51 protein-coding genes, 1 other RNA gene and 2 pseudogenes (2 of these 54 only partly in view) are annotated in these 56276 nt (G+C 56.8%); 27 read left to right on the forward strand and 27 right to left on the reverse strand.

Features of this window, described 5'->3' with window-relative positions:
- From ACLH1U_RS21955 to ACLH1U_RS21970, 4 genes are all read left to right on the forward strand, one after another.
- On the forward strand, positions 1 to 645 hold the 3' portion of the coding sequence (locus ACLH1U_RS21955; RefSeq protein WP_102002186.1) for a fumarylacetoacetate hydrolase family protein. It extends 339 nt beyond the left edge of the window; only the last 645 of its 984 coding nucleotides appear in the window; the start codon falls outside the window, past its left edge; it ends in the stop codon at positions 643 to 645.
- A 3-nt stretch (positions 646 to 648) separates the two neighbouring features.
- The gene (locus tag ACLH1U_RS21960; protein ID WP_049013842.1) at positions 649 to 1440 is read left to right on the forward strand and encodes a cyclase family protein; all 792 of its coding nucleotides are present in this window, start codon (positions 649 to 651) and stop codon (positions 1438 to 1440) included.
- A gap of 229 nt (positions 1441 to 1669) precedes the next feature.
- Positions 1670 to 2872, forward strand: a complete 1203-nt coding sequence (locus tag ACLH1U_RS21965; RefSeq protein WP_411299462.1) for an MFS transporter — start codon at positions 1670 to 1672, stop codon at positions 2870 to 2872.
- 197 nt (positions 2873 to 3069) lie between these two features.
- Complete coding sequence (locus tag ACLH1U_RS21970) at positions 3070 to 4380, forward strand: carbohydrate porin (protein ID WP_043521376.1); 1311 nt, start codon at positions 3070 to 3072, stop codon at positions 4378 to 4380.
- Positions 4381 to 4516: 136 nt separating this feature from the next.
- Here the strand turns inward: ACLH1U_RS21970 and ACLH1U_RS21975 are convergent, their stop codons facing one another.
- The 3 genes from ACLH1U_RS21975 to ACLH1U_RS21985 are packed head-to-tail and all read right to left on the reverse strand — an operon-like array spanning position 4517 to position 8674.
- The gene (locus tag ACLH1U_RS21975; RefSeq protein WP_121936635.1) at positions 4517 to 6961 is read right to left on the reverse strand and encodes a beta-glucosidase family protein; all 2445 of its coding nucleotides are present in this window, start codon (positions 6959 to 6961) and stop codon (positions 4517 to 4519) included.
- Positions 6936 to 7559, reverse strand: a complete 624-nt coding sequence (locus ACLH1U_RS21980; RefSeq protein ID WP_048298064.1) for an NADPH-dependent FMN reductase — start codon at positions 7557 to 7559, stop codon at positions 6936 to 6938. Before ACLH1U_RS21980 ends, ACLH1U_RS21975 begins: the two co-directional genes overlap by 26 nt.
- A 20-nt stretch (positions 7560 to 7579) precedes the next feature.
- Positions 7580 to 8674 carry an LLM class flavin-dependent oxidoreductase gene (locus tag ACLH1U_RS21985; RefSeq protein WP_411299463.1) on the reverse strand — a complete coding sequence of 365 codons (1095 nt, stop codon included), beginning with the start codon at positions 8672 to 8674 and terminating at the stop codon, positions 7580 to 7582.
- Between the two features lie 202 nt (positions 8675 to 8876).
- Here ACLH1U_RS21985 and ACLH1U_RS21990 point away from each other — a divergent pair, with 202 nt between their 5' ends.
- Positions 8877 to 9521: a TetR/AcrR family transcriptional regulator gene (locus ACLH1U_RS21990; RefSeq protein ID WP_012967405.1), complete on the forward strand. Its 645-nt coding sequence runs from the start codon at positions 8877 to 8879 to the stop codon at positions 9519 to 9521.
- Between the two features lie 11 nt (positions 9522 to 9532).
- Here ACLH1U_RS21990 and ACLH1U_RS21995 read toward each other — a convergent pair whose 3' ends face one another.
- The 3 genes from ACLH1U_RS21995 to ACLH1U_RS22005 all read right to left on the reverse strand — a co-directional run bounded on the left by ACLH1U_RS21995 (position 9533) and on the right by ACLH1U_RS22005 (position 14134).
- Positions 9533 to 10780, reverse strand: coding sequence for an MFS transporter (locus ACLH1U_RS21995; RefSeq protein WP_023290709.1), 1248 nt, complete (start codon positions 10778 to 10780; stop codon positions 9533 to 9535).
- A gap of 269 nt (positions 10781 to 11049) precedes the next feature.
- Positions 11050 to 12549 carry a GMC oxidoreductase gene (locus ACLH1U_RS22000; RefSeq protein WP_044524424.1) on the reverse strand — a complete coding sequence of 500 codons (1500 nt, stop codon included), beginning with the start codon at positions 12547 to 12549 and terminating at the stop codon, positions 11050 to 11052.
- Positions 12550 to 12676: 127 nt separating this feature from the next.
- On the reverse strand, positions 12677 to 14134 hold the full coding sequence (locus tag ACLH1U_RS22005) for an MFS transporter (protein ID WP_044524423.1): 1458 nt from the start codon (positions 14132 to 14134) through the stop codon (positions 12677 to 12679).
- Positions 14135 to 14354: 220 nt separating this feature from the next.
- Here ACLH1U_RS22005 and ACLH1U_RS22010 point away from each other — a divergent pair, with 220 nt between their 5' ends.
- From ACLH1U_RS22010 to ACLH1U_RS22025, 4 genes are all read left to right on the forward strand, one after another.
- Entirely contained in the window at positions 14355 to 15128 is a 774-nt protein-coding gene (locus ACLH1U_RS22010; RefSeq protein ID WP_050533618.1) for a TIM barrel protein, read from the forward strand.
- 20 nt (positions 15129 to 15148) lie between these two features.
- Entirely contained in the window at positions 15149 to 16162 is a 1014-nt protein-coding gene (locus tag ACLH1U_RS22015) for a sugar phosphate isomerase/epimerase family protein (protein WP_049013851.1), read from the forward strand.
- Positions 16163 to 16173: 11 nt separating this feature from the next.
- A complete protein-coding gene (locus tag ACLH1U_RS22020) occupies positions 16174 to 16566 on the forward strand; it encodes a DUF6379 domain-containing protein (RefSeq protein ID WP_023290704.1) in 393 nt (130 codons plus the stop codon).
- Positions 16567 to 16838: 272 nt separating this feature from the next.
- Positions 16839 to 17318: an RrF2 family transcriptional regulator gene (locus ACLH1U_RS22025; RefSeq protein ID WP_023290703.1), complete on the forward strand. Its 480-nt coding sequence runs from the start codon at positions 16839 to 16841 to the stop codon at positions 17316 to 17318.
- 64 nt (positions 17319 to 17382) lie between these two features.
- Here the strand turns inward: ACLH1U_RS22025 and oqxB are convergent, their stop codons facing one another.
- Positions 17383 to 20535 (reverse strand): multidrug efflux RND transporter permease subunit OqxB, encoded by a 3153-nt coding sequence (gene oqxB, locus ACLH1U_RS22030; RefSeq protein ID WP_102007154.1) that lies wholly within the window; start codon positions 20533 to 20535, stop codon positions 17383 to 17385.
- Positions 20536 to 20558: 23 nt separating this feature from the next.
- Positions 20559 to 21734, reverse strand: a complete 1176-nt coding sequence (gene oqxA / locus ACLH1U_RS22035; RefSeq protein ID WP_023290702.1) for a multidrug efflux RND transporter periplasmic adaptor subunit OqxA — start codon at positions 21732 to 21734, stop codon at positions 20559 to 20561.
- 333 nt (positions 21735 to 22067) lie between these two features.
- Between oqxA and ACLH1U_RS22040 the strand changes: the two genes are divergently transcribed.
- A complete protein-coding gene (locus ACLH1U_RS22040) occupies positions 22068 to 22421 on the forward strand; it encodes a helix-turn-helix domain-containing protein (protein WP_032429203.1) in 354 nt (117 codons plus the stop codon).
- A gap of 19 nt (positions 22422 to 22440) precedes the next feature.
- On the opposite strand, the gene ACLH1U_RS22045 is transcribed toward ACLH1U_RS22040, so the two are convergent.
- Positions 22441 to 23013 (reverse strand): flavin reductase family protein, encoded by a 573-nt coding sequence (locus tag ACLH1U_RS22045; RefSeq protein ID WP_044524415.1) that lies wholly within the window; start codon positions 23011 to 23013, stop codon positions 22441 to 22443.
- Between the two features lie 211 nt (positions 23014 to 23224).
- Here ACLH1U_RS22045 and ACLH1U_RS22050 point away from each other — a divergent pair, with 211 nt between their 5' ends.
- Entirely contained in the window at positions 23225 to 24109 is an 885-nt protein-coding gene (locus tag ACLH1U_RS22050; protein WP_110212164.1) for a LysR family transcriptional regulator, read from the forward strand.
- Between the two features lie 120 nt (positions 24110 to 24229).
- Positions 24230 to 25030, forward strand: coding sequence for a hypothetical protein (locus ACLH1U_RS22055; protein ID WP_072413481.1), 801 nt, complete (start codon positions 24230 to 24232; stop codon positions 25028 to 25030).
- Between the two features lie 143 nt (positions 25031 to 25173).
- Here ACLH1U_RS22055 and ACLH1U_RS22060 read toward each other — a convergent pair whose 3' ends face one another.
- The 4 genes and pseudogenes from ACLH1U_RS22060 to ACLH1U_RS22075 all read right to left on the reverse strand — a co-directional run.
- Positions 25174 to 25536 (reverse strand): cupin domain-containing protein, encoded by a 363-nt coding sequence (locus ACLH1U_RS22060; protein WP_060591865.1) that lies wholly within the window; start codon positions 25534 to 25536, stop codon positions 25174 to 25176.
- Positions 25537 to 25985: 449 nt separating this feature from the next.
- Positions 25986 to 26552: a helix-turn-helix domain-containing protein gene (locus tag ACLH1U_RS22065; protein WP_048298702.1), complete on the reverse strand. Its 567-nt coding sequence runs from the start codon at positions 26550 to 26552 to the stop codon at positions 25986 to 25988.
- Positions 26553 to 26953: 401 nt separating this feature from the next.
- A complete protein-coding gene (locus tag ACLH1U_RS22070) occupies positions 26954 to 27694 on the reverse strand; it encodes an SDR family oxidoreductase (RefSeq protein ID WP_048335038.1) in 741 nt (246 codons plus the stop codon).
- A gap of 86 nt (positions 27695 to 27780) precedes the next feature.
- A pseudogene (locus ACLH1U_RS22075) lies at positions 27781 to 27921 on the reverse strand (integrase arm-type DNA-binding domain-containing protein); the annotation flags it as partial.
- A 1127-nt stretch (positions 27922 to 29048) separates the two neighbouring features.
- Here ACLH1U_RS22075 and ACLH1U_RS22080 point away from each other — a divergent pair.
- Positions 29049 to 30347: a GTP pyrophosphokinase gene (locus tag ACLH1U_RS22080; protein WP_411299464.1), complete on the forward strand. Its 1299-nt coding sequence runs from the start codon at positions 29049 to 29051 to the stop codon at positions 30345 to 30347.
- A 350-nt stretch (positions 30348 to 30697) separates the two neighbouring features.
- Here the strand turns inward: ACLH1U_RS22080 and ACLH1U_RS22085 are convergent.
- Positions 30698 to 31762: pseudogene (locus ACLH1U_RS22085) on the reverse strand (primase-like DNA-binding domain-containing protein); the annotation flags it as partial.
- A gap of 478 nt (positions 31763 to 32240) precedes the next feature.
- Between ACLH1U_RS22085 and ACLH1U_RS22090 the strand changes: the two are divergent.
- Positions 32241 to 33137 (forward strand): hypothetical protein, encoded by an 897-nt coding sequence (locus tag ACLH1U_RS22090; protein WP_064180913.1) that lies wholly within the window; start codon positions 32241 to 32243, stop codon positions 33135 to 33137.
- 97 nt (positions 33138 to 33234) lie between these two features.
- Here the strand turns inward: ACLH1U_RS22090 and ACLH1U_RS22095 are convergent, their stop codons facing one another.
- From ACLH1U_RS22095 to smpB, 4 genes are all read right to left on the reverse strand, one after another.
- Positions 33235 to 34593 carry an SIR2 family protein gene (locus tag ACLH1U_RS22095; RefSeq protein ID WP_110238296.1) on the reverse strand — a complete coding sequence of 453 codons (1359 nt, stop codon included), beginning with the start codon at positions 34591 to 34593 and terminating at the stop codon, positions 33235 to 33237.
- Positions 34594 to 34620: 27 nt separating this feature from the next.
- Entirely contained in the window at positions 34621 to 35832 is a 1212-nt protein-coding gene (locus ACLH1U_RS22100) for an integrase domain-containing protein (protein WP_102007161.1), read from the reverse strand.
- A 183-nt stretch (positions 35833 to 36015) separates the two neighbouring features.
- Positions 36016 to 36378, reverse strand: a transfer-messenger RNA (tmRNA) gene (gene ssrA / locus ACLH1U_RS22105).
- Positions 36379 to 36522: 144 nt separating this feature from the next.
- On the reverse strand, positions 36523 to 37005 hold the full coding sequence (gene smpB, locus ACLH1U_RS22110) for an SsrA-binding protein SmpB (RefSeq protein WP_002914164.1): 483 nt from the start codon (positions 37003 to 37005) through the stop codon (positions 36523 to 36525).
- A 149-nt stretch (positions 37006 to 37154) separates the two neighbouring features.
- Between smpB and ACLH1U_RS22115 the strand changes: the two genes are divergently transcribed.
- Positions 37155 to 37592: a type II toxin-antitoxin system RatA family toxin gene (locus ACLH1U_RS22115; RefSeq protein ID WP_008806099.1), complete on the forward strand. Its 438-nt coding sequence runs from the start codon at positions 37155 to 37157 to the stop codon at positions 37590 to 37592.
- A complete protein-coding gene (locus tag ACLH1U_RS22120) occupies positions 37582 to 37872 on the forward strand; it encodes an RnfH family protein (RefSeq protein WP_049013859.1) in 291 nt (96 codons plus the stop codon). The genes ACLH1U_RS22115 and ACLH1U_RS22120 overlap by 11 nt, the downstream gene beginning before the upstream one ends.
- Before the next feature lie 70 nt (positions 37873 to 37942).
- Here the strand turns inward: ACLH1U_RS22120 and bamE are convergent, their stop codons facing one another.
- From bamE to nadK, 3 genes are all read right to left on the reverse strand, one after another.
- Positions 37943 to 38284, reverse strand: a complete 342-nt coding sequence (bamE, locus tag ACLH1U_RS22125) for an outer membrane protein assembly factor BamE (RefSeq protein ID WP_004206850.1) — start codon at positions 38282 to 38284, stop codon at positions 37943 to 37945.
- Between the two features lie 146 nt (positions 38285 to 38430).
- On the reverse strand, positions 38431 to 40092 hold the full coding sequence (gene recN / locus ACLH1U_RS22130) for a DNA repair protein RecN (RefSeq protein ID WP_004206849.1): 1662 nt from the start codon (positions 40090 to 40092) through the stop codon (positions 38431 to 38433).
- A gap of 86 nt (positions 40093 to 40178) precedes the next feature.
- Positions 40179 to 41057 (reverse strand): NAD(+) kinase, encoded by an 879-nt coding sequence (nadK, locus tag ACLH1U_RS22135; protein WP_002914158.1) that lies wholly within the window; start codon positions 41055 to 41057, stop codon positions 40179 to 40181.
- A gap of 124 nt (positions 41058 to 41181) precedes the next feature.
- Between nadK and grpE the strand changes: the two genes are divergently transcribed.
- A complete protein-coding gene (grpE, locus tag ACLH1U_RS22140; protein ID WP_004174800.1) occupies positions 41182 to 41772 on the forward strand; it encodes a nucleotide exchange factor GrpE in 591 nt (196 codons plus the stop codon).
- A 118-nt stretch (positions 41773 to 41890) separates the two neighbouring features.
- Here the strand turns inward: grpE and ACLH1U_RS22145 are convergent, their stop codons facing one another.
- Positions 41891 to 43177, reverse strand: coding sequence for an HlyC/CorC family transporter (locus ACLH1U_RS22145; protein ID WP_023290690.1), 1287 nt, complete (start codon positions 43175 to 43177; stop codon positions 41891 to 41893).
- Positions 43178 to 43196: 19 nt separating this feature from the next.
- Positions 43197 to 43988 (reverse strand): inner membrane protein YpjD, encoded by a 792-nt coding sequence (locus ACLH1U_RS22150; protein ID WP_002914153.1) that lies wholly within the window; start codon positions 43986 to 43988, stop codon positions 43197 to 43199.
- Positions 43989 to 44151: 163 nt separating this feature from the next.
- Here ACLH1U_RS22150 and ffh point away from each other — a divergent pair, with 163 nt between their 5' ends.
- The 7 genes from ffh (at position 44152) to ACLH1U_RS22185 (ending at position 49760) form a co-directional block, all read left to right on the forward strand.
- Entirely contained in the window at positions 44152 to 45516 is a 1365-nt protein-coding gene (ffh, locus tag ACLH1U_RS22155; RefSeq protein ID WP_002914152.1) for a signal recognition particle protein, read from the forward strand.
- A 248-nt stretch (positions 45517 to 45764) separates the two neighbouring features.
- The gene (gene rpsP, locus ACLH1U_RS22160) at positions 45765 to 46013 is read left to right on the forward strand and encodes a 30S ribosomal protein S16 (RefSeq protein WP_002914149.1); all 249 of its coding nucleotides are present in this window, start codon (positions 45765 to 45767) and stop codon (positions 46011 to 46013) included.
- 18 nt (positions 46014 to 46031) lie between these two features.
- On the forward strand, positions 46032 to 46580 hold the full coding sequence (gene rimM / locus ACLH1U_RS22165) for a ribosome maturation factor RimM (RefSeq protein WP_004150977.1): 549 nt from the start codon (positions 46032 to 46034) through the stop codon (positions 46578 to 46580).
- Between the two features lie 31 nt (positions 46581 to 46611).
- Entirely contained in the window at positions 46612 to 47379 is a 768-nt protein-coding gene (gene trmD, locus ACLH1U_RS22170; protein WP_002914147.1) for a tRNA (guanosine(37)-N1)-methyltransferase TrmD, read from the forward strand.
- 39 nt (positions 47380 to 47418) lie between these two features.
- Positions 47419 to 47766 carry a 50S ribosomal protein L19 gene (gene rplS / locus ACLH1U_RS22175; protein ID WP_002914145.1) on the forward strand — a complete coding sequence of 116 codons (348 nt, stop codon included), beginning with the start codon at positions 47419 to 47421 and terminating at the stop codon, positions 47764 to 47766.
- Positions 47767 to 47885: 119 nt separating this feature from the next.
- Positions 47886 to 48344: a DUF2946 domain-containing protein gene (locus tag ACLH1U_RS22180; RefSeq protein ID WP_032453748.1), complete on the forward strand. Its 459-nt coding sequence runs from the start codon at positions 47886 to 47888 to the stop codon at positions 48342 to 48344.
- Positions 48345 to 48401: 57 nt separating this feature from the next.
- Positions 48402 to 49760 carry a PepSY-associated TM helix domain-containing protein gene (locus ACLH1U_RS22185; protein ID WP_411299465.1) on the forward strand — a complete coding sequence of 453 codons (1359 nt, stop codon included), beginning with the start codon at positions 48402 to 48404 and terminating at the stop codon, positions 49758 to 49760.
- An 8-nt stretch (positions 49761 to 49768) separates the two neighbouring features.
- Here ACLH1U_RS22185 and ACLH1U_RS22190 read toward each other — a convergent pair whose 3' ends face one another.
- The 3 genes from ACLH1U_RS22190 to ACLH1U_RS22200 are packed head-to-tail and all read right to left on the reverse strand — an operon-like array spanning position 49769 to position 51990.
- Positions 49769 to 50251: an OmpA family protein gene (locus tag ACLH1U_RS22190; RefSeq protein WP_023290687.1), complete on the reverse strand. Its 483-nt coding sequence runs from the start codon at positions 50249 to 50251 to the stop codon at positions 49769 to 49771.
- A 13-nt stretch (positions 50252 to 50264) separates the two neighbouring features.
- A complete protein-coding gene (gene dgcN, locus ACLH1U_RS22195) occupies positions 50265 to 51488 on the reverse strand; it encodes a diguanylate cyclase DgcN (protein WP_023290686.1) in 1224 nt (407 codons plus the stop codon).
- On the reverse strand, positions 51481 to 51990 hold the full coding sequence (locus tag ACLH1U_RS22200) for a YfiR family protein (protein ID WP_023290685.1): 510 nt from the start codon (positions 51988 to 51990) through the stop codon (positions 51481 to 51483). Before ACLH1U_RS22200 ends, dgcN begins: the two co-directional genes overlap by 8 nt.
- 342 nt (positions 51991 to 52332) lie before the next feature.
- Here ACLH1U_RS22200 and aroF point away from each other — a divergent pair, with 342 nt between their 5' ends.
- The 3 genes from aroF to ACLH1U_RS22215 all read left to right on the forward strand — a co-directional run bounded on the left by aroF (position 52333) and on the right by ACLH1U_RS22215 (position 55469).
- Positions 52333 to 53403: a 3-deoxy-7-phosphoheptulonate synthase AroF gene (gene aroF, locus ACLH1U_RS22205; RefSeq protein WP_064157707.1), complete on the forward strand. Its 1071-nt coding sequence runs from the start codon at positions 52333 to 52335 to the stop codon at positions 53401 to 53403.
- 9 nt (positions 53404 to 53412) lie between these two features.
- The gene (tyrA, locus tag ACLH1U_RS22210) at positions 53413 to 54534 is read left to right on the forward strand and encodes a bifunctional chorismate mutase/prephenate dehydrogenase (protein ID WP_004206843.1); all 1122 of its coding nucleotides are present in this window, start codon (positions 53413 to 53415) and stop codon (positions 54532 to 54534) included.
- A 62-nt stretch (positions 54535 to 54596) separates the two neighbouring features.
- A complete protein-coding gene (locus tag ACLH1U_RS22215) occupies positions 54597 to 55469 on the forward strand; it encodes an SMP-30/gluconolactonase/LRE family protein (RefSeq protein WP_411299466.1) in 873 nt (290 codons plus the stop codon).
- Here the strand turns inward: ACLH1U_RS22215 and pheA are convergent.
- A protein-coding gene (gene pheA / locus ACLH1U_RS22220; protein WP_023290682.1) for a bifunctional chorismate mutase/prephenate dehydratase crosses the window boundary here: on the reverse strand, positions 55466 to 56276 show its 3' portion. Its footprint extends 350 nt past the window's final position; 811 of the gene's 1161 nt are visible here — the last part of the coding sequence; its start codon lies off the right edge, out of view; its stop codon occupies positions 55466 to 55468. The genes ACLH1U_RS22215 and pheA overlap by 4 nt on opposite strands.

Genomic DNA, 56276 nt, shown 5'->3' on the forward strand with positions numbered 1-56276 from the left:
TATCAGGGCTGCGGGGACGACTTTCTTGCCCCCCACGCCGGGATAGTCTGCCGCCGGGTCGAGGACGGTCTCGACTTTGAGGGCGAGTTCGCGGTGGTGGTGGACGAGGTGCCTCAGGGGTGCTCGCCGCAGCAGGCGCTGAGCTGTATCCGCCTGATCGTCTTGCTCAACGATATCAGTCTGCGGGCGCTGGCGCCGCGCGAGATGCAGACCGGGTTTGGTTTTATTCACGCCAAACCCGCCTCGGCCTTTGCGCCGGTGGCCCTTACCCCGGATGAACTGGGAGAGGCCTGGCAGCACGGGCGGGCGGCGCTGACGCTGCAGGTGACCCGCAATGGCGAACCGTTTGGCTGCCAGTCGGGCAGCGAGATGCATTTCCATTTTGGCGAACTGATTGCCCATGCGGCGCAGACCCGCCGCCTGCGCGCCGGGACGGTGGTGGGTTCCGGTACGGTGTCCGGGCCGGACGCCAGCCGCGGCGCCAGCTGTATCGCCGAGGTGCGGGCCATAGAGATGCTGGCCTTCGGCGAGCCGCGCACGCCGTTTTTGTCCCCGGGGGAGCGGGTGACGATGGAAGCCCACGCCCCCGATGGCCGGCCGCTGTTTGGCGTGCTGGATCAACATGTTGTGATGTTAACGGAGTAAACCATGATCAATCTTTTACAGGGGCGTCGACTGATCGACCTCTCCGTCACCCTGGACAACAATCCCTGGACCGACCCGCCGCCGCTGCTGCCGAATATTGAATATCAGGATCATCAGCAGGGATGGCCGGAAATGGCGGCGATGTTTCCGGGACTGGAAAAAGCGCAGATGCCGGGAGAGGAGGCCTGGGCCTCGGAGCGCCTGACCGTGACGCCGCACAATGGCACCCATATGGATGCTCCATGGCACTACAGCTCAACCACCAACGGCGGCGAACCGGCGTTTGGCATCGATGAGCTGCCGCTGGAGTGGTGCCTGCGCCCCGGCGTCCGGCTCGATTTTCGCCATGTCGCCGACGGGGCGATCCTGCAGCCGGAGGATCTGCAGCGCGAGCTGGCGCGGATCGATTATCGCCTGTCGCCGCTGGATATCGTGTTAATCAATACCGCCGCCGGCGCCCGCTACGGCCAGCCGGATTATCTGCAGCGCGGCTGCGGCATTGGCCGGGCGGCAACGCTGTGGCTGCTGGAGCAGGGGGTACGGGTGGTCGGCACCGACGCCTGGAGCTGGGATGCGCCCTTCCACTTTACCCGCGAACGCTTTCAGGCCAGCGGCGACGCCGGGCTGATCTGGGAAGGGCATAAAGCCGGCAGGGAGATCGCCTATGGGCAAATGGAGAAGTTGAGCAATCTGGAGCAGCTTCCCGACCACGGCTTCTGGGTGAGCTGTTTTCCCTACAAGATCCGCCGCGGCTCGGCCGGTTTTATCCGCGCGGTGGCGATTGTCGACGCCTGAAGGAGTCGATGGTTATGTTAATTTAATGTGAATGCATTGTATTAATTGTGATAGCAATCGCAGTCCATGCCACCTGCATCCGGTAGGGTAGAACGGTATGTGTGCTGAGTTCGCTGCGGCGTGTTCAGCCAGGATACCGGGGCGACAGAGCGCCTTTCTTTATCGATAAAAAATAGAACTGTAATTCATATTCTAAATAAAAAGCAGTGACGGAGAGCGGAAGATGGTGATGCACAAGGTTTCAGCAACCCCGCGCGAGGCGGGGGCCGTACAGGCGATTTTACTGATGTTGGCGGCCCTGTTGCCGATCATGGGGACCTTGACCATGCTGCCGGTGATGCCGCTCCTGATCGGCCATTTTGCCGCGCAGCCGCACGCCCAGCTGCTGGTGCCGATGATCATCACCATTCCGGCGGTGAGCATGGCGCTGCTGGCTCCGCTGGCGGGGAGGGTGGGCGATCGCCTGAGCCGTCGTCGCCTGCTGATTGCCGCCACTGCTCTGTACGCGGGGTTTGGCCTGCTGCCGGTGATGCTCGACGATCTGTATGCCATTCTGCTGGCGCGGCTGGTGATGGGCATCGCCGACGCCTTTATTCTTACCACCGCCAATGCGCTGATTGGCGACTACTTTGCCGGCGAGGCGCGCAGCAAATGGCTGGCGGTGCAGAGCGGCATCGGTTCGATACTGTCGACGCTGATCGTGCTGGGCGCTGGCCTGCTGGGCACCCTGGGCTGGTATGGCCCGATCTACCTGTATGCGCTGGCGATCCCGGTCTTTATCGGCCTGTGCCTGTTCACCGCTGAGCCGGCGACCCGCCGTCGCGCGGACAGCGTCGCTGACGAGGAGCCTGTCGCTTTTCCACGGCGCAAAATGGCGACGATCGGTCTGATTACGCTCGCCAGCGCGATCCTCTACTTTCTCGAGCCGCTGCAGATAAGCCAGGTGTTCAGTCAGCTCGGGCTGACCTCCAGCAGCCAGATCGGCATCGCCACCGCCGTTGCGGGCATTGGCGTGCCGCTGGGCGCCTGGCTGTATGGCCGCAGCGCCAGGCAGCGTGTCGACAGGCAGTTTTTCCTTTTTTACGCCATTTTTGGCCTCGGTCTGCTGTTTATCGCCGTGGCCCACAATCCGCTGGCCGGCGTGGCGGCAGCATTCGTCGCGCAGGTTGGTAACGGAATGCTGATCCCTCTGATGCTGGCCTGGATGTTGGAAGCCCTGCCGGCGCCGCACCGGGCGACGGGGATCGGCATCTGGCACACCTTCTTTTTCCTCGGCATGTTCATCAGCCCGGTTCTGATGACCTTGCTGAACGGCATGACCGGCAGCATGCAGGACAGCCTGCTGCTGTTTGCGCTGCTGACGCTGGCTATCGCCGGCGTGACGGGTATCGCCAGCGCCCGGATGGGGGGCCGCCGCGCGCTGGCTCGTTAATTTCACCTGACAACATAATTACCACACGCCCGCCGGTCTCCCGGCGGGAAGGGGAGGCCATTATTTAGAAAAAGCGTACACCTTATTTAGCGTTAACTTTCAGCCTAATTAATCCCTGTAAATAAACATATTGTGACTAATTTATTTTTCACGATATGGCGCATCTTACCTGCAAAAAATAAAAATGAGGGTTTATTATGAGTCTCTGCTGTACCGACGTAAGTAAGAAAATAGTGTTTCCACTTTCGGCGCTGACGCTGGCGATATTCTCCAGCACCGCGCTGGCCGATACCTGGACCTGTGAGCAACTGGATAAACTGAATACCCGCTCCGCGCAGGTCGTCAGCCCTCCGTCGACCTGCGAATCGCTCATCGGCGATATTGGCGGCTTTCGCAGCGCGCTGGCCGACCGCGGGTGGGGCGTCCAGTTAAGCTGGAACCCGATGGTGATGTACGATCTGAAAGGCCAGTCCGCTGACCCGCAACAATATGCCGGGCAGAATTTTACCTGGTCGCAAAATATGTCGCTGAACGTCACCTACGATTTAAGCCGAATTGGTTTTAGCAAAGACGCGCAATTTACTTTTTCTCCCCAGTGGGCGACCTCGAATTATCATGATAGCTATCCGGAACTGCATAATATTGCGGTGCTGGCGGTGAACCAGCCCTTATTAAACGGCCAGCTGGAACTGCAGTATGGTTTTTATCCGTTAATTCGTCAGTTTTACGGCATGGTGCTGGGGGGTAACTCCTCCTCAGCCGCGCTGGGGCCGACCAGCGTGATCCCGGTGCAGGTGGGGATCAGCCTCAACGCGCCGACGCCGACCTTCACCGCCATCGTCCGCGACAGCGATAAGAAGTTCTATAACAACTTTGCCGTCAGCCGCAGTATGTCGCCTGCCGGACATCTCGACGACGTGGAGCAGAACCCCTCGGGGCTGAAATGGCACGTCGATGGCGCCAACCCGATCCTGGTGAATGAGTTTGGCTTTAAGCAGGCGGCGGGCGAGTCGCAGCGATCGCTGTGGTTCCGCGCCGGGGCTATCTATAACACCTCGCACTACCAGTATTTTGACCAGCCCGGCGACAGCAGCAGTAACTATGCGTTCTACGTCGCCAACACCATGCAGCTGACCCAGCCGAAAAAAGGGCTTCCGCTGGGGCTGTATCTCGATGTGAAAGCGGACTACGCGCCGGACGATCGCAATGCTTACACCAGCGACTTCCAGGTGACCTTCTTTGACATCGGCCTGTTTCCCGGCCGCGAGCAGGATATGACCTCGCTGGGCTACACCCGCTCCTTTATCAGTAAAAAGTTCCGCGATTATGTCGGCGAGGCGGGGATGGAAGCGCCGCAGAGCATCAACGCCATCTCCCTGTCGCACGCCCTGCGCGTGACGAAAGGTATTTACTGGATCAACGGTATCACCTGGCAGGATAACCCGACGCTGGTGCCGAAGCATGAGTCGGCGGTCCTCTGGCAGTCCTCGATGTACTGGAACTTCTGACACCGATCGCCTCAGGCTTTTAACCCCGCCCGCCGGTACGCTGCCGCCGGGCGGTTTTTTTTTCGTGAATTGGCTGGCGCAGGAATAAAAAATGAGGGCCGGCATGTTGCCGACCCTCTTTGACATCGATCCGGGCTTAGCCCCGGTGGCTGATTTTCCCGTCGGGAGTCAGCACGAAATCGAAGGTTGCCCGGATATCGTCGCTGGCGAAACCCACCGCCAGCTGCCAGGGGCCGCTGGCCAGGCGCCATTCCTGGGCTGGCACCTGCCAGCGCTGCAGCGCGTGACGCGGCAGGGCAAGGGTCAGAGAGGCTTCCTCGTGCGCCGGGACGCTGACCGCCGCAAACTCCGCCAGCGCCGACCAGGCCGTCTCCGGCCCCCGCAGGTAGAGCTGGACCACTGCTTTTCCGGCGCGGGCGGCGCGGTTTTCCAGCCGGCAGCGCAGCTGCAGAGCGTCCACCTCGTCGCCTGTCAGCGCGGCGGCGCTCAGGGTGATATCGGCATACCCCAGACCGTGACCAAAGGCCCAGGCGGCGGGGCGTTCGCGGGCGTTAAACCAGCGATAGCCCACCTGCTGGCGCTCGTGGTACCAGAGGTCCCCTGCGGCGTCCGGCGTCAGACTGCGCACCGGATAGTCGTCCAGACGCTGGGCGAAGGTCACCGGCAGGCGACCGCCAGGCTCACGATCCCCGGCCAGCACCGAGGCCAGCGCCGGGCCAAACTCCTGGCCCGGATACCAGGCGACCATGACCGCCGCCGCGTCGGCGAGACAGCCGGTATCCACCGGATGGGCGACGTTGAGCACCACCACCGTCCGCGGATTCGCCGCGCAGACGGCGCGGATCAGGGCGACCTGATGCGCCGGCAGCGCGGTAGCGTCCCGGTCGATGCTCTCCAGACCGGCATCGGCCGTTTCGCCGATCACCAGCACCACGCTGTCGGCCGCCCGGGCATGGTCGACCGCCTGCTGCAGCAGATCGATGGTTTGCGGGGGCTGGCAGCCGAACCAGATGCCGTGGGCGATACTGCTGCCCAGCGCCATCTCGGCCCGGAAGGTCAGGGTTTCCCCCGCCTGCAGCGGGAAGTCGAGACGGGTATGCGGGGCTTGCATCAGCTTGCCCATGATATCCCCCTCCAGCGCCTCGCCGTTAAAGGTCGCCATGCGCTCGCCGTTCAGCTGCAGGGCGATCTCCCCGGTGCCGCCGATCCAGAAGCCGTAGCGGCCGCTCACCGGCGCGGTGAACTGGCAGCTTACCGTCACGGTGGCGCGTTCGGTCAGGCGCAGCATGTCGCCGACGCCCGGCATATCGCGGAACCAGATCAGCGAGGAGGCGTCGCGCACCTCCTGATGAACCACGCCCCCGTCGGCGGTGGCGTAGGCAACGTCCAGGCCGCGCTCGCCGGCGGCGGTGCGCAGCGGCAGATGATGCAGAGGCGGGATGCGGTAATCGCTCTCCACCCCCTGGGCATAGCTTATTTCGACCCCGGCGGCGGAAAAGCGCTGGCGAATGGCCTCCAGAGGAGAGATCAGCCCCGGCATCAGCGCCACTCTGGCAAAGGTCCCGCCCTGGAAGCAGGGCGTCGTGGCGTTGGGGCCAATCACCGCCAGCCGCTGTCCCGCCTGCGCGGCGAGGGGCAGCAGCCGCTGGCGATTGTGCAGCAGGACAAACCCCGCCGCCGCCGCCTCTTCGAGGGTGTGACGCCGCTGCGCCTCGGCGGCGGCAGAGCCATCCCAGGGCAGGGGATGGCTGACCCGTTCGGCCAGCCGCGCCAGCCGGACGGCGGCATCGTCCAGCCGCCGGGCGTCGCTGTCGGTGTCCATCAGCGCGGGCAGCAGGCGCTCGCCCATATGGCGGGCCGGGCCCGGCATCTCCAGATCCAGCCCGGCGCGGAAGCTGGCCGGGCCGTTCTGGGTGCCGAACCAGTCGGACATCACCAGCCCGTCCCAGCCGAGATCGCGCTTCAGCCACTGGCTGATGGCCTGATGCTGCTCGGCGCAATAGATCCCGTTCACCCGGTTATAGGCGGTCAGCATGCCCCAGACGCCGCGGCTGGCCGCCACTTCGAACGGCCAGAAATAGACTTCGCGCAGGGTGGCTTCATCGACGACCACGTTCATGGTCCGCCGATCGGTTTCCGAATCGTTGCAGACCATATGCTTGACGATGCAGCCTACCCCCTGGCGCTGGACGCCGTCGATCCACGCCGCGCCGAGCTCGGCGATATGCCGCGGGTCTTCGCCGAAAAGCTCAAACGCGCGGCCGGCAAGGGGGCTGCGCAACAGGTTCAGGTTAGGCGCCAGCAGCGCCTGCGTTCCGGTGCGCAGCGCCTCCTCGCCGATGACGCCGCCAACCCGGCTGACCAGCTGGCGGTCCCAGCTGGCGCCAAGCGCCAGCCCGCAGGGGCTGAGCAGGGCAATATCCCGCTCGTCAACCCGGCCGCCGGTGATCCCCATCGGGCCGTCGGACAGGGTGACTGAACCCAGCGTGGAGTGGGGGATAGGGTGGGTGGACCACATCCCCATCCCGGCGGTGAGCCGCGCTTTTTCGGCAACGCTAAGCGACAGACTGAGCGCAGGCATCGGCATGTCTCCGTAAGGGGGCGGCGGGGGCGAAGGCCAGCGCTTGTTCGGCTACGGTGGCCAGCGCGCGCTGGACCGCGTCGTCGGTGCAGCGGCCCTCGCTGTCGAACAGCGACACGCCGGCGGTGTTGAGGGTCACCCCCAGCGGAGTCGGCCAGCCGCGCAGGGCATGAACGATCCCGCGCATGGCGCCGAGGGTAGTGTTGCAACCCTGCCAGCCGGCGGCGGTGACGATGCAGCCCACCGCCCGGCCATCAAGATAGACCCGGCTGTCGCCGCGCAAATCTTCCAGCAGGTCGATGGCGTTCTTCACCAGACCAGACACCCCGCCGTGGTAGCCCGGCGAGGCCAGCAGAATGCCGTCGGCCTGGCGCACGGCGTCGACAAACGCCGTTTCCTGCGGCGTGCGGGTGGTGACTTCCGGGTTAAACGGCGGCAGGGCCGCCAGTTCAGCGCCGCCGAACAGTTGGGTCTGCGCGCCGAGCGTGCGGGCGTGGGCCAGCGCGGCGGCGAGGGCGCGCTCGGTGCTGGAGCCCGGGCGGGTGGTGCCGCCGATGCCGATCAGCAGCGGCGGGCGTGAGAAAGCAGGTTTATTCATAGCAGGATCTCCCGGTCGGATTAGCGAAAGCGCGGCAGGATCTGGTCCGCAAACAACGAGATCGACTGCTGGCTCAGGCGCAGGCGCTCCTCGGTCAGCGGGCCGTTGGTGAAGCCGAGCAGCACGTTGCCGATGCCCAGCTGCTGATGGCGTTCCAGCTCCTCGGCGACGGTCTCCGGGCTGCCGTACAGGCACCAGGTTTTGATCCACTCTTCGCTGAAACAGTCCGGATGGCGGTGCAGCGTAACGCCGCTGAACTCTTCCGCCCGCTTGTTGTACTCATATTCCCGGTCGATGGCCTGCTCGTACCAGCCCATGATCTGCAGCATCTCTTCGCGGGCCTGCTCGTCGGTGGGGGCGATATGGACGCACTGCCAGGTGTGGGTGGTCCACGAGAGGCAGTGGTTCACCACCTCGTCGCTATGGCCGGCGTTGAGCAGGGCATCGCGGTAGCGGGTGAAATAGTGGGTCAGCTGGCCAAACGGATCGTTGCTGGCCGGGATCGGCGGAGTAAACGCGGGAATAAAGGCCGGCCAGCCGTTATCGGCGGCGCGCTGCATGCTGGTTTCACGCAGCGCCACCGGCATAATGCGGTTGAACGGTTTTTGCCAGGGGGCAGGAACGATGCGCTGGACTACCGCGCCCTTATAGTGGCCGGTTTCGAAAATGATCGGATCGTCTTCAATATTTTTCTCCCACAGCCGCTGGACCAGATCGAGGTTCTCCTGCAGCAGGCTGGAGGCGTCCTTGTAGTTCACGCCAAAGCCGATCATCTCTTCCGGCGTGGTGCCGCTGCCGATGCCCACCAGCAGGCGGCCTTCGGTGAGTTGATCCAGCAGGTTAACGCGCTCGGCGAAGCGCACCGGGTGGTGCAGCGGGACGGTGGTCACCGACATGCCGAAGTGGATCTTTTTCAGCTGGCCGGCCAGGTAGGCGGCGAAGACAAACGGATCGCTGGACATCGGCGCATAGCCGGTGAAGTGATGGTCTGGCATAAAGACCGCATCGAAGCCGCGATCTTCGGCCTGGCGCGCATGATCGATCAGCGACTGCATGACAAAACGATCCTGCTCGGGGGCGGTGGAACGGCCGACGAGGAAAACAGAGAAACGCATAGCAACTCCTGGGTTGTGTGGTGGTTGTTATTATTAAATAGAACTAGAATTATGATTCTAGTTGTTTATCAAAGAATGAAAATGACCGCCATCACACTTTTGCCACATCGCCGACGGGGGAGTCGGGTGGGCAATTTGCAGCGTGGTCGCTAACTGCAATACACTGCGGGGGTTTTCTATGGATAAAGAGGTGAGAACTGCGATGACCGATCTTCCCGCGATGCGCCAGCCGAAACAGGACCGGAGCCGGGTGGCGCTGGAGCGGCTGATGGCTGCCAGCCGTGAAATCCTGCATGAAGGCACCTTTGAGCTGCTGACCATTGCTGAAATCAGTAAACGCTCGGGCGTTTCTGTCGGCTCGATCTATGCCCGCTTCGGCGGCAAAGAAGATCTGTTTATCGCCGTCATGATGGAGGTGATGCAGGAGCTGGACGCCGAATGGCAGCAGCTGATCCAGCAGCTGCACGCGCGCAATCTGCCGCTGCGCCAGCGGCTTCCGGCGCTGATGGATGTCCAGGCGGAGTATCTGCGTCGCCATGCCGGGATCCTGCGGCCGTTTATGGCGCGGGCGGATGATGAGCGCGTGGCGGGGATTGGTAAAGCCGCTTACCAGAAAAATGAGCAGACCTTTATCGACCAGCTGCTCGACGCCGCGGCGGAGATCCGCCACCCGGAGCCAGAGCAGGCCGCCCGCTTCTGCTTTACGGTTTCGTATGCCGCGCTGGCGCGCTTCCTCGGCCTGGGGTCGGCGGCAGAAGCCGCCGGCGAGGGCGACTGGGAACAGCTCAAACGCCATCTGGGCATGATGTGTCTGAGCTATCTGGTTACCCCCGTCGAGGCCGGCTAAGCCGCGGGATTTTACTTCGCTAACTGCCAGGCGCTGGCCTGCTTGTGCTGACGCAGGCGCTGGCTATGGCGGGAGAAGGTATAAAGAAATATCGCGGCGGCCAGCACCAGCGCCGCGATGCCGAGCGTCAGGAAGGCGCTCAGCACATCGTTCCCGGCCCGCAGGCGGATCGCGCCGACGATAATCGGGCTGACGAACATGCCCGCGAAGAAGGCCCCGGACCAGGCGCCCATCGCCCGGCCGCAGTAGGCGGGCGGAATCAACGATCCTACCCAGTAAATCATCGCATTAATCGCCATGCCGGCACCCAGCTGCTGGATGGCGGAGCCGATCCCCATGGCGATCAGCGTTCGCGATTCGCCCACCACCAGCATTCCGATCCCCATCAGGCAGAGCATGATGGCGAGCACGCGCTCCGGCGTATAGCGGCGGGAGACCAGACCGAACAGCAGCGAACCGACCGGCACGGCGAGGCTGACCAGCGACATAATCAGGCCGATACGCTGCGGGCTGGCGTTTTGCAGGGTATGAAAGGCGTTGGCGCCGTTGATGGTGTACACGTAATAAATGATGGCGCAGACAAAGGTAAGCACGCTGAGGGCGATCACTCGCGGCCACGGAAACGGATTATGCTGCGCCGCCTGGGCGGCGTGCTGCGGACGGGCCGCCTGAGCGGGTTCGAACATCCAGAAGTACATCGCCAGAAACAGCAGGATGGCGACAAAGTAGATCATAAAGGCGCCGTTCCAGCGCAGGGCGGTCAGATAGCCGGAGCTGGCCAGCACCAGCACCGCCAGCGCCGGGCCAATCACCCCCTGCACCGTCAGCCAGAAGCGGCGCTGTTTGTCGTCAAAGTAATCGATCAGCATGGTGTTAGCGATGGTCAATACCACCGCCTCCGCCAGCCCGACGCCGAGGCGGCTGCAAAAGATGCCGGTCAGGGAGGTGATGTACAGCGGCATTGTGCCGCAGATGCCATACAGCAGCGTGGCGCTGAGCAGCAGTTTGCGGCGGCCAAATTTATCCGCCAGCCAGCCGGTGCAGGGCCCGGCGATGGCGATCACCAGACCGGGCGCGGTGAGCATCAGCGGCACCAGGGTTTCGACATAAGGCACGCCGGCGAAGTGCTGGATCAGCGTCGGGACCGCCGGCGCCAGGGAAACGATCGCCAGGATGGGCAGAAAGGCGGTCAGGGCGATGATGATGCCCTGGATCGCGCCGGCTTGCGGCGCGTGGGGCGGATTCAGACTATGGCTCACGACGTTCTCCTTTTATCGCGCGGGTCGCCTGTCGTTGGCGGCGGCGCGGTTTTTTAGTATGCAGGTCAGGGATACAGGTGGCGGCGGGAATAGCCGCGGATTTAAGAGTAGGAGCAGGAACGGCGCGGGGAAAAATTGTGATTACGTATGTGATCCATCACAAACAAAAATACCATTGGTTTTGTATGGTTTTTTGCCGCAATAAAAAGGCGACCGGTGTCGCCTTTCGCGGGGAGCGGGGCCGCTTGTGCCCCGGTGAGCCAGAGGCGCTACAGCAGCCGCGCCACGATATCGTCAGCGGCGAGGATCGCCAGCGCGACGCTGGTCAGCGTCGGGTTGCAGGCGGTTGAGGTGGGGATCGCGCCGTTGCCGCCGACGTACAGATTGTGAAAACCCCAGACCCGCGAGCGGCGGTCGGCCACGCTGTTGCCGTCGTTCGCTTCTCCCAGGCGACAGGTTCCCTGGTAATGCAGCGAGGTGCCCGCCGGCAGGATCATGGCCTCCCCGCCGGGCGCCACGCGGCCCAGCGCGGCGCCGACGCGTTCAGTCACTGCCACCGCCTGCTGTAAACGGCGGCGATCGCCGTCGGTTAACTGATAGTTCAGCTGCATTTTCGGCAGCCCTACGGCGTCGGTTTCATCACTGAAGACGATCCGATCCTCCTCGCGCAGCTCCTTGGCGAGGAACAGCCCCAGGCCCACCACCGGCTTCGCCGGGGTACCCGACGGCTGGGCAAAGGCGATCGGCGAAGTATCCATCTGCATCAGTTGACCGTGGAACGGAAAATCGGGCTCATGGAACGGCAGCCAGGTGACGCCGGAGACATTGTCCCGTCCGTCGCGCACCGGGGAGGTCGGCGCGACGGCGGCCGGCGGGGCGTCCACTTCAATCAGGGCGATCACCTGCGGCTGATCGTTGAGCCAGCGCCCCAGCGCCCGCGGACGGATGCCCGAGGCGTACAGCAGCTGCGGCGTACGCAGCGCATCGGCGGCGACCACTACCGCTTTGGCCGTCACCACATACTGTTCGCCGGTACGCAGATCGCGCAGCTCCGCCCCGCGGGCGACGCCGTCCTCGCTGAGGATCCGCGTGCACAGGGTGGCGGTGCGGATCTCCACCCCGCGCTGGCGGCGGGTCTCTTCCTCCGCCAGCTCGCCGAGCACCGCGTCGACGCCGGACCAGCGCGGCTTGCCCTCCGGCGTTGCGGCGCAGGCCAGCGGCATAGGCTGCGCCAGCCGCGCCGGCGGACGGTCGCTGGCGAAGTGCTGATTAAGGGCATCGACGATTTGCCGGCCGATGGCGGTGGCCGGAAATCCTTCGCGGGTCACCTGAAGATAATGCTCTGCCGACTCCCAGGCGTCGGCCATCTCCCGGGGATCGAGAAAGGGAATGACTTCGCTGCCGCCCGGTCGCGGACAGGCGCAGGTCCAGTGGACGCCCATGCCGCCGAGGTTAGTGGAGAGCGCGGCGGCCGGCATGCCGCTGTGGGGCGCCGTCGGGTCGAGAAGATGGGTGCCGGGCCGCGCCTGCAGGGCGTCTGCCGGCAGGTTTTCCGGCAGGGCGGCCAGCGGAAACGCCCGGGCGCGGTCGTAGGCCGTTTCCCGCTGCGCTGGCGCCAGGTTGCGGATATTAACCCCGGTGGCGGGCGTCAGCGCTTCGCCGGCTTCCACCACCAGGATCCGCGCGGCGCGGCGGTCGGCAATCCGCCGCGCGAAAGCGGCGCCTACCGGGCCGCTGCCAATAATCAGTACATCGATGTTCTCATCCATATCAGTCCTTGCCTTTGTTGTTCTCCGGGCGCATGCCCGTTGCAGGTGTACAGAAAATAGGTACTACAGCTTTGTGCGTCCTGATAAATGGTTCCTCATGATAGCAGCCATTGCCGGACGCGATAGGTCATGGCTTCCCGGGCGGGGGAAGCACCGAGACGGGCAGCAGGCGGCTGAGGGCGGCAATCGCCAGCAGGATCAGGGCGCCAAGGGTCAGCAGGGTGATAAACGCCCCGCGCCAGGCGTCCGGCGCGGAGGCGCTTTGCGCCAGATAGAAACCGCCAAGGGTCGCCATGCCGAGGGCGGCGCCAAACTGCTGGCCGGTGCGAAATAATCCCGACGCCGCGCCGGCGTGGGCCACCGGGATCGCCGCCATGGCAAAGGCCGGCAGCGGGGCGGAGATAAGCCCCATCCCACAGCCGCACAGGCCGAACCCGAGACCCAGCGCGGTCAGCGGCAGCGTCCCCGGCGCCGCGGCGATCCCGTAGCCCATCAGCAGCAGGCCGCTCATCTGCACGGCCACCCCGACCAGCGTCACGTTACGCCCAAGACGAGGCGATAGCCGGCGGCCGGCGACGGCGATGGAAAACATCGCCCCGAGGGCGAAGGGGATGTGCAGCAGGGCGGTATGGAACGGGCTGAAGCCCAGCCCGCTCTGCAGCACCAGCGCGGTGGCCAGCAGCAGCGAGGCGGTGGTCAGCTGATAGAGCAGGGTGATGACGATCCCGGCGCGAAAGAAGCGGTCGCGCAGCACCGCGGGGGGTAACAACAGCGTGCCGCCCCGGCGTTCACGGCCCAGCAGATGTCGCCAGAGGAGGGCCACCGTGATGAGCGACAGCAGCGGCGGCAGCGCCATCCATAGCGGCCAGCGCAGGGCGGGGCCTTCGATCAGGGTGAGCAGCAGCGCGCCGCCGCCCACCACCGCCAGCAGGGTACCCAGCGGATCGATACCTTTGGCCGCCGGGCTGCGCACCGCCGGCAGCGCCCGCCAGGCCAGTATCACGGCGACGACGATCACCGGCACGTTGATCAAAAAGATCGGCCGCCAGCTGAGGCCGAACAGATTGCTTTCGATGATGATCCCGCCGAGAACCGGGCCGAGGATCCCGGCGGCGCCGCCGAGCAGGCCGAAAATACTCATCACCCGGAAACGTTCGTGCGGGCGATACAGAACCTGCATCAGGGAGAGGATTTGCGGGCCCATCATCGCCCCGCTGGCCCCCTGCGCAATACGCATCGCCACCAGCATCTCCGGGCTGGCGGCCAGCCCGCAGCCGGCCGACGCAGCGCCAAACGCCAGCAGTCCGCTGATAAATAGCCGCCGGTAGCCATACAGATCGCCGAGCCGACCGCCGGTGAGCAGCAGAATGGAGAAAAAGAACAGGTAGCCGGTGACCACCCATTCAATTTGCCGCGGGCTGGCGAGCAGATCCCGCTGTACCACCGGGATGGCGACATTAATGATCGAGACGTCGATGATCTCCAGCACCAGCGCTATCGAAACCACCAGCGTGGCCAGCGTGCGCTGCCGCTCGCTGGTATAGGGAGGCGCCTGAACCGCGGCCGCCGAAGCGTTATTGAGCATGATGTACCTTCAGATTTGGTTAAAAACTTGTTAAATGATGTTGACAATTTATAGCAACCAGAGATTAGAATTAGAGCACTCATTCTGGTTATGCCGCGTCAGATCCTGCTGTTGACCGCGAAGCCAGAAGGGAAGGCGTCACACTGCCGCTCCGAAACAGAATAAGAATTCTTATTCTAATTTTGTTTGTTTTGATCTGGCAAGTAGAGAAGGGGGTCGGATGTATTTGTCCGCATGTATTGAATGGCTGTTTCGTGAAGAGTATCCCGATTTCAGCGATCGGGTCCGGGCGGCGAAAGCGCAGGGATTCAGCCACGTTGAGTTTCATCTCTGGCGTGATAAACCGCTGGCGGCGCTGGCGCAGGCGCTGGAGGAGACCGGCGTGAGGCTGTCGAGCTTCGTGGTGGAGCCCCGGCGCAGCCTGGTGGATCCGGCGGAGCATGAGCAGTTTCTGGCGGCAGTGAGCGACAGCCTGGCGGCCTCGCGCCAGCTGGGGTCGCCGCCGCTGGTGGTGGCCTCCGGCTTCAGCCGCGAAGGGGTGGCGATCGCCGAACAGCAGGCGCAGGCGATCCATATCCTGCGCCAGGCGGCGACGCTGGCGGAAGCCGCCGGGGTCACTCTGCTGCTGGAGCCGCTCAACACCCGCATCGATCATCCGGGGATGTTCTTAAACGACACCCGGCTGGCGCTGGACATTATCGAGGCGGTCGACAGCCCGCGGCTGCAGCTGCTGTTTGACGTCTATCACTCGCTGGTGATGGAAGAGGAGATGGAGGAGGTGCTCGGCGGCAGAATGCACCGGGTGGGACACGTGCAGATAGCGCAGGCGCCGGAACGTAACGAACCGGATCCGCGCAGCGGCGAGTGGCCAGAAGTGATCGCCCGGCTGCAACGCCTGGGCTACAACGGGGCCATTGGCCTGGAGTATAAACCGTCGCTGCCCGCAGCGGCCTCGGTGGCCCGCGCCCGCGAAGCGACCGGCTTATCCTGTTAACCAACTTACCTGGTACTTTTATGACTCAGAAAATAAAACGCGGCGTCAGTCTGTACAGCTTTCAGAATGAGACCTATCTCGGCAAGATGTCCCTCGATCAGGCGATCGGTCACTGCGCGGCGTTCGGCGCCCGCGGCATTGAAGTCGTCGGCGAACAGACCTTCGCCGGCTGGCCGGAGTGCGGCATGCCGGAGGCGGCGATCGCCGACTGGCGCCGTCTGATGCAGCGCCATGACACGGTGCCGGTGTGCCATGACTTTATGCTCGACTATAAACGCTATAAAGACCGGCCGATGCCGTTTGACGAGCAGGTGCGCAGCGTGCAAAACGACATCGATTTTGCCGCCCGGCTGGGCATGCGCTTTATCCGCTCTCTGGTTTCCGTGGCGCCGGAGGTGCTGGTGGCGGCGGCGCCTTATGCGGAAGACAAAGGGATCACCATTCTGCTGGAGGTGCACGCCCCGCTGCATTTCGACCATCCGTGGATTATTCGCCATGCCGAAGCCTATGAAAAAGCCAACACCCGGGCGCTGGGCTTCCTGCCGGATATGGGGATGTTTTTAGCCCGCTTCCCGCGGGTGTGGAAAGAGCGCTTTATTCGTAACGGTTGCCCGCAGGCGGCGGCGGATTTTATCGAGAAAGCCTATGAGGAGCGGACGCTCAGCGAATACGTGATCCTGGATGTGATGCAAAAATGGGGGCCGGGCCCGCAGCTGGCGATGGCGGAAACGCTGCGCCACAACGCGGCGTTCGAGCCGAAGCGGATGCTCGATTTTATGCCGCGGATCCACAACATTCATGCCAAATTCTATGAGATGACCGACGAGATAAGCGAGTGGTCAATTCCCTACGATGAGATCTTCCGCGTGCTGCAGAAGGGCGGCTATGAGGGGTATGTGTGCTCCGAGTATGAAGGCAACCGCTGGGTGGAAGATGCGCAGGAGGTGGACAGCCTGGAGCAGGTCCGCCGCCAGCAGCTGATGTTCTGTCGCCTGTTAGATGAAACCCCACCCCCGGCGCTGCTGGGTCAGTAAGGAGCATTATCATGTTTGATCAGCATATTATCTGCCGCGAAGGTTTCGGCAACGTCACCCGCGACGGGGAAGTTATCGGCGTGCGCTTTTTGGCCCGTCTGCCTTACTACCGCGGTCTGGGTTTGTCGATGGTGGAAGATATCGCCGTGACCCTCAACGGCGAAGCCATCCCGCGGCAGGCGATCCGCCTGGCGCTGCGCGGCCGGGAGTGGACGCTCGACGAGCTGGAGAGCGTTTACGACGACCGGTGGAACTTCGGTGAAAAGGCGACCATCACGGTGCTCAAACCCGGCGGCCTGCCGGCCGGCTGGCATCGCCTGAAGGTGGCCGAGAGGCTGCGGATCTCCTATCTGCCGTTTGTGCCGGTGACCACCTTTGAAACCGAGCTGGAGTTAACGGCGTAACCTCCCGCAGGATCCGCTGCCGTTATGGCAGCGGATTTCTATACCACGGGGCAGCCACCGGGGAGCGCTGAGGAGATTGCCGTCCAGTCAAACCGCTTCGGAAGAGCGCGGTTTCTCAGCCCGCCTGTGCAGACGAAATAGGAAAATTTACTTCGCAGGCTAACCGCAGATTGCTTCAAAAAAATTCCCGTATTTGTTATATTGTTGTTCATTGATTACTCACCTCTGCGGTGCCAAAAAGAACAAGATTCACCGCAACCCAGGACAATACCATGTTAGATTACCGCTTCCCGACAGCTTTGCAGATGGTTCTCAGCGTAGCAATGGCGGAGCAGATGGGTGAACGTTCGACGAGTGCGATTCTGGCCTACGGCCTGGAAGCCAACCCGAGCTTTATCCGCAAATTAATGGTTCCGCTCACCCGTGACGGCATCATTGTCTCCACGCTTGGCCGCAACGGCTCTATTCATCTTGGCCGCCCGGCGGACAAAATCACTCTGCGTGATATCTATCTTTCCGTTATCGAAGATAAAAAACTGTGGGCGTCGCGCCCTGACGTCCCGGCCCGCTGCGTGGTCAGCGCCAACGCCTGCTGGTACTTCAAATCGGTCGCTGACGAAGCGGAGCAGGCTTCGCTAAACGTCCTCGCTCGCCATACCGTGGCCAGCGCGCTGGAGGCGCTTAAAAACGCCGATACCAGCGGCTGCGACCCGGTACCGGAAATGATCGCCCGCTTTAAAAAAGCGCATTAATCCTGGCCCTGACGAAAAAAAACCGCCTTCAGCTTGAAGACGGTTTTTTGTTATTTGCCGCAGGCTAGGCGGGCAGATCCTCCTCGACCGGCTTACTGCGGGTCACCAGTTTCCGTAGCGTCACGTAAAACACCGGCGTCAGGAACAGACCGAACAGCGTCACCCCCAGCATCCCGGAGAACACCGTGATCCCGGTGACGCCGCGGACTTCCGCCCCTGCGCCGTGGCCGAGGATCAGCGGAATGGTCCCGGCGATAAAGGCGATGGAGGTCATGACAATCGGGCGCAGTCGCAGGCGGCACGCCTCCAGCGCGGCTTCCATGATGCCTTTGCCCTGAATCTCCAGCTCGCGGGCAAACTCGACGATCAGAATGGCGTTTTTACAGGCCAGGCCCATCAGGACCACCAGCCCCACCTGCACGAAGACGTTGTTATCGCCTCCGGTCAGCCAGACGCCAAACAGCGCGGAGAGCATCGTCATCGGCACGATAAGGATCACCGCCAGCGGCAGGGTCCAGCTTTCATACAGCGCCGCCAGCACGAGGAACGCCAGCAGCACCGCCACCGGGAAGACGATCAGCGCCGTATTGCCTTGGGTGGCCTGCTGGAAGCTCAGATCCGTCCATTCAATATTCATTCCATTCGGCAGCACCTGTTTAGCCATGGCATCCAGCAGCGTCATCGCCTGCGAGGAGGAGAGGACGCGCGGATCGGCATCGCCAATCAGGTCCGCTGCCGGATAACCGTTGTAGCGGATCACTGGATCCGGCCCGTAGGTGGTACTGATATTCACCATACTGCCGATCGGCACCATTTCGCCCTGATTATTGCGGGTGCGCAGATTGGCGATATCTTCCACGCTCTCGCGGTACGGCCCGTCAGCCTGGGCCATCACGCGCCAGGTACGCCCGAACTGGTTAAAGTCATTGACATAAGACGAGCCGAGATAGGTCTGCAGCGTGCCGAACAGATCGGTCAGCGATACCCCCTGCGCTTTCGCCTTATCGCGATCGACCTGGACATCCAGCTGCGGCACGTTAGCCTGGTAGGTCGAGATCGGGAAGTGCATCCCCGGCGTCTGCATAATCGTCCCGGACATGGCATTCACCGCGCTTTGCAGCGCGCCATAGCCCAGCCCGCCGCGATCCTGGATGTACAGGGAGTAGCCGGAGCCCTGACCCAATCCTAAAATCGGCGGCGGCAGGATGGAGAAGCCAAATCCCTGCTGGATTTGCGCAATTTTGGCGTTGATCTCCGCGTTGATTTCCGCCGCCGAGTGTTTGCGCTGGTCGAACGGTTTCAGGCCAAAAAAGACCGTCCCGGTATTCGGCGTGTTGGTGAACTGCAGTGCGTTAAGACCGGGGAAGGCGACCGCATAATCGACCCCTTCGGTATTCATCCCGATCTCGCTCATTTTGCGGATCACCGCATCGGTGCGCGCCAGCGACGAACCTTCCGGCATCTTCACGCCGCCAATCAGGTACAGCTTGTCCTGGGTGGGAATAAATCCGCCGGGGACGACTTTAAACATCACCCCTGCGGCGCAGAGCAGCAGCAGGTACACCACAAACACCGCGCCACGGCGGCCGAGGGTTTTGCTCACCAGCCCCTGATAGCCGTTCGAGCTGCGCAGGAAAAAGCGGTTAAACGGACGGAAAATCCAGCCGAACAGACGATCGATCAGCCGGGTAGGGAGGTCTTTTTTCGCGCCGTGCGGCTTTAACAGCAGGGCCGCCAGCGCCGGGGAGAGCGTCAGCGAGTTGATGGCCGAGATCACCGTGGAGATGGCGATGGTCACCGCAAACTGCTTGTAGAACTGACCGGTCACGCCCGAGAGAAACGCCATCGGCACGAACACCGCGCACAGCACCAGCGCAATAGCGATAATCGGCCCGGAGACCTCTCGCATCGCCTGATGCGCCGCGGCAAGCGGCGCAAGCCCCTCTTCGATATTGCGCTCGACGTTTTCCACCACCACGATGGCGTCATCCACCACGATACCAATCGCCAGTACCAGCCCGAACAGGCTCAGGGTATTCAGCGAGAAGCCCAGCAGATAGAGTATGCTGAAGGTACCGACCACCGATACCGGCACCGCGATCAGCGGGATAATCGACGCGCGCCAGGTCTGCAGGAACAGGATCACCACCAGCACCACCAGCACCACCGCCTCCAGCAGCGTCTGCACCACCGCGCGGATGGAGTCGCGCACGAACACCGTCGGGTCGTACGGCGCCGCCCACTTCATATCTTCCGGGAAGCGGGTGGCCAGCTCGGCCATTTTGGCGCGCACGGCGTTCGACAAATCGATGGCGTTAGCCCCCGGGGACTGGAAGATACCGATCCCGACCGCGTCCTTGTTGTTGAGCTGGGAGCGCAGCGCATAGCTACCGGAACCCATCTCGATGCGCGCCACGTCGCGCAGGCGGACCAGCGAGCCGTCCTGCGCTGTTTTCAGAATGATATTGCCAAACTCTTCTTCGGTATGCAGACGGCCCTGGGCGTTAATCGAGATCAGGAAGTCGCTCTCCTGCGGCAGCGGCTCGGCGCCAAGCTGTCCGGCGGAGACCTGGACGTTTTGCTCCTGCATTGCCGTGACCACGTCCGAGGCGGTCAGCCCGCGCGCCGCCACCTTATTGGGATCCAACCAGACGCGCATCGCATATTCGCCGGAACCAAATATCTGGATTTGGCCGACGCCGGGCAGACGCGCCAGCTCATCCTTCACCTTCAGCGTGGCGTAGTTGCGCATATACAGCGAGTCGTACTTACCGTTTGGCGAAAACAGATGCACCACCAGGGTCAGCGTCGGGGACTGTTTCTGGGTGGTGATCCCCAGACGGCGCACATCCTCCGGCAGACGCGCCTCCGCCTGCGCGACCCGGTTCTGCACCTGAACCTGCGCCTGATCCGGGTCGGTACCCGGGCGGAAGGTTACGGTGGTCACCAGCACGCCGTCGGAGCCGGCGACCGATTTCATGTACATCATGTTTTCAACGCCGTTGATCGCTTCCTCCAGCGGCGTCGCCACGGTCTCGGCAATCACTTTCGGGTTGGCGCCGGGATACTCCGCGCGCACCTGCACGCTGGGGGGCACGACGTCAGGATATTCGCTCACCGGCAGCAGCGGGATGGCGATTAACCCGGTGATAAAAATTAAAATCGACAGCACCGCGGCGAAAATTGGCCTGTCGATAAAAAAGCGGGAAAAGTCCATGTCTTGGATTCTCTGATTAGGGATCAGTTGAGGGCGGCGCTGGGGGTCATGGCAACGGTTTTGGCGTTAACCGGCATACCCGGCATAAACACTTTTTGTAAGCCGTCGACGATGACGCTATCCCCAGGCTTCAGACCCTGCTTCACGACGCGTAAACCGTCGGCCAGCCGCCCCGGCGTGATATCACGTCGCTGCGCTTTGCCATCTTTATCAACGATATAGACATATTTACGATCCTGATCGGTGAGCACCGCTTTGTCGTCGATAAGCGTAGCCTGGAACGCCGCGCTGCCCGGCAGACGCACGCGGGCAAACAGACCCGGCGTGAACAGCCGCTGCGAGTTATCCAGCAGGGCGCGCATGCGGATGGTGCCGGTGCTCGGCGTTAACTGATTATCGAGAAAATCCACTTTGCCCTGATGGGGGTAGCCCTCCTCGCCAACCAGGCCAATCTCCACCGGGAGCGCCTGATTATCGCTGGACGCGCCTTGCCCGCGGCGGGCGAGATTTTGGTAGTGAAGGTAGGTTGACTCGTCGACGTCAAAGTAGACGTACACCGTCTTCTGCGAGACCAGGGTGGTGAGCACGCTGGCGGTGTCGCCCGCCGTGACCAGGTTGCCGCTGGTGATCAGCGCGCGGCTGGCGCGGCCGTCGATAGGGGCGGTCACTTTGGTGAAGTCGAGGTTAAGCTGCGCGGCATCCACCGCCGCCTGCGCGGCGCGAATATCGGCCTGCGCCTGTACCGCGGCTGACCGGCGCTGCTCCCACTCTTCACGGGAGACGAGGTTGGTATGAACTAATTTATCGGTGCGGTTCGCCTCGCTTTGCGCCAGGCTGGCCTGCGTTTTGGCTCTCGCCAGCGTCGCCTGCGCCTGCTCCAGCGCGGCGCGATAGGTTCTGTCGTCTATCGTGAACAGCACCTGGCCCTTTTTCACCTCCTGGCCGTCGGTATAATTCACTTTATCAATATATCCCGAGACGCGGGGGCGGAGCTGAACGCTCTCCACCGCTTCAATGCGACCGTTGAAACTATCCCACTGACTGATCGACTTCACCAACACCTTAGCGGCGCTAACGGCAGGCGCGGGCGGCGCGGCGTTTTGCGCGACGCTGTCGTCGCAGCCGACGAGCAGAAAGGAGAGCATCATCGCGCCGAGCGCGGTCAGGTGAATGTTTCCCCAGTTTTTTTGCAGGCTCATTATTTTTATTCCAGTCATTGTAGCCGCCGGGCAAGACGCAGCCTGAGAGGCTGCGCCACTTCCTTTGTCCGGGCTGGCTTAAGGCCATTTGTGTCGATCATCGCCACAAAATTGTAACAATTTCGAATACACTATCGCGGCGATTGTAGGAAGGCGCTTAACTAAGTGCAAGAATAATTGTTGCACTTTATGTGCGATCCTCACCGGAGAAAAAAGGCGCGATCCTGGCAGGGTTTTAAATGCAACAATAAAACTTGCATTTTGTGTAAAACCAGGCCACCTTTTAATGCAACTGCTAAAGATGCTTTTAACCGGCCGCGAGGGGGAAATATGATGAACACTGGCGCCATCATTCAGGATCTGATCGACTGGATCGACAACCATCTTGATAGCCGTCTGGATATTGATACCGTTGCCCGGCGAGCCGGCTATTCGAAGTGGCACCTGCAGCGGATCTTCAAAGAACATACCGGGCACCCCCTCGGGGAGTATATCCGGGCGCAAAAGCTGCAAAAATCGGTCGAACGCTTAGCCCACAGCAACGAGCCGATCCTCAACGTGGCGATCGCCCTCGGCTTTGACTCCCAGCAGTCCTTCAACCGCAGCTTCAAGCGCCAGTTTGGCCAGGCGCCCGGCGTCTGGCGCCGGAGTATCAGCCGCTCTGCCGCGCAGACATCTCGTCAGTGATGCTCATGACCAGGGAGGGTCAGTCCTTACCCGGTCCATGATCGAATTTGCTGCCTTTGCCGATGGCATAGAACTGCCCGCCTGCGACATAGTGAACGGTGCGCAGCTCGTCCGGCGCATCATCAAAGATCCAGTGTCCGTTGCGGAATACCCGGTCATCGCTCCAGGCGGCGACGATGTCGCCCATAAACAGATTGTGCTGTTGCTGGATGTCCGGGTAAGGCATCACTTTGCACACCAGCCAGCCCGCGCAGCCGGCGACAAGGGGGAGATCGAACCCCGGCTGATAAAAGAAGGGGATAGTGTCATTTTTATCCGGCGCGTCGGCATAGCTGCGCCCGCCAGCGTAGAGGACGGTTGCCATCTGGCTGACTACGGGGATCTGCACGACGAAATAGCCGCTCTTTTCCACCAGCTGACGAGTGAAGGCCTGGGGGCCGATATAGGCCACCACTTTTCGCTCGCCTGCCAGCCCAACCCAGGCGGCTGACATGACATTTTCGACGCCATCATATTTTGCGGAAATCATGGTGGTGGACCCGACCTGCAATAAACGATACGCCTTACGTAATTCGACAGGCTGAACGGACATTATTTTTCCTTTATGCGTGTTATTTAACGTGTTGATTATCTGGATATTTATTGAGGGCATGGTCATTTTTGGCCCCTCACGCGATATCCACAGCGCAACGATACGCCAGGCGATTAAGCGCAAAAAGATGCGTAAATTGTTTTCATTATTCATAATCAACGAATAATCATGCCGCCTGTCGGTAGGCTGCTCGCTACAGGGGAGAAAGAAGGTGGATCGTATCCAGGCTATGCAGATGTTTATGCGCGTCGCGGAGGCAGGGAGCTTCGTGCGTGCCGCGGAAACCCTTTCCCTGCCGGCCTCCACTGTCACCAGTACCATTAAAAACCTTGAGAAATACCTGAAGGTGCGACTGCTGAACCGGACCACAAGGCGGGTGAGCCTGACTCCGGAAGGGATGCAGTATCTGGCGCAGTGCCGGGAAATTCTCGCCCTCATCGAACATAGCGAATCCAGCCTGAGCGAGTCTGTCGCGCGGCCTCAGGGGCGCCTGCGGGTTGATATGCCCGCGGGCATCGCGCATTTCATCGTCATGCCCCATCTGCAAGACTTTTACCGACGTTACCCTGATATCTACCTGATGATCGGGGTCAGCGATCGGCAGGTCGATCTCATTCAGGAAGGCGTCGACTGCGTGATACGCACGGGAGAGCTGAACAACTCCAGCCTGGTGGCCCGGCCTCTGGGCCGCTTTCGCTGGGTCACCTGCGGGTCACCGGACTATCTCAGGGAATATGGCGTGCCGCCATCACCGGAGGCGCTCTCTCAGCATCGGGCCGTGCATTATTTCTCCGGCCAGGCGAGGCGGGCCGATGAGTTCCGCTTCCTTCGCCACGGCGAGACTTTTTCTGTACCCGTCAGCGGCACCGCCGCGGTGAATGAAACGGGGCTTTATATAAAAATGTGCCTGGCAGGATTTGGGCTGGCGCAGCTGGCGGAGAATATCGTGGCTGACCACCTGCGGGAGGGGAGGCTGGTGGAAGTGCTGGCGGACTGGCAGCCGCCCCCGGTACCCGTCACGTTGCTCTATCCGCACCAGCGCTTTCTCTCTCCCGCCGTGCGGGCGTTTGCTGAGTGGATGAGCGAGATGGTTTGAGGGGATTATCGTTTCGGGAGCCCCTCATGGGAGCGCAGGGCTCCTGCAGAAATATCTGGTCTGCCGATCAATCACTCGATATCCTGTAATGCTTTGTCTTTTTTGTGAACAGGAAAAAGTATGTTTAATACGCTCCCCGATTTACACAGAAGTTTTGCAGAGCAACTGAAGCTTAAATTACAGTCTGACCCGCGGATCCACGCCCTTCTCGCCGGCGGATCGTTTATCCATGGCGGGTTTGATCAATACTCCGATCTGGATTTCGTGGTGGTGGTCGACCCTCTCTATTATGACGAAATCATGGCTCAGCGTATGGCGTTCGCCGGAACCCTCGGCCATCTGCTACATGCTTTCACCGGGGAACACGTCGGCGAGCCTCGCCTGCTGATCTGTCTGTTTGGCCCGCAACTTCTGCATGTCGATCTCAAATTTATCACCCTAGACATGCTCACTCAGCGCGTTGAGGAGCCTGCCGTGCTATTTACCCGTGATAGCGATGCTCTCAAGCGCCAGCTGGCAAAATTTAGCGCTTACTGGCCGAACATGACGCCGGAGTGGTTTGAGTCCCGAGCCTGGATCTGGCTGCATTATGCCGGGGTTAAACTGGGCAGGGGCGAACTCTTCGAAGCGCTGGGGATGCTGTCCTTCTTCCGCGAACAAGTGCTGGGACCGATGCTGTTCCGTCGCGCCAATCTACCGCAACGCGGGGTTCGCCGAATAGAAGCCCTCGGCATTGATCCCGATGGCCTGCTGACTTCCACTCTGGCAACGCACGATCGTCACTCTGTCGGGATTGCCATCCGAAGGGCTGCCGACGCTTATGTCAATCTGCGGGCTGATGCGCTGCCTGACAATATTGCAGACGATGCGGCGCGGTGGGCGGTCTTTGCCATGCTGGACGCCTATTCTGACAAGGAGTAAATCTATCCCTCCGGCCGCTGACGCGGCCGGAGTATGAAAGGGTTGCGCGAGATGTTATGGGTGGTTTTATCCTGAGAGGGGGGCCGGGTAACCGGTAACGCTAAAACTTCCCCTGGCCCGGTTTGTTCCGCACCGCCAGACGATTAGAGTTTATCCAGTTCACGCACGGTACGTTCATTGACGATATTACCCGTATTCAGGGTCGATTTTGGCTCCAGTAAAACGACGCAGCACTCTTCGGTTAACGCTTCAGGACAATGCTCAGTTCCTTTCGGCACAATAATAAACTCACCGGCATCAAGAATGATATCGCCTGTTCTTAAGCCCATTCGCAAGCGGCCGCTGATCACAAGAAAAAGCTCGTCCTCCTGTTCATGATGATGCCAGTCAAATTTTCCGGATAATTTAGCCAGTTTGACATATTCGTTATTCATTTCGCCGACAATTTTCGGGCTCCAGTAATCGCTGAACAGAGCAAAACTGTCTTTTAAATTAACTTTACGCATTCATTTTCTCCGTCACACATATTTAATGCGGGTGGGTTGATTTCATCATAAAAAAAGAGCAGGCATTGGGCCGCACGGCGCACAGCCGGGTTAGGCGATATTGAGCGCTAATATAAAGACGCCAGGACCATCAGGAAAGTGACCGTATTATGGCCAGATTCCCGGCTATTACGCCTGCTTTGCTTTGTGGGGAAATACAGCGCAAGCAGGCCGGTTCTGCTGTTCGAAATAACAATACAGTTAACCCTCAAACTGAACAACGGGTTTCCCGATGACGGGGGAAGATATTTATCAGTTCGCAATCAATCGACTGAATTTAATTAATTTTATTTTTAAAATAATTTTCCCTCAGGCAATCAGCGGACCGTTTTTGTTTCTTTAAGTGAACAGATGCCCGAAACTCTGGCGCCATATCTCAGGTCTCCAGGTCCGATAATGGCGCGGCGGAGTTAACCGGGCTCGAGGTGAGTCATCACCACCGTCGCGCTAACCGCCGTTTCCGTTGCGCTGTACGTGTGCGCAATCTCCGCAGAGAAGGCATAAAAATCCCCGGGCTCCAGGGTGATGACTTCATACTGGCTCAAGCGCAGGCGCAGAGTTCCGCTGTGTACCAGAATATGTTCATGCGCCCCCTCTGAATGTCCGGGGCTGTGGATGGTGACCCGCGGTTCCATTTGCAGCAACCATATCTCGGAGGTATTGCCGGGGCCGATGCGGAATTTCATCATTTGCGAATAATCGCCCGGCACAGGGCGATATTTTTCAAAGCGGGGATACATCCTGCTGCCGCTTAGCAAATCGCCGACCGGTAAACGTAACGCGGTGGCGATAGCGTCCAGCGTATCAACTCGGGGACTGGAAGATCCTGATTCCAGCTTGGATAACGCTCCCTTTGAAACCCCTGACAATTTAGACAGATCGTTTAACGAAATCCCCCGGGACTGCCGTAGTCGTCTTATTTTACTGCCGATATTTAATGACAACGCAGCTGGTTTATCGCGTTCAGAATCTGCCATTATTGCCTCCCTCCCCGAGTGAGTCCTTCTCATCCGAATAAACGCCCCGCCCAGTCGAGATAGCGGTAGGGACATAACACTGCTGTCGCTGGCCTGATATGTCATCGCTGCATCAACAGTCAGTGATTCTTCACGCGCCCGCCATGCCTGAATACCACGTTTATCCTTTCAAATGAACCATTTTGGTGTTTACCGGTTTGATGGGCTGTCTGGGTAACGGGAGATATTGCACATTGAATCTGTTCGTTGCGTTCGGATATTGCCGGGCTGTTTTAAGCGAAAAATGGACGATTCTGGAGTAACGGATTGTTTATTGATGTAAGCAGGGGCCGTTATTTTCCCCACTTCTACAGTGGGGGTTTGAGGATCTGTATCAGGAAATGATGCCGGTGTTGCCATATCTAGTAATGCACCAGCCCGCCATCTACCGCGTACTGACTGCCGGTGACATAGGATGCATCATCAGAAAGCAGGAAAAGTGCGACAGCAGATGCTTCTTCCGCGGTTCCTGCCCGGCCGAGGGGGACCTGGCTGACAACAAAATCCTCAAACTGCTGACGCGACTCTTCCGGCATGAAATGTCTAAAGTTCGTTTCGATCGGACCCGGTACCAGTGTATTGGCGCGAATCCCCCGCACAGCCAGCGCAGAGGCCCAGCTTTTAACCATTGCGACAACTGCGCCTTTCGTTGCTGCATAGAGGCTGGTCATTGCCGCACCTTCATATACAGATGAAGATGAGGTGACAAGAACAGACGCGCCTGAATTGAGGGATCCAGAAAGAGCGGCAAGCTGCAGCATCGGGCCGCGGACGTTAGCATTCATCATGCGGTTAAAAGCATCCGCTGTCACCGATTCCGGAGCACCAACTTCTGCGAAGCCAGCATTAAGCCATAGTCCGTCGAGTGAACCCCAGCCGCTTATCGCTGCCTGAAGAACGCTTATATCTGCTTCGCTGGCTGCATCGTTCTTCAGAATGAGAGATGATTCAGGCAGTAGACTACGGGCGCGCTTCAGCCTTTCATCATTGAGGCCCGTAATGGCAACATTGCCGCCCTCACTAACAATGCGCAGTGCGCCTGCAAATCCCATACCGCTGGTACCGCCAGTGATAAGGATGCGTTTACCTTGAAATCTGCCCATGATTCGCCTTTCTTTGTCTTTAGAACCAGCACGTACCTGACGAAGATAACCATCAGTCGCATCTGTTACATCACGCCATGGTGACATTATGGCTGCAGCGTTGGCATTTGGCACCAAGCGGGGTGGGGGCCAATGCTGATGGTGGCCCTTTTTTTCAGCGCCGGGGGAGTGTATTTGAAGAACCAGATCTTTCTGCCGAATGGCTTAATCAACAACGCCAGCCCGTCGCCATCGCGTAGTTGCTACTCGGTATTAGTTTGGTATTTCAATTGGTTAGGTATCTTTTTGCACCATGGTTTTTTACGATATGGCATCGTGGTGCAAAACAAGCATAGATGATGCTCGAGATTTATACAGAGAATATGACCGCACAGGTAACAATAAAACCCGCAGGGCTTGCGCCGTGCGGGCTCTTAGGACTTCATCGGATGACTCTGGTAATCACCGATGGAGAATTTTGGGCTGGCGGAGTCTGAATAAACCTCGTAAGCATTTAAATTTAAATAATTTTAATGTGTTCAACTTTCATTTGTGTACCTAAACGTGTACCAATTATGGAATGTCATAGCATTCTTACCTATCTAAAGTTGTCGATTGTTCTTCCTCCTGATGATTTTTCTGTATCTACAAAGGCTAGAGAAAAATTTTTTTGCATTTAACTGTTCATACTGTTCACCTCCTTATTTTTTTTAATATCATAATGATAGGTGGTGATCAGTTGGTGAAGAGTGAACAGTCAACTCTTCACCTCAGCGCGTCTCTGGCCTGTTTCCGGCGACCATCACCGCAATACGATAGTGATGAGGGGGGGTAAAAAGTTTTTTTGGTGAAAACTGTTCACACTGTTCACTGATCGTTTTTGTTATTTATTTTCATGGTGTTAGCATGTGAATGCTTGGTGAACAGTGAACACTTTACTGTTCACCTCCACAGGTTATAGGTACAAGCGTTATAGTCTGCTGTGAGCGAAGAGCGGACGTTGAATTTTGCTGCTACCTAAAAGTTAATTGTTGTAGTCGCAACCATCAAACTTACCTTTCACAATAACATTTGGTTAATAGTTTGAAGTGCTAAGTGGTCGTATCCAAAACACAATGATTGGCAACTTGATGCTCTAACTTATTACGCGAACGTAACTACATGAAAAAATTATAATATCTTAAGTTATCCCACAAGTATTTCAGCAAATGTGCTAGTAAAGCATGGCTAATTCGTGTCCATACTGTAACCTATCCGAACTATCAGTTCTTTGCTCGCCAACAAGGTCAATACGTGTTATAAAAACATTACTAATCGCAAGTAAATGTCATTTTGAATGATAAATAGTAAATAACAATCTTATTAGGAATAAAAGATGGAAATAATAGATCAGGATTCGATTTTTATACAGGAATGGGGCCTTGATTCAGCATTGGTTGAAAAAAGTGGTTTATCAGTAGACACTTTAAGGTCTATCGTACAAGACTACAAAAGCAATCAGCTAACATTGCTAGATGAGGCTGAGTATATCGCAAAAAAAGTCCAACGTTGTGATTCTGTACATTCTGTTCGTTGGCGTATCAAAGATACTTCCCATCTTTTAAATAAAATCATCAGAAAACTAACGGAAGATGAACCGTCTGAAAAGTACAAAGAAATAAACTCAGGTAACTACAAATCTATAATTACTGATCTTATCGGTGTCAGAGCAATTTATCTTTTCAAAAGTGACTGGAAAGACGTTCACGATCATATTTTATCAAGGTGGACAACTAAAAAGGACGAATCAGTAATGATATATCACCGTGATGGTGATATTATGGATATTTATGCAGGTCATCCTGAATGCAAGCAAGAAATACACAAGCATAATTATCGCTCGATTCACTATGTTGTGCCAGCAACAAATATTGAATCTGTTCAGGTGTATTGTGAAATACAGACAAGAACTATTTTTGAGGAGGGCTGGAGCGAAATAGACCATCAGGTAAGATACCCTGATTACTCCGATGATGAAAACCTAATGAGCTATTTAACCATATTTAATAGGTTAGCGGGAAGTGCTGACGAAATGGGCAGCTATGTGAATGAACTCGTAGAGTTAATCAAAAAAAACAATAAACTAGAGAGTGAGCGGGATTTAAAAGATCAAGCGTTTGATTCTGAGAAAGAAAGGCTTGAGGCTGAAATTAAAAGTCTATCTGCCAATCAAAGCAATTTCGCAGAAATGAAGAGCGCATATGATAAACTCATAGAAGTTCAGAATGAGGAAATGAAAAGTTTAAAAGAAGAACTAAAATCTAGATCAGACGAAAAAATAAAACTGAATAGGCAAAAATCCCCTGTATCAAAGATTATTAGTCAAACTGATACGGTTAAAACAAATGATAGATATGAGGGAACCATAAAGATACAGGTATTAAGAACTAATGACTTCGCATCTTTCGCTGGCCATTTCACTCCAGCATTGCAATCAATACCAAATGTAAGTGTTACACCAATTGAAACAACAGCAAAGAATACAAAGATATCTGATTTGAGAGTTAATACTGGAGTGGGTAACACAAGAGATTTTAACGCCCATGTTTTTAATGACAAATTAAAATATATCGAGGAGGGCGAATATTTATTTTCTTTCGTGGCAAATCTAAACGAATTAACCTCACCGACTTAGTTTATCTGCCAATTAGTCTTAAGTCTATTTAGGTGCAGAGCTGCTTTTACAGTTCTGCACTCCCTCAGATTTCAATCGATTCCCTCCATTGCATCATTAATAGTTACAATCTGCACCCTGTTGATTAATGCAATTATATACGAGCAACTTCCGCTTTTGGCACTGGGCAATCTGATCACGTTAAGGGTAAAAATTTTTTTCTGGAAATACTGTTCACACTGTTCACTCGATGTTTTTATTGTTTTCTTTCATGAGGTTACCTGGTGAATGCTCAGTGAACAGTGAACACTTTACTGTTCACTCTGCCCGGTGTGCAGGTAAAAAAGACCGGCAATGCCGGTCCGGGTAGGTTATGTTGCGGTGGGTTCGTCGCACTTCGGCAGCCAGTCGGCGTTGCTTTCCTCCCTGAGGGCGAGATTGGTCTGCATGCCCTGATTTGTGCGGCGCTTCTCATAATTCAGTCCGTACTCTTTCAGCATGGCTGAGAGCCCCTTGCCGAACATGGTCAGGCTGAGCGCGTTCCTGTAGCCGTGGGCCTCCATGTACACCAGATAGGCGTGATACAGATACAGGCGCGGCTGGCGCGGGATAATGTTGGCGTTCCCCATATACATCCCGTCCGGCTCCGGCAGTGCCTCCAGATAGCCGCAAAAATCAAACGTCGGGTCAGCGTCGCGTTTGATGCTGAGCGCCTCGTCGGAGTTCTGCTGCGACTGGAGGAGCGCGCGGGCACTCATCGGGTCGCTGAACTGCTGCATCAGTTGGCGCACAATCACGGCCAGCTCGCGGGCGATTTTATCCCTGAGCTGTGGGTCGCGTTCTTCCGGGGCTATCTGCTCCGGGAAGTGGATAATCACCCGGCGACGTGACACGCCGCCGCTGCGGTAGGTGAAACGCATCGGGTTATTGTTCACGGCCAGAATCACCGCCGGAATATGCGTCGAGTAGGGATTCTGGTATTTCGGGTCAACGGAGACCGCATCGCCGCCGGTAATGGCCTTAAGTCCGGCACCGTCACCGCTCCATTTCTCCTGGTCTGGCAGACGAATAAGCGAGAAGCCTATCAGGGAGGCGCGCTTGCGCGGGTCTTCCAGCGTGTCGATATCGGCTGACGTGGCGTTATCCTCTCCGGCCAGCATCGTGGCGATTTCGGCCAGAATACTTTTCCCGCTGCCGCCGGGGCCGGTGACTTCGAGAAAGAGCTGCCAGTCGTAGCGGTTCGCCAGCACCATAAACAGCGCGGCCAGAATCACGTCGCGTTTTGTCGGGTTGCCACTGGCCGCCCGGTCGAGCCAGCGCCAGAAGTTAGGTGCATGGGTTTCCAGTGTTTCCCCTTCCACCGGCGGGGTGAAATCCACGTCGCACAGCGTGCGCAGCCAGTGTGATTTGCTGTGCGGGCTGAGCGCGTCGCTGCGCTGCGCGGGTTCACGGGAGTGTCAGTGGGTGGCGCCGTGCTGTTCGGGTGCGTGGCGAGCTTCTTAGGCGGTCAGGATAAGTGCAGGAAAAGGCCGCCCGGAGAATGAGGAAAATCAGTTATTTCGGTGCTGATACTGTTTCTTCTGAAGCCTCTCATCTCTATTCCATGTATTCACCTGATGTATTCGTGTCTGTATCGGCCTGTGACCATCGATTCGCTGGTATGGAGAACAGCCCCTCAAGACGTTGTTAGCGAGGTGGGGAGAGCATTGCGCGCTGTAGCGAGATAACTAGTTAAGATCTATCGCTAATCTACTTAAACTCGTCATTTTCCCAATTCATAGTGAGACTGCTCACAAATGAATTTTTTGGAAGCAAAATCAGGCTAGCTAAAATAATGTAACTGCTTGATTTTTTTGATGCCTCAAGATTATTATATTTCACAACTAGAATCTCATCTTTTACTGGGTGATTAATATGTTTGAAGATTTAATAAAAACGGTAAAGGCACAACTGTACGATAGATTAACCAGTCCGCTACTGGGATGTTTTTTGTTGTCATGGGTAATATGGAACTATAAGTTTATATTTACTTTGTTCTCCGATATGAAAATAGAAGATAAATTCAAGTTTATAGATGGTTCTATATATCCAGGCGATTACTCCCATTTTATATATGGGCTGCTACTCCCTTTTGTTACAACTTTATTCTTTATCTTCATTTATCCATACCCTGCAAAGTTTGCATACGCATTTTTTAGGAAAAGACAGGTCGAGCTCAAAGAAATACAACAAAAAATAGATGATGAAACACCTTTGACTCGTGATGAGGCAAGAAAGATTCGTTCTGATGCTGTCAAAATGAGCATTGAATTTGAACAAGAGATAGAAAAACTTCGTGAAGAAAATTTATCATTGCGCAGTATAATTAAAAAAATAAATGAAAATCAGGGGGGTGACTCTGCAAATATATCTGAGACGCAATCATCAAAAAAAGTTAATAGAGAGGCGGAAATCACTCACGATGATGAACAAAACTATAACTATGAACCATTTTTTGATAATAAATCCAATTTGTCAGGAAATTCTCGATTATTAATAACGGGCCCTGAACACATCAAAGCATCGGTAGAAAATCATATAAACAGCGATAAGAAATTTAATGGTCACACTTTTATGGTCAATGTTGATGGTAAGTATGTTTCTATCAATCTAATTTCCAAAAATGGAAGGAGTAAACCTTTTAAATATGACTATCACATCCCGGGGAATGGTAAGATAGGTTATGAATCGATGCGTATAATTAATTCTTTTGACGAGGATTTTGTTCGTTATTTAAATAATAAAAACCCCGAACAACTAGAGAATAAATAGATACTAAACAACAAACTAAAGAGCATGGGAAATCGAACTTATCGTAAAAAAAAGCCGCTATTTAAGCGGCTATAAGAAGTGGCAAGGTTAGGAATGATTACGGAGCCTTTACCCCTAAATCAAACTCATCTCCATTTCGAACTTTTTCAAGGAGTTCACGAAGATAGTTAGAATATCTATGAGATTGAATTTCATCACCGTTCATTATTGCATAGTGATATTTGTTATCGAACGTCTTAATGTCTACGCCAGTAATATTTTTAACTATTTCTAATAGTTTGTTCGCATCATGCCAGCCTTTGAAGCCAAGTGACTGACCTAGTGTGGTTAAAGTAAAAGGGAAGCTGGCATTAAATGCCATACCATCAGATGACGTTGCTATGCCATATAATTTTGCTAGTTCACCTTCTGATTCGCTAATATTTGATAAAACCCGGTAATCGACCTGAACAGGATTACGAGGTATGTCAGTTCTTACAAGGTCATAAGTGCGAGCTAAAAGTGCCCGTAATAATTTGGGGTTTATATTATCAAGGGCTCTATTCGAGCCAAATGCTGAAAACACCCAAGAATAATCATTTGCAACGATGCTTTTTATTCGGATGCTTTTGTTTGTAGATACCTGGATCAACCGTTCACGGCGTGGGTATTCATTCTCATTCTGCTTTTCGGCCCATTCTAGAATGTATATGTTGGGGATGACATCTCCATTCTCTGAAAGTAGCTCATCAATATCAGATAATATGTTTTTTATATTTGAATCTTCTGCACTATAACCTATAAAAAGAAGAGGGTGTTCAGCAAAGAAAGTAAGTAATTTTGCACTTAAATATTTCTTTTTCTTTATGAAGTCATCGTAATCATCACGATTTATTATTATGCTTTTAGGTGTAGAGCAACAACCATGTATTTTAAGAATTTCGCCAATGCTACCATGGTTAGCATACAGAATTTTTTGACCTATTATTGGCGTGAATTCAGGGTATATCGACTCAAGTAGTTTATCATAATTTGTTGTGATAATTGAGTGAGGATGGATCTTTCTTAAAAGTTCAATCTCGCCATTGTCTAAGATTTCCTTTTCTTGTAATAATAAATTAAAAATAGTAGATATTTTGTGTTTAAAGTAAATGCTTGGATCATTCCCCTCTTCAAATAATTCTACTGGAAATTCTTTTTCTCCGGCACCCCATGCCCACTCGTTATAAGAATCAGAGAATACGCTTCCAATATCAATTAACTCAGGATATTTCTGTTTATAATAAGCAAATCTTTTATCAATATTAGGACATTCAGAAGCAAGTTGTTGAAGAAGCTCTTCCCAGTTTGGGCCAGAAAGATACCTCTTAGTTAACCCCGAACCAACAAAAAGGATGGGCTGACATCCCATTCCTTCAAGGCATGTCTTTATATCATCACTAACGTCTTCAATGTATTGATGGTAATTATTTGGCATTTAAGACTCCTTTGCTGTGCAATCTTATTAAATTGCTTGCATGAGGTGGTGGTTTTTGTGCGCAAATTCACCCCACCAATTCATCAAGTCTATACGTTGTTCAAGATAAGTTGAACGATTGTATGCTCTACGAACTTCATTTTTATCGCTGTGAGCAAGCGCCGCTTCAATTACGTCTGGATTAAAACCAGCCTCGTTTAGCGCTGTACTTGCTATAGAGCGTAATCCATGCGCAACAAGTTTCCCACCATAACCAATTCTCTTCAGTGCAGCATTAGCAGTCTGACTATTCATAGGTTGCTTAGGATCATTCCTACTGGGGAAAACATGTTCACGATGAGCACTGATTGGCTTCATCACTTCCAGAATCTCTAATGCCTGAGGAGATAGAGGTACAATGTGTTCACGCTTGGCCTTCATCCGTTCAGCTGGAATAGTCCATAGCTTGGCATCGAGAGCGATCTCTGCCCAACGAGCACCTGAGGCCTCAGAAGGGCGCACAAGCGTAAGGAGTTGCCATTCAATGAGACAGCGAGTCGCAACAGAGAGATTCGACATCACCAGAGAACGCATTAGCCTCGGCAACTCCTCTGGCCGCAGCGTCGGCATGTTTTGCTTTTTGGGTTTCTCAAAGGCCATGCCAACACCTGATGCAGGATTCGCATCTATCAGACCGGTGTTAACCGCATAAATCATTATCTCGTTCACACGCTGTACTAATCGGCGGACTGTCTCCAGTGCACCACGCGCTTTGATTGGCTCCAATGCTTCAACAAGCGTTCTGGCTTTAATCTCCTGAACGGGTATCGAACCGATAGCGGGGAACACGTCTTTGTCTAAAGAGCGCCAAATGTCTTTTGCATAATCCTCTGTGACGCTTCTGCTTTTTATCTGGAACCAGTTAGCAGCCACTGTTGAGAAAATGCTGTCTAACTCAATCTGGCGTTGTTCTGACGCTTGCACCTGCTGCTGTTGTGGATCCATGCCTTGCGCGAGCGTGGTTAAATGCTGGTCGCGTATCTGACGAGCTGCTGCGAGTGTAAGGGACGGGTATGAGCCGAGACTCATATTTGTGCGGCTGCTGCTTCCCGGCCGTTGATAGCGGAAGCGCCAGAGCTTTTTACCAGTAGTTTTGACGAGTAAGAACAGGCCATCACCATCATGTAAGGTGAAGTCTTTTTCACGGGGTTTAGCTTTAAGTATTTCGTTGTTAGTCAGTGGGCGTGTAATGCACGCCATGTCTGGATCCCTTCCATAATTGGTACACGTTTAATGGACCACAGTATAGCGTGTACCTAAACGTGTACCAATTTTCTCTGGATTTAGCCGGATGTCCTCGGACAACGACAGACACAAAAAAGCCCGCAGGGCTTGTGCCATGCGGGCTTTCAGGATTTCCCCGGACGTATCCGGAAGAGCAAGTGGTGGAGCTGGCGGGAGTTGAACCCGCGTCCGAAATTCCTACATCCTCGGCACTACATGCTTAGTCAGTCTTTACATTCGCTTGCCAGCTGCGGACAGACACGCCACTAACAAACTAGCCTGATTAGATTTAACGCTTCAACCCCAGGCAGGGCATCCACGCGATCTCTTTTGGGTTTGACCTCTCTTTGATCCCCGTCTTAAGAGCGGAAGCTAGGGAGAGAGGGCTCAGAGCAGGTTATTAAGCTGCTAAAGCGTAGTTTTCGTCGTTTGCGACTATTTTTTGCGGCTTTTTACGAGGCCAACCGCCCCTCGGCATGCACCTTGGGTTTCGCAAATCCCGTCGAATCCAGAATCAGCCCCAATGTGTAGGTCAAGTATAACAGATTTGTGAATGTCGTTACCAGCCCCATAACGCAGGATTCTTTCAGCAGGGGTGGACGAAAAAGCAGCATCAACAAGGATATAGCGTAAGGGCCAGCGAGAGCTGGCCCTCAGGGGAGGGGGTTAGCGTCCGGCGTGCTTCATAATACGCGCCTTATCCAGCGCCCATTCACGATCTTTCAGATCGGTACGCTTGTCATGCTGTTTCTTACCTTTGGCGACGCCGATTTTCACTTTGCACCAGGCGTTCTTCCAGTACAGCGACAGGGCGACAACGGTGTAACCTTCGCGGTTAATGCGGCCGTACAGCGTGTCGAGTTCGCGCTGGTTGAGCAGCAGCTTACGGGTGCGCGTCGGGTCGCAGACATAGTGGGTGGAAGCCACGGCCATGGGCGTAAAGTTGGCGCCGAACAGGAAGGCTTCGCCATCCTTCAGGATGACATAGCTATCGCCGATGTTGGCTTTGCCTGCACGCAGGGATTTGACTTCCCAGCCCTGCAGGGCGAGACCAGCCTCGTATTCATCTTCGATAAAGTATTCGTGACGGGCGCGTTTATTCAGCGCAATGGTGGCTGATCCAGGTTTGTGGGCTTTTTTCTTAGTCATAATGTCCTGAAGTCATCGTCTTATACACAGTTACCTCGATCGCATCCTGCGAGGTGTACTGCGCATCTTAGCACGAGTTGCGGCACAGCGTTTTTTTTAGCAGCAGATAAATGATATTATTTGCACTGTGTTTAAATGTGGAACCTGCTATGCCTCAGATTAGCCGTACTGCGCTGGTGCCTTTCAGCGCGGAACAGATGTATCAACTGGTAAACGATGTGAAGTCTTATCCTGATTTTCTGCCAGGCTGCACCGGTAGCCGCGTGCTGGAATTCGGGCCGACGCAAATGACGGCGGCGGTTGATGTGTCCAAAGCCGGCATCAGTAAGACCTTCACGACCCGGAATACACTGACCAGCAACCAGAGTATTTTGATGAGCCTGGTGGATGGCCCGTTCAAGAAGCTGATTGGCGGCTGGAAGTTTATTCCGCTGAGCCCGGAGGCGTGCAAAATCGAGTTCCATCTCGATTTTGAGTTTACCAATAAGCTGATTGAGATGGCCTTTGGCCGGGTCTTTAAGGAACTGGCCGCCAACATGGTGCAGGCGTTCACCTCGCGCGCCAAAGAGGTCTACAGTGCCAGCTAATATTCGTGTTGAGGTCGCTTACGCGCTGCCTGAAAAGCAGTACTTGCAGCGGGTCACCCTGGATGAGGGGGCGACGGTCGAGCAGGCGATTGTCGCCAGCGGCCTGCTGGCGCTGCGTGATGACATCGATCTGGCGAAAAACAAGCTGGGTATTTACAGTCGTCCGGTTAAGCTGCACGACGAAGTCCATGACGGCGACCGGGTGGAAATCTATCGCCCGCTGATCGCAGATCCGAAAGAGCTGCGTCGCCAGCGGGCGGAGAAAAACGCCGCGAAGTAAACCGCAGCAGCAGACCCGCTATCGGCCATAAAAAAAGCGCTCATTGAGCGCTTTTTTGCTTTTCCGGGCCTTACTGACTGGTCAGCGCGGGCTTGTTATCAATGTTGGTTAACACGCCGCCATTGTTGAAGGTCAGGGTCAGGGTCTGCTGAGTCACTTTCTCGTGGCCCGGCTCCTGACGGAATACATAAAACCAGGTGTTGGTGCCGAACGGATCCGACATCATTGGCGTTCCGAGAGCATAAGCAACCTGCTGTTGCGTCATACCGACACGAATTTTTGCTACATCGTTAGGTGCCAGATAGTTACCCTGGTTGATGTCAGGACGGTAAACCACTCGTTCCAGAGTGGAACAGCCTGCGGTCAACATAAGAAGAACCGCTGCGGCAGCAGTCAGCGTTTTACAGCGCATAGTGATTTGATTCCTTTTTGGGCCCGAGCAGTACGTGGCTCATCTGTAATATGCCGATAATAATAGACCTTCGCGCCGATGGAAACCTCCGGCTGCGGTCAGCAGGCAATTTGCTGTTCACTATGACCCTGTGAAAATCAAAAAGTTTACGCCGCAAGCAACTCTTTCGCATTCGCCAGGGTGTTGCGCGTGACTTCGCTGCCGCCCAGCAGGCGAGCCAGCTCCTGCAGACGAGCACGCTTATCCAGCGGCTGCATATGGGTTTCGGTCATCTCGCCATCGGTCTCTTTGCAGACAAAGAAATGATGGTGGCCGCAGCCTGCGACCTGCGGCAGGTGGGTAACGCACATCACCTGCGTGGACTCGCCCAGCTGGCGCAGCAGCTTGCCGACCACCGCCGCGGTCGGGCCGCTGATGCCGACGTCCACTTCGTCGAAGATCAGCGCCGGGGTTTCCATTTTACGCGCGGTGATCACCTGAATCGCCAGCGCAATACGCGACAATTCACCGCCAGAGGCCACTTTCGCGATCGGCTGCAGCGGCTGCCCCGGGTTAGTGGTGACGCGGAACTCAATATGATCGGCGCCGTCGGCGGTGAGATGGCGTTCATCAAAAGCGACCTCAATCGCGAAGACCCCGTGCGGCATCGAAAGTGAGTGCATACTCTCGGTGATAAGCTGGGTTAGCTCGTCGGCGCTGGCCTGGCGCAGGGCGTGCAGTTGGCGCGCGGTCTCCAGCGCCAGCTGATGATGTTCGACCACCTGCTGGCTGAGGGATTCCAGCGAGCCGGCGCTGTCGTCCAGCAGGCGCTGCTCTTCGAGCATCGCCTGATAAACCGCCGGCAGCTCTTCCGGCATCACCTGGTGTTTACGCGCCAGCGCGATTTGCCGGGAAATCCGCTGCTCAAGTTCGAACAGACGATTAGGATCGAGGTCCAGACGGTCGTGATAGTGGCGCAGCTCATCGCTGGCCTCGCTGAGCTGAATGGCCGCCTCTTCCAGCATATCCAGCACGCCGGAAAGCTTGCTGTCCATACCCACCAGCTCGCTGACCAGCTGCTTCGCGGTATAAAGCTGGCTCTGCAGGTTGGCCTCTTCGCCGTCCGCCAGTACCGTCAGGGCGTGCTGACAGGTGCTGAGCAGCTGACCGCTGTTGGCCAGGCGTTTGTACTCTTCGTCAATCTGCTCAAACTCTCCCGCCAGCGGGTTAAATTCGTTCAGCTCTTTAAGCTGGTACTGCAGCAGATCGGCGCGGGCGGCGCGCTCCTGGCTCTGCTGCTGATGCTGGGCCAGCTCGCGGCAGCTCTGGTGCCACTGGCGATAGTGCTCTGCCATGCGCTGAGTGAGCGCATACTCACCGGTATAGCCGTCGAGCAGCGTTTTCTGGTGTTCGGGTTTGGTCAACAGCTGGTGCGCATGCTGGCCGTGGATCTGGATCAGCAGCTGGCCCAGCTCGCGCAACTGCGAGAGCGGGACGGCGGTGCCGTTGATGAAGCCACGTGAACGGCCGTCGGCGCTGATCACCCGGCGAAGTAAACACTCACGCCCGCTCTCCAGCTGGTTCTCTTCCAGCCAGCGCTGGGCGGCCGGGGTATCTTTCAGCGCGAAGCGTGCGCACAGGTCGGCACGGGTGGCGCCGCGACGCACCATGTCGGCTTCCGCTCTGCCGCCGAGGCACAGCCCCAGCGCGTCGATGGCAATGGATTTCCCGGCGCCGGTTTCCCCGGTGATGGCGGTCATGCCGCTGTGGAAATCAATTTCCAGTTCACGAACGATAGCAAAATTACTGATGGTGAGTTGCGCCAACATAGCTGCCTTCCTGTATGAAAAACCAATACTGTGTTTTCGTACAGTATAGACTGGTTTTTTATCCAGTAAAGAGGCAGCGATGTAAATCAGAACAATTTTTTCGACCAGCCGAGCTTGGTGCTTAATGTATTGAAATAGCTGTAATCTTTAGGGTGAATCAGATTGAGGTGATAATCACAGCGGCGAATGAGAACGTCTTCGCCATCCTGGATCGGCAGGGCAATCTGGCTGTCGCAGCTGATCTCCAGATCGCTGCAGCGGTGAGAGAAGCGCAGGCGGATGGTGCTGTCGCCGTTGATCACCAGCGGTCGCGCCGAGAGGGTGTGCGGGAACATCGGCACCAGGGTGATGGCGTCCAGCGACGGGGTGAGGATCGGGCCGCCGGCCGACAGCGAATAGGCCGTGGAGCCGGTCGGAGTAGAGATAATCAGGCCGTCGGAGCGCTGGGAGAAGGCAAAGACTTCATCGATATAGACTTCGAACTCAATCATATGCGCCACTTTGCCGGGGTGCAGCACCACTTCGTTGATGGCGGTGCTGATGCGTTTCTGGCAATCCTGCTGGCACACCTGGGCCTCCAGCAGAAAGCGCTTCTCCGCGATGTAGTGGCCTTCCAGCACATCGGCGAGCTGCTGCAGGGCGTTGTCCGGGTCCAGGTCGGTGAGAAAGCCGAGGTTGCCGCGGTTAATGCCGATGACATTAATGTCATAACGGGCCAGAGTCCGCGCCGCGCCGAGCATATTGCCGTCGCCGCCTACCACCACCGCGAGGTCGGCCTGTTGGCCAATCTCCGCCAGCGTGCCGGTTTTCACGTTGCTGAGCTGGAGTTCATGGGCGATCTGCTGTTCAACCAGCACTTCATACCCTTTGCTGCACAGCCAGCGCCAGAGCATTTCATGTGTGGTCAGGGCGGTGGGGTGACGAGGATGTCCCACAATGCCTATACACTTGAAATGGTTCTTCATGATCTGGATGTCCTTGCGTTAAATGAAATAGTGACAATCTGTCCGCTTCCCTTGAAACCCGGAAACTGATCCCCATAATAAGCGAAGTTAGCGAGATGAATGCGAAAAAAACGCGGAGAAATTCATGAGTAGTAAAGAACAGAAAACGCCTGAGGGGCAAGCCCCGGAAGAAATTATCACGGAGCAGCACGACGACGTTGAGGCGGTAGAGCCTGAAGTTTCGGCTGAGCAGGTGGATCCGCGCGATGAAAAAATTGCGAATCTGGAAGCCCAGCTGGCTGAAGCGCAGAAACGTGAACGTGAAGTGATGCTGCGTGCCAAAGCCGACGAAGATAACCTGCGTCGTCGTACCGAGCAGGATATCGAGAAAGCGCACAAATTCGCGCTGGAAAAATTCGTCAATGAACTGCTGCCGGTGATCGACAGCCTGGACCGCGCGCTGGAAGTGGCCGACAAGGCTAACCCGGAGCTGGCGCCGATGGTGGAAGGGATCGAACTGACCCTCAAATCTATGCTGGACGTAGTGCGTAAGTTTGGCGTGGAAGTGATCGCCGACACCAACGTTCCGCTGGATCCGAACGTCCACCAGGCCATTGCGATGGTCGAGTCTGAAGACGTGGCGGCGGGCAACGTGCTGGCCGTGATGCAGAAAGGTTACACCCTGAACGGCCGCACCATTCGCGCCGCGATGGTGACGGTAGCAAAAGCGAAATAACGTTTGCTGCCTTGCTCAACGGCTGCCCGCGGGCGGCCGTTTTTTATGCCATCGCTCCCGGCGCGAGAAAAAAAACGGCGGGCCGCAGCCCACCGTGATGTTAATTCCTTCGCTCGCGCTACTCCGCGACGCTCTCGCGTAATGATTTCACTGGCATCACTTTCACCTGTTTGATCATGTTGTCCTGCACGTCGAGGATATCAATATCATACTGCTCAATGCGCACGCGGGTGCCCGGGACCGGGATCTCTTCCAGCGCTTCAAGGATGATACCGTTGATGGTGCGCGCTTCATCTTCCGGCAGGTTCCAGTTGAACGCTTTGTTGATCTCGCGAACGTTGGCGCTGCCGTCGATTATCACCGTACCGTCGTTGAGCGGGGTCACTTCCTCCGCCAGGGTGGGTGACATGGAGGTGGTGAAGTCGCCGACAATCTCTTCAAGAATATCTTCTACGGTAACCAGCCCCTGAATATCGCCGTATTCATTAACCACCAGGCCGACTTTCTTTTTATTGCGCTGAAATTTCACCAACTGGGTGCTGAGCGGCGTCCCTTCCGGAACAAAGTAGATCTCATCTGCCGCCCGCAGCATGATCTCTTTTGTGAACTCTTTCTTCTCCGTCATCAGGCGGTAGGCTTCACGGACGCGCAGCATGCTGATGGCATCGTCCAGCGAATCGCGGTAGAGCACAATGCGGCCGTGTGGGGAGTGGGTCAGCTGGCGGACGATAGATTTCCAGTCGTCATTGATGTCGATGCCGACAATCTCATTGCGCGGCACCATGATGTCGTTAACGCTGACTTTCTCCAGGTCCAGCACCGACAGCAGCATATCCTGATTGCGTCGTGAGATTTGTGAACGGGATTCATTCACAATCGTGCGCAGTTCATCTTTACTCAGGGCGCTGCTGATGACGGTATCGGTGCGGATGCCCATCATGCGCATCAGCATGCGGGTGATGGTATTCAGCAGCCACACCAGGGGCATCATCAGCACCTGCAGGGGCGCCAACAGGAAGCTGCTGGGGTAGGCGACCTTTTCCGGATAGAGGGCGGCGATGGTTTTCGGCAGGACTTCGGCAAACACCAGCACCACAAAGGTGAGCACCCCGGTGGCGATCGCGACGCCGGCATCGCCGTAGAGGCGCATGCCGACGATGGTGCCCAGCGCCGAGGCGAGAATGTTGACGAGGTTATTGCCGATGAGCACAAGGCTAATCAGGCGGTCCGGCTTGCGCAGCAGCTTCTCCACGCGCTTGGCGGGGCGGTTGCCTTGTTTCGCCATATGACGCAGCCGGTAGCGGTTCAGCGTCATCATGCCGGTTTCGGAGCCGGAGAAATAGGCAGAGATAATCACCATGACGATCAGCGTTATGATCAGCGTGGTGGTGGAGATATGTTCCACGTAGGATTCCTTAAAAGACTTAGCTCACGAACTGTTGCAGCACGCGGCTACCAAAATAGGCCAGCGTCAGCAGACCGGCGCCAGCGACGCTGAACCAGACCACACGACGTCCGCGCCACCCTTCATGATAGTGGCCCCACAGCAGGACGATATAGACGAACCACGCAATAATCGACAGCACCGCTTTATCAATGTTTTCGCTGCTGAACAGATTGTGCATATAGAACAGACCGCTACACAGCGTCAGGGTCAGCAGCACCACGCCGACCTGGGTGATGTGGAACATTTTGCGCTCAATGCTCATCAGCGGCGGCATTTCGCTACTGAAGGCCAGCTTTTTGTTCTTTAACTGGTAGTCGATCCACGCCAGCTGTAGCGCATACAGCGCGGCAATGATCAGCGTGGCGTAGGAGAAGAGCGACAGGCCGATATGCACCAGCATCCCCGGGGTGGTTTCCAGGTGGGTGATATATTCGTTAGGCACGAAGGTGGCGAAGGCCAGATTGATCAGCGCGAAGGCATAGACGATAGGCAGCAGCAGCCAGCCGCGATTGCGCGAGGCCACGATAGTCATGACCGTACAGATCATCAGGCTCACCAGCGACCCGACGTTCAGTAAGCTGAGGTTTTGCCCGCTCTCGCCGCCGGGGAATATCCGTGCTTCCAGCGCAAAAGCATGGCAGATCAACGCGATAGTCGCTGATAAAATCGCCATTCGCCGCCAGCTGCTGTTTTTTTGCAGCAAGCCGGGGATAATCAGCGCGAGGCTGACAGAGTAGGCGACAAGGGCGAGTAGAGCAAAAACAGGCATAGGTGTCGGCTGTTGGATAAATAAGAAAGAGAAGCAGTATAACGTCAGCAGGCCTCTGCTCCAACCGTTGCAGCACATTCAGATTGATGTCGTGTTATACTCCGCCACATTCGTTTTGTGTGTCGCTGCGGCGACCGACCGTTTCCACCTCAGGCGAGAGACAATGTTTGATAATTTAACCGATCGTTTGTCGCGTACGCTGCGCAACATTAGCGGCCGCGGACGCCTTACAGAAGACAATATTAAAGACACCCTGCGCGAAGTGCGCATGGCGCTGCTGGAAGCGGACGTTGCGCTTCCGGTGGTACGTGATTTCATCAGCCGCGTCAAAGAGAGCGCGGTCGGCCATGAAGTCAATAAAAGCCTGACTCCGGGTCAGGAGTTCGTCAAAATCGTCCGCAACGAGCTGGTGGCGGCGATGGGCGAAGAGAACCAGACCCTCGACCTGGCGGCGCAGCCGCCGGCGGTGGTGCTGATGGCGGGCCTGCAGGGCGCCGGTAAAACCACCAGCGTCGGTAAGCTGGGGAAATTCCTGCGCGAGAAGCACAAGAAGAAAGTGCTGGTGGTTTCCGCGGACGTTTACCGCCCGGCGGCGATCAAACAGCTGGAGACCCTGGCCGAGCAGGTCGGCGTCGACTTCTTCCCGTCCGACGTCGGCCAGAAGCCGGTTGATATCGTCAACGCGGCGCTGAAAGAAGCGAAGCTCAAATTCTACGACGTGCTGCTGGTGGATACCGCCGGTCGTCTGCACGTTGACGAAGCGATGATGGACGAAATTAAGCACGTCCACGCCGCCATTAATCCGGTTGAAACCCTGTTCGTCGTCGATGCGATGACCGGCCAGGATGCGGCGAATACCGCCAAAGCCTTTAACGAAGCGCTGCCGCTGACCGGCGTGGTGCTGACCAAAGTGGACGGCGACGCCCGCGGCGGCGCGGCGCTGTCGATTCGCCATATTACCGGCAAGCCGATTAAATTCCTCGGCGTCGGCGAGAAAACCGAAGCGCTGGAGCCGTTCCATCCGGACCGCGTCGCCTCTCGCATCCTCGGCATGGGCGACGTGCTGTCGCTGATCGAAGATATCGAGAGCAAAGTCGACCGCGCGCAGGCCGAGAAGCTGGCCTCCAAGCTGAAGAAAGGCGACGGTTTCGATCTCACCGACTTCCTTGAGCAGTTGCGCCAGATGAAAAACATGGGCGGCATGGCCAGCCTGATGGGCAAGCTGCCGGGTATGGGCCAGATCCCGGACAACGTGAAAGCGCAGATGGATGACAAAGTGCTGGTACGTATGGAGGCGATCATCAACTCGATGACCCTGAAAGAGCGCGCCAAGCCGGAAATCATCAAAGGTTCACGTAAGCGCCGTATCGCCGCCGGCTGCGGGATGCAGGTGCAGGATGTGAACCGTCTGCTCAAGCAGTTCGACGACATGCAGCGCATGATGAAGAAGATGAAGTCGAAAGGCGGCATGATGAAGATGATGCGTGGCATGAAAGGGATGATGCCGCCAGGCTTCCCGGGCCGCTAATCGGCCTGGCTTGTTTGCCATTTCGCCACCGGGGTGTGCTCGCCATCCTCACGTACTACGTGTACGTTCCGGTGGCTGCGCGCACGCCGGCAGCGAACTGACTGCACCGCCGACGGCCTTTTACAGCAGACTTATCAACTGCTGATTGCATTTTCCCCAGAAATCAGTAAAATTTTCGGGCTTTTAATATGACACCGGGCTCCGTTCCTCGATGGGGCCCGGTTGTTTTATTCACACAAGAGGATGTTATGGTAACTATTCGTTTAGCACGTCACGGCGCTAAAAAGCGTCCGTTCTACCAGGTTGTTGTCACCGACAGCCGTAATGCACGCAACGGTCGCTTCATCGAGCGCGTTGGTTTCTTCAACCCGATCGCTAACGGTGCGGAAGAAGAGACTCGCCTGGATCTGGATCGTATCGCTCACTGGGTTGGCCAGGGCGCTACTGTTTCCGATCGCGTTGCCGCGCTGATCAAAGCCGCTAACAAAGCAGCTTAATCTGTCACGGTGGTCATGATGAGCAAGCAACACACCGCACAAGCACCTGTTGATCCGATCGTATTGGGGAAAATGGGTTCTTCCTACGGTATCCGTGGTTGGCTCAGAGTGTTTTCCTCCACCGAAGACGCCGAAAGCATTTTTGACTATCAGCCCTGGTTAATCCAGAAGGCGGGTCAGTGGCAGGTCGTTGAGCTGGAAAGCTGGCGCCACCACAATCAGGACATCATCATCAAGCTGAAAGGCGTTGACGATCGTGATGCCGCGAATCTACTGACTAATTGCGAAATTATCGTGGATTCATCGCAGTTGCCGGAGCTGGAAGAGGGTGACTACTACTGGAAAGACCTGATGGGCTGCCAGGTAGTGACAACGGAAGGCTATAGCCTCGGTAAAGTCATCGATATGATGGAAACCGGGTCTAATGACGTGCTCGTCATCAAGGCAAACCTGAAAGATGCATTTGGTATCAAGGAGCGGTTGGTTCCGTTCCTCGATGGGCAGGTTATCAAGAAAGTCGATCTCACTACGCGTACTATCGAAGTAGATTGGGATCCTGGTTTTTAAATTCTCCGGATAAACGGTAAAAGACGGCGCTATGTGGATTGGCATAATTAGCCTGTTTCCTGAAATGTTCCGCGCAATTACCGATTACGGGGTAACTGGCCGGGCAGTAAAAAATGGCCTGCTGAGCATCGAAAGCTGGAGTCCTCGCGACTTCACGCATGACCGGCACCGTACCGTGGACGATCGTCCTTACGGCGGCGGACCGGGGATGCTAATGATGGTGCAACCCTTACGGGATGCCATTCATGCAGCAAAAGCCGCGGCAGGTGAAGGCGCGAAGGTGATTTATCTGTCACCTCAGGGACGCAAGCTTGATCAAGCGGGCGTCAGCGAACTGGCAACGAATCAGAAACTGATTCTGGTGTGCGGTCGCTACGAAGGGATAGACGAGCGCGTAATCCAAACCGAAATTGACGAAGAATGGTCAATCGGCGATTACGTTCTCAGCGGTGGTGAGTTACCGGCAATGACGCTGATTGACTCCGTTTCCCGGTTCATTCCGGGGGTACTGGGCCATGAAGCATCAGCAACGGAAGATTCCTTTGCTGATGGGTTGCTGGATTGTCCCCACTATACCCGTCCTGAAGTGTTAGAAGAGATGGAAGTACCGCCAGTATTGCTGTCGGGAAACCATGCTGAGATACGTCGCTGGCGTCTGAAGCAGTCGCTGGGCCGAACCTGGCTTAGAAGACCTGAACTTCTGGAAAACCTGGCTCTGACTGAAGAGCAAGCAAAGCTGCTGGCGGAGTTCAAAACTGAACACGCGCAACAGCAGCATAAACATGATGGGCAGGCGTGAGCCCCCAATATCAGTTTACCCAGGATAAGAGATTAAATTATGAGCAACATTATTAAGCAACTTGAACAAGAACAGATGAAGCAGGACGTACCTTCCTTCCGTCCGGGTGATACCGTGGAAGTGAAAGTATGGGTTGTTGAAGGTTCCAAAAAACGTCTGCAGGCATTCGAGGGCGTGGTTATCGCTATTCGTAACCGCGGTCTGCACTCTGCATTCACTGTTCGCAAAATTTCCAACGGCGAAGGCGTTGAGCGTGTCTTCCAGACTCACTCTCCGGTAGTTGACAGCATTGCTGTTAAACGTCGTGGTGCTGTACGTAAAGCTAAACTGTACTACCTGCGTGAGCGCACTGGTAAGTCTGCTCGTATCAAAGAGCGTCTTAACTAAGATTCGCTTTCGCGACATCCTGACAAAAAGGGCTGGCCTCAGGGCCGGCCCTTTTTTTATCTTTGTTGTAACCATCGTGATGTAAATCATTTACAATACGCCCTCTATTCGGAGGGGCGGTGGTCAGCAACAGTTTTCAGCAAACGACACCTAAACGGCGAGCCGCCTGGCTGGCGCTGTTGGCGATCCTGCTGATCGTCGTGGCTCCCCTGATCTCCGTCTCCCTGCAAAAAGACCCCATGAGCGCCATGCCCGGCATGCACCACGCCATGATGATGGACAGCTCGCCAGCGAGTATGGCGCAGATGCCTGGCCACGAGATGGCGATGACGCATAGCGCAGACGGCGCTACGCATACCGGACACGAACTGCCGCTGGATCATGCCGAAGCGTGTGGCTATTGCGTGCTGTTAGCCCACGTCCCGGGGCTGCTTTTCGCGCTGGCGCTGTTCGTCGCCATGCTCCTGCGGCGCATTCGCCTGCCGGCTTCTCGGCCGGTATTAAAACACTGGCGTTACTTTCCCTGGCTCTACCCCGAAACCCGCGCCCCGCCGCGGCTGTCTGCTTTTTCCCTTTAATAAAAATGAATCTGCGCACTGCGCAACGACCTCTTTTTGCTTTGAAAAAGGAAAAGTATGACAACCTGCACCTCGCGCGCGGCATGGCTGAACCTGCTGCGTCGCCTCCATTTCTATATCGGGCTGTTTATCGGACCGTTTATCTTTGTCGCTGCCCTGACCGGCACGCTGTACGTGGCGACGCCGCAGCTGGAAAACTGGCTCTATCACGATGCGCTGTATGGCCTTCCCGAAGGCACCCCGCAGCCGCTCAGCGCCCAGATTGCGGTGGCAGAAGAAGCGACCCAGGGTAATCTGCGGCTGCTGGCGGTACGTCCGGCCCCCGCGGTGGGCGAGATCACCCGCATTATGTTTGCCGATCCGAGTCTCGGGGAGTCGGAATCCCGGGCCATTTTTGTCGATCCGATCGCGCTGCGGGTGAAGGGCGATATGACGGTCTACGGCACCAGCGGCATCCTGCCGCTGCGGCAGTGGATTGACTATGCGCATCGTTCGCTGCTGCTGGGCGACAGCGGGCGGCTCTACAGCGAACTGGCTGCCTCATGGATGTGGGTGGCCGCCCTGGGGGGCATTGCCCTGTGGGCGATGACGCGTCCAAAACGGCGGCTCAATAACGCCCTGCAGAATCATCGTCGGCTGCACGTGACGTTGGGCTGGTGCTTACTGCTGGGCATGCTGCTCTTCTCCGCCACCGGCCTGACCTGGTCGCAATGGGCCGGCGGCAACGTGGATAAAATGCGGGCGGCTTTCGGCTGGTGGACGCCGCAGGTCAATACCCTGCTGCACGGTGAGGCGCCGATGGCGCACGATCCCCATGCCGGGCATCATAGGGAGGCGATGGCCATGACCCAGCATCAGCCAGCGCAGTTTGACCAGGCGCTGGCGGTGGCCCGTCAGGCGGGGCTGAACGCCAGCCGGCTGGAGATCCGTCCGCCGGTGTCAGACGAACGCGCCTGGACGGTGAATGAGATTGACCGCCGCTGGCCGACGCAGGTGGACGCGGTGGCGATCGATGGCGCCACGATGCAGGTGGTGGATCGCACCCATTTTGCCGACTTTCCGCTGATGGCGAAGCTTACCCGCTGGGGCGTCGATTTCCATATGGGGATCCTCTTTGGTCTGGCGAATCAGCTGCTGCTGGTGGGGTTTGGCTGCGCGCTGTGCGTAACCATCGGCGTGGGGTACCGGCTGTGGTGGATACGCCGTCCGCCACAGGCCCTCTGGGATCCGGCGCATTCCCTGCTGCAGGCATGGCTGTCGCTCGCCTGGCCTGCCCGTGGGCTGGTGCTGGGGATAGCGTTAGCCCTGGGGCTGGCCATGCCGTTGATGGGGATCAGCCTGGTGCTGTTCATTGCCGTTGACTACCTGCGCTGGCGCGCGGCAACGGCAATGAGGATAGCGAAGTCCAGCGATTAAGCGGACGTCTACGGCGTGCTGATGACCACCGTGACCCGGCGGTTTTCAGCGCGCCCGGCCGCGGTATCGTTGCTGGCGATCGGGTATTTTTTGCCAAGGCCGCGGGTGACTAAATTACTGCGCGGGATATGGGCGCCTTCCGCCCAGGCATCGGCTACGCTGTTGGCCCGCTTAAGCGACAGGGCTTCGTTATAACTATCCTCACCATAATTATCGGTGTGGCCTTCAAGGCGGCTATGTGTAATCCCGGTTGTCGCCAGCCGCGAGGCCATTTGGGTGATCTGCTGGCGGCTGTCGGGACGTAGTCGGTAGTCATTCTTGTCAAACAGGATGCTATCGGATAAGCCCAGGGACCAATCGCCATTGCTTTCAGTGAAGCCATAAGATTTCATCGCCGCCACCTGCTCAGGGGTAAATTTTCCCTGAGGAGCCTGGCAACCTGTCAAAAGCGCCGCCGCCATCAGGGCGGGGGCGAAATATTTCCTGATCATAATGCGTCCTTTATTATTTCAGCATCTGCTGGATACGTTGGTTTTTCATCCGATACATATTCTGATCGGCAAGTTCTTGCAGTGATTCCGCCGTGGCGTGTTCCCACGCCAGGGCATAACCGACGCTCAGCGAGAGCGTGGCGCTATGGCCATTGTGCAGGTTGAATGGCGGAAGAAATTGTTCTGACAGCGCCTGGCACAGGGCCTGGACTTCTGCTTCCGAGCGCACCTCGCGCAGCAGAACGGCAAACTCATCGCCACCAAGACGCCACGCCAGATGGCGTTTACCGGCGAAAGTCATCAGGCGGCTGGCGACTTCCATCAGCACTTTATCGCCCGCCGCATGTCCCCAGTTGTCATTGATCAATTTGAAGTTATCGCCATCGAGAAACAGTAACGCTGAGGTCTGGTGATCCACTTCATTTTTCATCAGCTCGGCGAGCGCGTTGCGAAAGGCGGCGCGGTTAGCCAGGCCGGTCAACGGATCGTGTAACGAGCTGCGCAACAGCTGAGCATTTTTGGCCTGCAACTGGCGCTGCCAGTCCTCCATCTCCCCCAGCAGACTGTTAAAGTCCTGGGCAAACAGATGGAACTCCTCGATACGCTCCTCCGGCACCCGCCGGGAGAAGTGGCGGTTTTCGCGAATATCATGCACGACCTCGGTAATGCTCTGCAGGGCGGCGACGATCCCCCGGTGCAGGGAGTGGGTCAGCAGCAGGCCGATGAACGAGGCGAGCAGAATGCTGCCGGTCAGTACCAGAATCGAGATGCCGAGAAAGTGGCTAATCAGTTCGTCAAGCGCGGTCAGTCGCAGCTCGCCGATTTGTTTCCCCTGGTGCCAGATGGGCTGCACCGTGGGCTCCGGAAACAGCCATTTACTGATAAGGCCGCTCACTTGTTCTTTGTTGGCCAGCGGTTCGTGGCGCCAGGCGGCGAAGTGCTGCTTCTGGCCGTTGAGCACGATCGCCTGGGAAATCTGCCCTTGCTTCCCCAGCGAAGCGAGGGTCTCCTCTGCTGCCGCGCTGTCGCCAAACACCAGGGCGGCTTCGAGGCTGCGGCCCATGGTCGCGGCAGTGAGCTCAAGATTTTTCTGCGCGTACTGCTTGAGCGTGAAAATAGAGGCCGTGCTCAGCAGCAGCCAGACCAGCGTCATGGAGATCACCACGCTTATCACGCTAATGCGACGCAGCGCGCGTTTGAACGTCGGGCGCGATGTCTGTGAAAAGTCCTTATTCATGTGGTTTCTTCCGGGCAAGCATCAGGACGTCCGGGTTAACCCGAACCCCGCTGTGCGTCAGAACGTCCAGATTAACGGAGAAGCGGACCCTGTCGTCGTTGATGATCAGGCAAAACGCGCTACCAATTGAGCAATCCGTATTTTGTTCTGCGATGAGTAACAGCGGCCTCGAGCCATAGCGGCGAGTTAATTCCGACTGTTGGGTCGGCGTTTCGCTGCCAAAATAAAAACCATCGCAGGTCGTTTTTAACGCTTCTTCACTATTACGTACTATCACCGGTTGATAAGGCAATGCATCCGGCGCTTCATGAGCCAGGCTATGGGTGAAGCGTGATGAGGCAAAAATGCATAGCTTCGGCGCCCCTGTTAATGACGGCCAACGGGTGTAGGTCACGATCCCGGAAACAATAGCGCGAACATGTTCTGAAGGTCCGGCAGCAAAAACAGGAGATACCGCGATGAGAAAAAATACAGTCAATAAAAGACGGTGTAATACTGTCATTAACGCTTCCGTCAAATTCGCCATAGCGCGGGAATAGCCGCTGCCGATGCCCGGCGAAGAATACCACTGATAGCAAAACCCGTCATTAGATGCGCCCTTTGCTTTGGGACAAATCTCACCAGGATTTTTCGTAATGCCGATGGCGCTGGCGAGCGATTTTGGCGCGATTTCATTATCTGTAAATATTATTGTACGGTTAATGCCGCTGTAAGGGCCAATTAATTTATCGATGTAAAGTAAAATTTACGGATTATGGATTGAATTCTTTACTTCGTATGGTATCGTTACGTCATGCCCGCTGAGGCAACCCTTATCGCAAACGAGCTACACAGGATCGCAATCATGCAAAAAGACGCGCTGAACAACGTACATATTACCGACGAACATGTATTAATGACCCCGGAGCAACTGAAGGCGGAATTCCCCCTGAGCGTTGAACAGGAAGCGCAGATCGCGCACGCCCGTGAAACCATCTCCAATATCATCGCCGGTCGCGATCCGCGCCTGCTGGTGGTCTGCGGTCCTTGCTCCATTCACGATCCGGAAGCGGCGATCGAATATGCTCGTCGGTTTAAAGCCCTTGCCGCAGAGGTCAGCGATAGCCTCTACCTGGTGATGCGCGTCTATTTTGAAAAACCCCGTACCACCGTCGGCTGGAAGGGGCTGATTAACGATCCGCATATGGATGGTTCGTTTGATGTTGAAGGCGGCCTGAAGATTGCGCGTCGTCTGCTGGTCGAGCTTGTGAATATGGGACTGCCGCTGGCGACGGAAGCGCTGGATCCCAACAGCCCGCAGTACCTTGGGGATCTGTTCAGCTGGTCCGCTATCGGCGCGCGAACCACGGAATCTCAGACGCACCGCGAAATGGCCTCTGGTCTTTCCATGCCGGTAGGCTTTAAAAATGGCACCGACGGTAGCCTGGCCACGGCTATCAACGCCATGCGCGCCGCGGCGATGCCGCACCGCTTCGTCGGTATCAACCAGGCCGGGCAGGTCTGCCTGCTGCAAACGCAGGGTAACCCGAACGGCCATGTGATCCTCCGCGGCGGTAAGGCGCCGAACTACGGTCCGGAAGATGTGGAGAAATGTGAAAAAGAGATGGCGCAGGCGGGACTGAAGCCGTCGCTGATGGTAGATTGCAGTCATGGGAACTCCAATAAAGATTTCCGCCGCCAGCCGGCCGTGGCTGAATCCGTTGTCGCGCAGATCAAAGATGGCAATCGCTCCATTATCGGCCTGATGATCGAGAGTAATATCCACGAGGGCAATCAGTCCTCTGAACAGCCGCGTGAGTCGATGAAATATGGCGTTTCGGTAACGGATGCCTGCATCAGCTGGGAAACCACCGATGCGCTGCTGCGTGAACTGGATAAGGATCTCCGCGGCCACCTGGCGGCCCGTTTGGTGTAAGAGGAAAGTATGGTTGCTGAACTGACCGCGTTACGCGATCAAATTGATGAAGTGGATAAAGCGTTGCTTAGCCTGCTGGCTAAGCGCCTGGAACTGGTGGCCGAAGTCGGCGAGGTGAAGAGCCAGTATGGCCTGCCGATTTACGTCCCGGAACGCGAGGCGGCGATGCTCGCCTCCCGGCGTGAAGAGGCGGCTGCGCTTGGCGTTCCGCCGGATCTGATCGAGGACGTTCTGCGTCGCGTGATGCGGGAATCCTATTCCAGCGAAAACGACAAAGGCTTCAAAACCCTTTACCCGAATCTGCGGCCGGTGGTGATCGTCGGCGGCGGCGGGCAGATGGGGCGTCTGTTTGAGAAGATGTTAACGCTGTCCGGCTACCAGGTGCGCATTCTGGAAAAAGAGGACTGGGCGCGGGCGACGGATATCGTCGCCGATGCCGGTATGGTCATTGTCAGCGTGCCGATTCACACCACCGTGGAGACGATCGCCAGGCTGCCGCCGCTGCCGGCGGATTGCATTCTGGTCGACCTTGCCTCGGTTAAAGCAGAGCCGCTGCAGGCGATGCTGGCGGCGCATCAGGGCCCGGTACTCGGCCTGCACCCGATGTTCGGTCCGGACAGCGGCAGCCTTGCCAAGCAGGTGGTGGTCTATTGCGATGGCCGCCAGCCGGAGGCCTATCAGTGGTTCCTCGAGCAAATTCAGGTCTGGGGCGCGCGCCTGCATCGCATCAGCGCGGTGGAGCACGATCAGAACATGGCCTTTATTCAGGCGCTGCGCCACTTTGCCACCTTCGCCTATGGTCTGCATCTGGCGGAAGAGAATGTGCGCCTTGAGCAGTTGCTGGCGCTCTCGTCACCCATTTACCGGCTGGAGCTGGCGATGGTGGGCCGTCTGTTTGCCCAGGATCCGCAGCTCTACGCCGACATTATTATGTCCTCGGAAAACAACCTGGCGCTGATTAAGCGCTACTACCAGCGGTTTGGCGAGGCGATCGGTCTGCTGGAGCAGGGCGATAAGCAGGCGTTTATCGATAGCTTCCGTAAAGTCGAACACTGGTTTGGCGATTACGCCCAGCGTTTCCAGAGCGAGAGCCGCACGCTGCTGCGTCAGGCGAACGATAATCGGCAGTAAAGCGAAAAAGATGTATACAATAAAGCCAGCGACCGCTGGCTTTTTTTATAGGGATGACAACGATGGCTGAACCACAACCGCTGTTTGACTACACCGGATACCTGCCGGAATGCCCGACCTGGAGTGAGGCAGAGCAGGCCCTCTACTGGGCCGATATCATGAAATGTGAAATTCACCGCTACGATACCCGCAGCGGCGAACACCAGGTGCTGCAGTTTCCGGAGGAGGTCGGCTGTTTTTCCCTGCGCGAGAAGGGCGGTTTTATCGTTGCATTGCGCAGCGGTATCTGGCTGACCGACACCCACGGTCTGCTGCGGCGGAAAGTCTGCGATAACCCGAGCAACCCGGAACTGGCGCGCTTTAACGACGGCGGGACCGATCGCGACGGGCGCTTTTATGCCGGCACCTTCTGGGGCCCGGGGGATTACAACGGCGCGCTGCTGATGCGGGTCGATAACGACCTGAAGCCGACGGTGATCCAGTGCGACATCCATGGCGCCAACGGTCTGGCGTTTAGCGCCGACCGGCGCTGGATGTATACCTCCGATACGCCGAACGCCGTGATTTACCGTACGCCGCTGGATGAGCAGGGTGAGCCTGGCCGGCGCGAAGTCTTTCGCCGTTTTCTGCCGGGCGAAGGGATCCCGGACGGGGCGGCGATTGACGTGGAGGGATGTTACTGGAGCGCAATGTTTGACGGCTGGCGGATCGCTCGTTTCTCTCCGCAGGGTGAGGAGCTGGAGTCCTACCCGATGCCGGTACGTTGCCCGACGATGGTCTGCTTTGGCGGGGCGGATATGAAAACGCTCTACATCACCACCACCCGGGAAAACATGGCGGACGATGAGCTGGCGCAGTATCCGCTGTCCGGCGCTATCTTCACCCTGCCGGTGGCGGTGGCAGGGATGAAGAAATTGCCGTTCCGCGAACGCTAAACCGGATCCACCGGCACGACGTTTTCGCTGGGGTAGCAACCGAGAACCTTCATGGAGCGGGTGATCTCCGCCAGCTCCTTCAGCGCCTTGCGCATGGGCAGCGAGTCCAGGTTTGCCTGAATATCGAGATAAAACATCTCTTCCCATGGATTGCCATGGATTGGGCGAGACTCCAGTTTGGTCATGATCAGATTGTGATTGCGCAGCACCAGTAAGGCCTCCACCAGGGCGCCCGCCTGCTGACCGGTCGCCATTAACAGCGTGGTCTTCGCCGGAACCTGATCGGAGACGTTCACCGCTTTGCGCGCCAGAACGAGGAAGCGCGTAATATTCTGCGTCTGGTTGGCCTGGCAGTGCTCCAGCACCTGCAGACCGTACAGGGCGCCGCCCGCTTCGCTGCCCAGTGCCGCGACGGCCGGGGAGTTCGCCTGCGCGACTTTTTCCATCGCCGCTGAGGTGCTCTCGGTATATTCAATCTTCCAGTGCGGGTAGCGACTCAGATACTGGCTACACTGCTGGAACGGCTGCGGATGGCTGTAGACGGTCTGAATTTTATCGGCATCCGTCGAGGTGCTGACCAGTACGCAATGATCGATAGGGATCGTCAGTTCGCCAACGATCGACAGGCTGGTGTGCTGCAGCAGATCGTAGACGTCGTTGATCCCGCCGGAGCTGGTGTTTTCAATCGGCACTACGGCGTAATCGGCCTGACCGGTCTCCACCTGATTAAAAATATCGGCGAACTTCGCGCAGCCGCTTTCAATAAACTGCTCAAAGTGGCGAGCGGCGTACTGACGCGCCGCCAGA

This window comes from Klebsiella sp. 1SOBk5mer, assembly GCF_046603115.1.
Lineage (GTDB): Bacteria > Pseudomonadota > Gammaproteobacteria > Enterobacterales > Enterobacteriaceae > Klebsiella > Klebsiella quasipneumoniae.

Excerpts from the sequence above, each read along its gene's own strand:
- rplS (WP_002914145.1), top strand. The coding sequence starts at position 47,419 with ATGAGCAACATTATTAAGCAACTTGAACAAGAACAGATGAAGCAGGAC.
- bamE (WP_004206850.1), bottom strand. The coding sequence starts at position 38,284 with ATGCGCTGTAAAACGCTGACTGCTGCCGCAGCGGTTCTTCTTATGTTG.
- ACLH1U_RS22095 (WP_110238296.1), bottom strand. The coding sequence starts at position 34,593 with ATGCCAAATAATTACCATCAATACATTGAAGACGTTAGTGATGATATA.
- ACLH1U_RS21985 (WP_411299463.1), bottom strand. The coding sequence starts at position 8,674 with ATGCGTTTCTCTGTTTTCCTCGTCGGCCGTTCCACCGCCCCCGAGCAG.
- ACLH1U_RS22080 (WP_411299464.1), top strand. The coding sequence starts at position 29,049 with ATGGAAATAATAGATCAGGATTCGATTTTTATACAGGAATGGGGCCTT.
- ACLH1U_RS22065 (WP_048298702.1), bottom strand. The coding sequence starts at position 26,552 with ATGGCAGATTCTGAACGCGATAAACCAGCTGCGTTGTCATTAAATATC.
- ACLH1U_RS22040 (WP_032429203.1), top strand. The coding sequence starts at position 22,068 with ATGAACACTGGCGCCATCATTCAGGATCTGATCGACTGGATCGACAAC.
- ACLH1U_RS22015 (WP_049013851.1), top strand. The coding sequence starts at position 15,149 with ATGACTCAGAAAATAAAACGCGGCGTCAGTCTGTACAGCTTTCAGAAT.
- ACLH1U_RS22100 (WP_102007161.1), bottom strand. The coding sequence starts at position 35,832 with ATGGCGTGCATTACACGCCCACTGACTAACAACGAAATACTTAAAGCT.
- ACLH1U_RS22150 (WP_002914153.1), bottom strand. The coding sequence starts at position 43,988 with ATGCCTGTTTTTGCTCTACTCGCCCTTGTCGCCTACTCTGTCAGCCTC.
- ACLH1U_RS22060 (WP_060591865.1), bottom strand. The coding sequence starts at position 25,536 with ATGCGTAAAGTTAATTTAAAAGACAGTTTTGCTCTGTTCAGCGATTAC.
- ACLH1U_RS22025 (WP_023290703.1), top strand. The coding sequence starts at position 16,839 with ATGTTAGATTACCGCTTCCCGACAGCTTTGCAGATGGTTCTCAGCGTA.
- ACLH1U_RS21960 (WP_049013842.1), top strand. The coding sequence starts at position 649 with ATGATCAATCTTTTACAGGGGCGTCGACTGATCGACCTCTCCGTCACC.
- grpE (WP_004174800.1), top strand. The coding sequence starts at position 41,182 with ATGAGTAGTAAAGAACAGAAAACGCCTGAGGGGCAAGCCCCGGAAGAA.
- ACLH1U_RS22020 (WP_023290704.1), top strand. The coding sequence starts at position 16,174 with ATGTTTGATCAGCATATTATCTGCCGCGAAGGTTTCGGCAACGTCACC.
- ACLH1U_RS21990 (WP_012967405.1), top strand. The coding sequence starts at position 8,877 with ATGACCGATCTTCCCGCGATGCGCCAGCCGAAACAGGACCGGAGCCGG.
- aroF (WP_064157707.1), top strand. The coding sequence starts at position 52,333 with ATGCAAAAAGACGCGCTGAACAACGTACATATTACCGACGAACATGTA.
- ACLH1U_RS21965 (WP_411299462.1), top strand. The coding sequence starts at position 1,670 with ATGCACAAGGTTTCAGCAACCCCGCGCGAGGCGGGGGCCGTACAGGCG.
- ACLH1U_RS22070 (WP_048335038.1), bottom strand. The coding sequence starts at position 27,694 with ATGGGCAGATTTCAAGGTAAACGCATCCTTATCACTGGCGGTACCAGC.
- ffh (WP_002914152.1), top strand. The coding sequence starts at position 44,152 with ATGTTTGATAATTTAACCGATCGTTTGTCGCGTACGCTGCGCAACATT.
- ACLH1U_RS21970 (WP_043521376.1), top strand. The coding sequence starts at position 3,070 with ATGAGTCTCTGCTGTACCGACGTAAGTAAGAAAATAGTGTTTCCACTT.
- ACLH1U_RS21975 (WP_121936635.1), bottom strand. The coding sequence starts at position 6,961 with ATGCCTGCGCTCAGTCTGTCGCTTAGCGTTGCCGAAAAAGCGCGGCTC.
- recN (WP_004206849.1), bottom strand. The coding sequence starts at position 40,092 with ATGTTGGCGCAACTCACCATCAGTAATTTTGCTATCGTTCGTGAACTG.
- ACLH1U_RS21980 (WP_048298064.1), bottom strand. The coding sequence starts at position 7,559 with ATGAATAAACCTGCTTTCTCACGCCCGCCGCTGCTGATCGGCATCGGC.
- ACLH1U_RS22000 (WP_044524424.1), bottom strand. The coding sequence starts at position 12,549 with ATGGATGAGAACATCGATGTACTGATTATTGGCAGCGGCCCGGTAGGC.
- ACLH1U_RS22055 (WP_072413481.1), top strand. The coding sequence starts at position 24,230 with ATGTTTAATACGCTCCCCGATTTACACAGAAGTTTTGCAGAGCAACTG.
- oqxA (WP_023290702.1), bottom strand. The coding sequence starts at position 21,734 with ATGAGCCTGCAAAAAAACTGGGGAAACATTCACCTGACCGCGCTCGGC.
- ACLH1U_RS22090 (WP_064180913.1), top strand. The coding sequence starts at position 32,241 with ATGTTTGAAGATTTAATAAAAACGGTAAAGGCACAACTGTACGATAGA.
- ACLH1U_RS22200 (WP_023290685.1), bottom strand. The coding sequence starts at position 51,990 with ATGACAGTATTACACCGTCTTTTATTGACTGTATTTTTTCTCATCGCG.
- ACLH1U_RS22010 (WP_050533618.1), top strand. The coding sequence starts at position 14,355 with ATGTATTTGTCCGCATGTATTGAATGGCTGTTTCGTGAAGAGTATCCC.
- smpB (WP_002914164.1), bottom strand. The coding sequence starts at position 37,005 with ATGACTAAGAAAAAAGCCCACAAACCTGGATCAGCCACCATTGCGCTG.
- nadK (WP_002914158.1), bottom strand. The coding sequence starts at position 41,057 with ATGAAGAACCATTTCAAGTGTATAGGCATTGTGGGACATCCTCGTCAC.
- ACLH1U_RS22215 (WP_411299466.1), top strand. The coding sequence starts at position 54,597 with ATGGCTGAACCACAACCGCTGTTTGACTACACCGGATACCTGCCGGAA.
- ACLH1U_RS22005 (WP_044524423.1), bottom strand. The coding sequence starts at position 14,134 with ATGCTCAATAACGCTTCGGCGGCCGCGGTTCAGGCGCCTCCCTATACC.
- dgcN (WP_023290686.1), bottom strand. The coding sequence starts at position 51,488 with ATGAATAAGGACTTTTCACAGACATCGCGCCCGACGTTCAAACGCGCG.
- rpsP (WP_002914149.1), top strand. The coding sequence starts at position 45,765 with ATGGTAACTATTCGTTTAGCACGTCACGGCGCTAAAAAGCGTCCGTTC.
- tyrA (WP_004206843.1), top strand. The coding sequence starts at position 53,413 with ATGGTTGCTGAACTGACCGCGTTACGCGATCAAATTGATGAAGTGGAT.
- ACLH1U_RS22115 (WP_008806099.1), top strand. The coding sequence starts at position 37,155 with ATGCCTCAGATTAGCCGTACTGCGCTGGTGCCTTTCAGCGCGGAACAG.
- trmD (WP_002914147.1), top strand. The coding sequence starts at position 46,612 with ATGTGGATTGGCATAATTAGCCTGTTTCCTGAAATGTTCCGCGCAATT.
- ACLH1U_RS22190 (WP_023290687.1), bottom strand. The coding sequence starts at position 50,251 with ATGATCAGGAAATATTTCGCCCCCGCCCTGATGGCGGCGGCGCTTTTG.
- ACLH1U_RS22045 (WP_044524415.1), bottom strand. The coding sequence starts at position 23,013 with ATGTCCGTTCAGCCTGTCGAATTACGTAAGGCGTATCGTTTATTGCAG.
- rimM (WP_004150977.1), top strand. The coding sequence starts at position 46,032 with ATGAGCAAGCAACACACCGCACAAGCACCTGTTGATCCGATCGTATTG.
- oqxB (WP_102007154.1), bottom strand. The coding sequence starts at position 20,535 with ATGGACTTTTCCCGCTTTTTTATCGACAGGCCAATTTTCGCCGCGGTG.
- ACLH1U_RS22185 (WP_411299465.1), top strand. The coding sequence starts at position 48,402 with ATGACAACCTGCACCTCGCGCGCGGCATGGCTGAACCTGCTGCGTCGC.